The organism is Flavisphingopyxis soli (assembly GCF_007995095.1).
In the GTDB taxonomy this organism is placed as follows: Bacteria; Pseudomonadota; Alphaproteobacteria; order Sphingomonadales; family Sphingomonadaceae; genus Flavisphingopyxis; species Flavisphingopyxis soli.
This window is the reverse complement of sequence record NZ_VOPY01000002.1, coordinates 1-56,589: the sequence shown is the minus strand read 5'-3', so window position 1 is coordinate 56,589 and position 56,589 is coordinate 1. Positions and strand designations below refer to the sequence as shown.

Genomic DNA, 56,589 nt, shown 5'->3' with positions numbered 1-56,589 from the left:
TGATAAAGTCCACGACCGCGCCCCTTTGCTTTATCGTCCGGCCCAGCAGCGCCGTCGCGCGGGCAGGACCTTGGGAGGGACGGTGGCAAATTCCGCCCGCCCTGTCGAGCGATGCAAGCGCCGCACCTACGAAAAACGCCGCCCCAATCATGGAGCGGCGTCGTTCGCGTTAGCAATCGGGTCAGCTTACGGCAGCAGCAGGCCGTTGATGACCTGGATCACGCCGTTCGACTGGATCACGTCGGCTTGCGTAATATACGCCTTGCCGCGATTGCCCTCGATCAGGATCGTGCCATTGGCCTGCGGTACGAAGCTCAGCGTCCCGCCCTGGAGCGTCGCATAAGTCGCGGTGCCCGCATTCGCCTTGGCCTTCGCCTTGATGTCGGCCGATGTAATGCGCCCGGCGACGACATGGTATTTGAGCAGATTGGCAAGCTGCGCCTGTGCCTCGGGCATCATCAGCGCATTGACGGTTTCAGCCGGGATGAGGCCGAAGGCTTCATCGGTCGGCGCGAAGACGGTGAACGGACCCGGGGCCGACAGCGCGTCAACCAGACCGGCGGCCTTGACCGCGGCGACCAGCTTGGTGTGGATCGGCGAATTGACCGCGTTCTCGATGATATTGCGGTTGCCGTACATCTCGGCGCCGCCAACCTTGCTCATCGCGACGGCAGGCTTTGCTGACGTCTTTGCCGTAGCGCTCGTCGATGCGCTGGCAACAGACGTGTCGGCCTCCGCGTTCATGTCAGTCGTTGTCATGCAGCCGCTCGCCATCAGCGCGACCGTGGAAATTGTGGTAATCATTGTAAGCTTATTCATTAAGTACTCCTTTCAACCGACCCAACGCATGACGGCCGATGATCGTTGCATCAAGGGCAAATCCGAGAAAAAGGGCGTCCGGTGGAGAACGGACGCCCGATATTTTCCATCATTGCGGGGTTACATTTTGGGCAGGAGGACCCCGTCGACGACGTGGATGACGCCGTTCGACTGCAGCACATCGGCCTGGTTGACGGTCGCCTTGCTGCCGCCCACGCCGGTAATCGTGATCGTCGTTCCGTCGCTGGTCAGCGTCAGCGGTTCGCCTTCGACCGTGGTCAGCGTCGCCTTGCCGCCGCCGGCCTTGATCTTGCCGGCGAGATCGGCTGCGGTCAGCCTGCCCGGGACGACGTGATAGGTCAGTACCTTGGTCAGCGTCGGCTTGGCATCGGGCTTCAACAGCCCGTCGACAGTGCCGGCGGGGAGCGCGGCAAAGGCGGTGTCGGTCGGCGCGAAGACGGTGAACGGTCCGGCACCCGACAGCGTCTCGACAAGGCCCGCCTGCTTGATCGCTGCGACCAGCGTCGTGTGGATCGGCGAATTGACCGCATTGTCGACGATTGTCTTGTCGGGGAACATCTCCACGCCGCCGACCATCGTCGTCGTGCTGGCCATGTTGCCATTGCCTGCCATCTCGGCGTTCATCATGCCATCGTCGGCGGTGGCCGTGTTGGTCGGCGTCTCGGCAGGATCGGACGAACAGCCCGAAAGCCCGATCAGGGCGACGCTGGCGGCGGTCAGAAACAGTGGTGTACGCATGAAAACATCCTTCGTGTCGGGGGAAGAGGCCGAAGCTACGTCCACCGAGAAAAAAGGATGCACTTGAAAACGGGCGCAGTCAGGCGGCGCTTGTCAGCCGCTCGTTGACGACCTTGCCATCCCTCGTCAGGCGGATCGCCTGCGTCACCTCGTCGTCGTCGGGCAGGACCGGACGCCCCGCGTCCTTGTCCCAATAGGCGTTGAGGAAATTATACAGGTTGCGCGAAAACAGCGCCGATGTGTCGGCGGCGAGCTTGCCCGCCATGTTATCCGCGCCGACGATCGTCACGCCGTGTTTCCTGACCGCTTCGCCCGCGACCGCTCCCTCGACATTGCCGCCCGCTTCGGCAGCGAGGTCGACGACAACGCTGCCCTCACGCATGGTCGCCAGCTGCGCATCGGATATCAGCCGCGGTGCCGCGCGTCCGGGGATCAGCGCGGTGGTAATGACGATGTCCTGCTTGGCGATGTGCTTCGACACCAGTTCGGCCTGCGCCGCCTTGTACTCGTCGGACATCTCGGTGGCATAGCCGCCGCTGCCCTCGCCTTCGATCCCGGCGACGTTTTCGACGAAGATCGGCTTGGCGCCGAGCGAGAGGATCTGCTCCTTGGTCGCCGAACGCACATCGGTCGCGCTGACCTGCGCGCCCAGTCGCCGCGCGGTGGCGATCGCCTGCAGCCCGGCGACGCCGACCCCCATGACGAAGACCTTGGCCGCGCTGACGGTGCCCGCCGCGGTCATCATCATCGGAAAGGCGCGCCCGTAATGCGCCGCCGCTTCGAGGACTGCCTTGTAGCCTGCGAGGTTGGCCTGGCTCGATAGGATATCCATTGATTGCGCGCGGGTGATGCGCGGCATCCATTCCATCGCGAGCGCCTCGACCCCCGCCGCGGCATAGCCGTCGACACGCGCGCGTTGGCCGACCGGATCGAGACCCGCGACAATCCACGCCCCCTTGGCGACGCCATCAAGCGCCGCCGGATCGGGTCCGCGAATGGCCAGCACGATGCCGGCATTTTTCAGCGTAGCACTGCGGTCGGCGACCGCTGCGCCAGCCTCGGCATAATCGGCGTCGGCGATCGACGCGGACATGCCCGCCCCCGCCTCGACCGCGACGTCGGCGCCCAGCGCAATGTATTTCTTGACGGTCTCGGGCGTGGCCGCGACGCGCGTTTCGCCGCGTTCGGTTTCCTTGACGATCGCTATCTTCACGCCCGCGCCGCGCTCAACTGGTGATCAGCAGGATGGCGATAATCGCCACGACGATCGACGCGATCGTCAGCATCTTGAGCATCTTGAGGAAACCTTCGTAGCTGGTTTCCGCCTGTTTCATGTCGTTGTGCGCCATATGTCCCTCGATCGTTCGGGCTTTTCCGAATCCCGGTTAGCCTCCAGCCATAGTCGCGCCGACCGTGCGCCTCAAGTCCCCCCTGCACGGGCATCGACGCGCGAAAAGCGAAGGCATGTTTAAGGGCGTCTTTACCCCCTCCGATTATGCTCTCCCGAGATAATCCGGAAAGAATTCTGGGGCGGGGACTCGATGGCTACTGCGCAGGGCGTTAAAATGCTGATGCTCGTCAACGACGAGCCGTCGCAACAGCGGCTGGTTTCGGCAATTGCCGGGCGCGACGGCTGGCGCACGATCTTTGCCGGCGACACCGAAACCGCGCTCGCGATGCTCGGCACGCAGGATGGAATGGCGCTCGACGCGGTGATCCTCGACAGTTGGGGACCCGAATCCGAAATCGAGTTGTTCGTCCGCGAATTTCGCGTTGCGCGTCCCGCTCTGCCGATCCTGCTGATGACCGCCGGCATGACTGCCGAGGCATTGGCGGCGATGCGCGCGGGCGCCTCCGACATCTTTCACAAGCCCGCCACCCCCGGACGCCTGATCGCCGCGCTCGATGCGCTGATCGACAAGAAACGGATGCGCGGCGAACTGCGCCCGCTGTTCGAGAAATTCAGCGCCGAGCTCGATTTCGACGAAATGATCGGCGTATCGACCGGCTATCGTTCGGCGCTCGCCATCGCCGCCAAGGCGGCGCGAGCGCGTGTTCCGCTGCTCATCGCAGGCGAAACCGGCAGCGGCCGGCTGCAACTGGCCAAGGCGATCCACGCCTCGTCACCGCGTGCACGCAACGCCTTCGTCGTCGTCGACTGTGCCGAGATCGAGCCGGGCCTGATCGGATCGTGCCTGTTCGGCCATGAACGCGGCGCCTTTGCCGGCGCGTTCGACCGCAGCGAGGGCAAGTTTTCCGCGGCCGACGGCGGCACGCTCTATATCGACCATGTCGAACTTCTCCCCGACGATCTCCAGCGCAGCGTCTACGAGGCGATCGAAACGGGGCGTTTCTCGCGGCTCGGTGCCCAGCAGATCAGCGAAGTCGATACGCGGATCATCGCCGCGGGCAATGTTGACCTCGCCGCAGCCAGTGCCGCCGGGCGCTTTCGCGAAGACCTCTATTTCAAGCTCGCCACGGTCCAGCTCAGCATCCCCCCGCTGCGCGAGCGCGAAGGCGATATCGCGTCATTGTCTCGCCATTTCCTTGGTCGCTTCGCCGAATTGCCCAGCATGCCCTCGCTCGGCCTCGGCGACGACGCGCTGCGCCTGCTGCGCGCCTATCACTGGCCCGGCAATGTCCGCCAGTTGCAGGGCGTCCTGTTCCGCGCCGCGGTGACCTGCACCAGCGATGCGATCACCCTCGCCGACCTGCCCAACGTCCAGGCGGCGACGATCGTCGCGCCCGTCTCGGACGATATCCGCAACGAACCGACCGACGGGATCGGCGTCACGCTTTACGAATGCGACGGCAATCTGCGCCCACTGTCGGAAATCGAAGCCGACGTCATCCGCCTCGCCATCGGCCATTATCGTGGCCGGATGAGCGAAGTCGCGCGCCGCCTCGGCATCGGCCGCTCGACGCTCTATCGCAAGCTCGCCGACCTCGGTATCGATACGGCGGCCTAGCCGACCAAGGCGGTATCGCGCAGCGCCCGCCAGGTCTTGAGAGCCTGGACCGTCTCGCGCACATCGTGAACGCGCACGATGTTCGCCCCCAGCTCAACCGCCCGCAGATGCAGCGCGATCGATCCGCCGAGCCGGTCGTTCGCCTCAGCCTCGCCGTCGATCGCCCCGATCATCCGCTTGCGGCTCGCGCCATAAAGCAGCGGACAGCCGAGCGTGTGGAACAGCGCCAGGCTGTTGGTGATTGCTAGGTTCTCGGTCACGCTCTTGCCGAACCCGATGCCTGGATCGACGATGATTCGCGCCCGATCGATGCCCGCCGCGACGACCGCCGCGATGCGCTCGGCAAGCCAGTCGTACACGTCGAGCACGACATCGTCATAGCCGTCGTGCGTGTGCGGGTCGCTCGATTGCGACGGCGCGTGCATTAGCACCACCGGGCAGCCCGCATCGCGCACGACGCCAAGCGCGCGCTCATCATAGAGCAGCGCCGACACGTCGTTGACGATCCCCGCCCCCGCGCCGAGCGCGGCCTCCATGACAGCCGCCTTGCGCGTATCGACCGACAGCGCGACGCCGCTTTTGGCGAGGCGTTCGATAACCGGCACGACGCGCGCGGTCTCGTCGCCTTCCCAGACCGGCTTGGCGCCCGGCCGCGTCGATTCCCCGCCGACATCGACAATGCTCGCGCCAGCACTCGCCATCGCGAAGCCCGCATCGGCTGCGGCGTCGGTCCCGCCATGGGCGCCGCCGTCGGAGAAACTGTCGGGAGTCAGGTTGAGGACGCCCATCACGCGCGCCTCGTCGAAACGGATCGTGCGTTCGCCAAGCGTCAATGGCGCACGCTCGGCAGCGACACCGGCGCGCTGCTGCTCGGCCTGTTCAGCGAGCGGTGCGGGTAAGGTCGCAAACCATGCATCGGCGGCGTCGACTAGGATCAGCGCCTGATCCCGTTTCGGGCTGCCCGCCGCCCCACGCCAGCGCACACTCCAACCGGCGAACCACAGCATCGACCGCGCGATCCGCGCAACGCGCCCGTCGAGATCGTGCGGCCGTTCGACGAAACAGGCCGGCTCGAGATAGAGGCGGGCATCGGCGGGGATGTCGGGATAGGTCATGGCCTTGCCCTAGCCTCCCGTGACCCTGGCGAAAAGATCAGGGTTCGGTTGCGAGCAGATAGGTCTGGCGCAGCGTGTCGACCGGCTTCAACCCGTCGGCCGTTTCATGGTGCCAGAAGGTCCAGCCGTTGCAGCTCGGGGCCTTCTGTACCGCAGCACCGATCTTGTGGATCGAGCCGGTTTCGCCGTTGAACTCGATCGATCCGTCGGCGCGCACTTCGGCGCGCCAGCGACGCTTGGCATCGCAAATCTCGCTACCTGCCTTCAGATAACCCGTCTCGACGAGCGTGCCGAATGCAACGCGCGGCGCGGCCTTGGGCGACTGCATCGTTTTGAGCGCGCTCTCGTCGAGCGGCAGGGCGGCGGCGATGCGTTCGCTCGCAACTTCGATATAATCGGTTTCGCGCTCGATCCCGATCCATTCGCGGCCGAGGCGTTTGGCCACCGCGCCGGTCGTGCCGGTACCGAAAAACGGGTCGAGCACGACATCGCCGGGCTTGGTCGCGGCGAGCAGGATGCGATAGAGCAATGCTTCCGGCTTTTGCGTCGGATGCGCCTTGCTCCCGCCGCGCTTCAATCGTTCCTGTCCGCCACAGACGGGAAACAGCCAGTCCGAGCGCATCTGCAGCTCATCGTTCAATGTCTTCATCGCGCGGTAATTGAAGGTGTAGCGCGACCCTTCGGATTTCGACGCCCAGATCAGCGTCTCGTGCGCGTTGGTGAAGCGCGTGCCCTTGAAATTGGGCATCGGGTTCGATTTGCGCCAGACGATGTCGTTGAGAATCCAGAAGCCCTGGTCCTGGATCGCGGTGCCGACGCGGAAGATGTTGTGATAGCTGCCGATCACCCAGATCGAGCCGTTGGGCTTCAGGATGCGGCGCGCTTCGGCGAGCCATGCCCGCGTGAACTTGTCGTAAATCGCGAGCGTGTCGAACTTGTCCCAGTCGTCGTCGACCGCATCGACACGGCCGCCTTCGGGCCGGTAGAGGTCGCCACCAAGCTGGAGGTTATAGGGCGGATCGGCGAAGATCATGTCGACGCTGTCATCGGGCAGCGCGGCCATAACGGCGATGCAATCGCCCTGGATGATCTGCCCCAGCGGCAGGTTCTTCGCGGCCGGCGCGGGCGCTGCTTTGCGCACCCGTGTCGGTAGTTTCTCAATCACACCCATGCCGATCCCCCTCGTTTCGAGGTCCAGACTGTTGGCAGCGGACTCCGCGGTCAAGGTCAAAAGCTTAGCGGTAGAGCCTCACAAAATGGTTAACGCGGCGGGAACGAAACGAGTCCCCCACGACATGTGGAGTCAAGCCTGCCGACATGCCCACCAGTGCTAGTGGTGTGACTCCAAGGACTCACCGATGGTTAATCGCGTTTAAAGGAGTGCGAGTTGCCGGACCGGGGCGAAACTTCGCCGATGGATCGGACACGGCCCGCGCGTTCGCAGCGCGGCGAGGTGTTCGGGCGTGCCATAGCCCTTGTGCCGCGCGAAGCCGTAACCGGGATGGCACAGCTCGGCCTCGCGCATCATCGCATCGCGGGTTTCCTTGGCGATGATCGATGCCGCCGAAATACACCGTTCGGTCGCATCGCCGCCGACGATCGCGGTCGCCTCCCAGCGCCATTCGGGACGCCTCCCGGCAGGCGTCAGGTTGCCGTCGACGAGGACGCGGACGGGATCGCAGCCGATACGGTCGCACAGTGCCTCGACCGCGCGCGTCATCGCCAGCATCGTCGCGCCAAAGATGTTGAGCGTGTCGATCTCCTCGACCGACGCCATGCCAACGCCGACAGGGCAGCGCTCGCGAATGCGCGTCGCGAGCGTGTCGCGCCGCTCCGCCTTAAGCACCTTGCTATCGGCCAGGCCGCGAATGTCCTTGCCGCACAAAATGACGGCGGCCGCTACGACCGGCCCGGCGAGCGGGCCGCGCCCCGCTTCGTCGACGCCTGCGATCATCGGTGCCTCACGTGATCCGCCACGGCGGGTAACGGCGGTTTTCGCCCGCATGATAGAGGCAGATGGTGTTGCCGAATGGATCATAAAGCCGCGCCTCGCGCCACAGCCAAGGCTGATCGGTCGGGCGCTGCGCGAAGTCGAGCCCGCTCAGCGCCAGCCGCTCGACCTCAGCATCCAGGTCAAGGCATTCGAAATAGATCGTGGTCCCGCCGGCGGTGCGGAACTGCGGATCGTGATGAATCGAAACCGTCGCCCCGCCGGCCGCCTCGAAGCGCGCGTAATCGGGTGCGTTGGCGACGATCTGCTTGAGGCCCAGGCCGCAATAGAAGGCGGTCGACGCCTCGTAATCGTCCATGCAGACGGTCACCTGGTTCATCTGCAGGCCCGTGCCCCAGCCCGCCGCAACACTGCCCTGCCCCATCGGCCCGTTGCCCTGGCCGAGGCCGGGCGCACCGAGCAGCGACAGGCGAACGAATTCGCGCGCGCGGTTGACCGCGGTCGGCAGCTCGCAGCCATTGGCGAGGAACACCGCAATCGCGCTCGCCAGCGTGCAGCCGGTCCCGTGCGTATGCGGCGTGTCGATCCGGCTGCCCTGCCAGCTCGTCATATTGTCTTCTTCGATCAGCGCATCGACCAGGTCGTCGCCCTCGTCGTGGCCGCCCTTGATCATCACCGCGCAGTGATGGTCGGACACCAGCTTGAGCGCGGCGGCGACGGGATCCTCGAGACCGTGGACCCCGGCCAGCGCGGCCAGTTCGGGCAGATTGGGCGTAACGATCGTCGCCCGGTCCATCAGCGCACCGAATGCTGCAATCGTCTCGTCGTCGGCCAGCGCAGCGCCGCTCGTCGCGACCATGACGGGGTCGAAAACGATCGGCACTTCGCTTGCGTCGCGCAGATATTCGGCAACCGCGCGCGCGGTCTCGGCCGATCCGATCATGCCGATCTTGACCGCATCTGCGCCGATGTCGCGGACGACCGCATCGATCTGCGCGATAACGATGTCGGTCGGGATCGTGTGGACCGCCTCGACGCCGACGGTGTTCTGCGCGGTGACCGACGTAATCGCGGTCATCGCGTGGCCGCCAAGCATGGTAATCGTCTTGATATCGGCCTGGATGCCCGCGCCGCCGCCCGAATCCGAGCCGGCAATGACGAGGATTCGCGGCGTCATGCCGACACCTCGCCGACCGCGGCGCAAATGCGCGACACGATCGCCTCGACCTGCACCTCGTCGTCGCCTTCGGCCATCACCCGGATCAGTGGCTCGGTGCCCGATTTGCGGATGAGTATCCGACCCTTGCCGTCGATTTCGCGGGTGGCCTCGGCAATCGCGGTCTGGACTGTCTCCGCATTAAGCGGGTCGCCTTGCGTGTAGCGGACGTTGCGCAGCAGCTGCGGGACGGGTTCGAACAGGTGCAGCACCTCGCTCGCTGGTCGCTTCGCCTCGACCAATGCTGCAAGCACCTGAAGCGCGGCGATCGTGCCGTCGCCGGTCGTCGCATGGTCGGTCAGGATCATGTGGCCCGATTGCTCACCGCCGACGTTGAAACCGCCAGCGCACATCTTTTCAAGAACGTGGCGATCGCCGACCTTGGTGCGCTCGAGCGTCAGCCCCTGGCCTTCGAGATAGCGTTCGAGGCCGAGGTTCGACATCACCGTGGCAACAATGCCACCGCCGGTCAGCAAACCCTGGCGGGCCAGCCGCGTGCCGATGAGCGCCATGATCTGGTCGCCATCGACCGTCTGGCCCTTTTCATCGACGACGATCAGCCGGTCGGCATCGCCGTCGAGCGCTATGCCGACATCGGCCTCTTCGAACAGGACGCGTTGCTTGATCGTATCGAGCGACGTCGAACCGCAGCCGTCGTTGATGTTCCGTCCGTTGGGCGAAATGCCGATTGCGACAGTGTTGGCGCCGAGCTCCCAGATCGCCGTCGGCGCGGTGTTATAGGCTGCGCCATTGGCACAATCGATCACGACCTTGAGGCCGTCGAAGCGACATTTTTCGGGCAGTGACGCCTTGATCGCGTGAATATAGCGACCGCGCGCGTCCTCGATCCGGCGCGCACGGCCCAGATTCGACGGATCGGCCAGCCGTGGCGGCGCGTCAAGCAGCCCCTCGATCGCGGCTTCATCGGCATCGGACAATTTATAGCCGTCGGGGCCGAACAGCTTGATGCCGTTGTCCTGATAGGGATTGTGGCTCGCCGAAATCATGACACCGAGGTCCGCGCGCATCTCGCGCACCAGCATCGCAACTGCCGGGGTCGGCATCGGACCCAGCTGGATGACGTCCATGCCGACGCTGGTAAAGCCCGCAACCATCGCGTTTTCGAGCATATAGCCCGACAGGCGCGTGTCCTTGCCGACGACGACGCGGTGCTTGTGGCCGCCGCGCAGGAAATGCGCGCCCGCGGCCATGCCGACCTTCATCGCGATCTCGGCGGTCATCGGATGGCTGTTGGTCAGCCCGCGGATTCCGTCGGTACCGAAAAAGCTGCGCGTCATGGCTGGGTCCCGCGGTGGTTCATGATCAGCGTCCTATCGGCAAAACCTTTCCAAATTCAAGCTATCGTGCGCAGACGTCTCGCAAAATCCGCGCTTTCCCGACCCGATGGCGCATGGCATGGATAGCCGATGACAGATTACGATCACACTGCTGCCCCACCGCCATCGACCACCCCTGCGGTCCGCGTTCCCGCTTTGTGGATATTGGGCGCACTGGTCGTCGGGCTGATCCTTGGCGGAGTGATCGGCAATTCGGCGCCAGGCGTCACCGACATTGCCGATATCGTCGGGACGATGTGGCTCAACGCGCTGCGCATGACCGTCGTGCCGCTGGTCGTTGCGCTGCTCATCGTCGGCATCGTCCAGACCGCCAAGGTCGCGCGCGCAGGCGCCTTTGCCGCGAAAGCGGTGCTGATCATGGTCGCGATATTGTGGACATCGTCGGTGATCGCGGCGATCGTCACCCCGCTGTTGCTCGACATCTTCCCGATGCCGCGCGAGGCGGCACAAGCGCTTGCCGCCGCGCTCGGCCAGACCGCCCCGACCGGCGACATCCCGCCGTTCGGCGATTTCCTGCGCGCGATGGTGCCGACCAACCCGATCGACGCCGCCGCCAAGGATTCGATCCTGCCGCTGATGATCTTCACCCTCGCCTTCGCCTTCGCGGTGTCCAAGCTGACCGACCGGCCGCGCCGCACCGTCGCCGATTTCTTCGCCGCGATTGCCGACGCGATGATCATCCTCATCGGCTGGGTGCTGATGATCGCGCCGATCGGCGTTTTCGCGCTGGCGATGGTCGTCGGGGCCAAGGCGGGTTCGGCGGCGTTCGGTGCGCTGGCGCATTACGTCCTGATCGTCACCGCGGTTGGCACGATCATCTGGCTCAGCGCCTTCCTCCTCGCGCGGGTTGGTGGCGGACAGCCGTTCGCCGCGTTCGTCCGCGCGGCGATCCCGGCGCACGCGGTTGCGGTCTCGACGCAAAGCTCGCTCGCCTCGCTCCCGGCGATGGTCGAAGGGTCCAAATCGCTCGGCATCGACGAACGCAAGGTCGACGTCGTCCTGCCGATCGCAGTGGCGCTGTTCCGCGCGACGGGTCCGGCGATGAACCTCGCGGTCGCGATCTATGTCGCGCACTGGCTGGCGATCCCGCTGACGGTGCCGCTGATGGCAGCGGGCGTCGTCGTCGCCTCGATCACAACGATGGGCGCGGTATCACTGCCCGGATCGATCAGCTTCATCAGCTCGATCGCGCCGATCAACCTGGCGATGGGGCTGCCCGTTCAGCCGCTCGGGCTGTTGGTCGCGGTCGAAACCTTTCCCGACATCATGCGTACGGTTGGTAACGTGACGATGGACATGGCGGTCACTGCCACCGTCGCCGAGCACACACCCGATCTTGGCCCCGATATAAAAGGACAGGCGACATGATGAACACGCGCAATCTTGGCGATGGATTGACGGTATCGGCGCTCGGCATCGGCTGCATGCCGATGGTTTCCGAAGGCAACATCGTTTACGGCGCCGCCGCTGACCCGGCAGAGGCGATCGCCACGATCCACGAAGCAATCGACCTTGGCGTCACCTTCTTTGACACCGCACAAATCTATGGCCCGTTCCAGAACGAGGAGCTCGTCGGGCGCGCGATCAAAGGCAAAAGGGACAGCCTGGTCATCGCGACCAAGTTCGGCTTCAAGTTCGAGGGCAAGCAGATCACCGGGGTCGATGGCAGCCCCGCCAATGCGCGCAAGACCGTCGAGGAGTCGCTCACGCGGCTCGGCATCGAGGCCATCGACCTGTTCTATCAGCACCGCGTCGATCCGAACGTGCCGATCGAGGAAACCGTCGGCGCGATGGCCGACCTCGTCCGCGAGGGAAAGATCCGCCATATCGGCCTCAGCGAAGCCGCGCCGGCAACGCTGCGCAAGGCCGCATCGGTCCATCCGATCGCCGCACTGCAGAGCGAATATTCGCTGTGGGAACGCGATGTCGAGGACGAGATCCTGCCGACCTGCCGCGAGCTCGGCATCGGCTTCGTGCCCTACAGTCCGCTCGGCCGCGGTTTCTTGACGGGCCAGTTCAAATCGAAGGACGATCTTCCCGAAAACGACTGGCGCCACAACGACCCGCGCTGGTCCGACGAGAATGCCGCGCGCAATTTCGCGATCGTCGACACGGTCCGCGAGATCGCCGATGAAAAGGATGTCAGCGCGGCCCAGATCGCGCTCGCCTGGTTGCTTGCCCAGGGTGACGACATCGTCCCCATCCCCGGGACCAAGCGCCGCGAGACGATGCGTGACAGCATGAAAGCGGTCGATATCACGCTGACACCTGCCGACCTCGTAAAGCTCGATTCCGCTGCGCCGCGCGGCGCGACGTCGGGCGACCGTTACGGCGAACAGGGCATGAAGATGGTGCGGCTTTGATCCGCCCTAGCTGACCCAGCGCCAGATACCGGCGGCGGGCACACCCATATCGGCGTGCCCATAGGTCGCGCCGAGCCAGAACAGTGTCGCAATCAGGAACACGGGCAGCGACGGGAGCGCCGCGTGCCAGCGCAACTGTCCGCGCAGCTGCGCGCCGAACGGGATAAAGGCGGTGCGTCCGCACCAGGTGCGCCATGCCTCGCCGATCAGCCGCGCTTTCTTGATATCCTGCCCCAGCGCGCCGCCGAGCGCGAGGACCAAGATCGCGGGCATCAACACATGGTTGCGCGCCGTGGGCGCGATCATCAGGTGGACCAGCGCCCAGATCGCAAAGCTCCACATCATCGGATGGCGCGTAATCGCGAACACGCCCCTGGGCGCGCGCGTCGCCGCGGCCAGCGCACCGGGCGACGGCAGTGCCGGATTGCCCGCGAAGCTGCCAATCAGAAGGATCGAGGCGACCCACATCAATGCGCTCGCGACGATCCACAGGGTATCGCCTGCGACATAGGCGGCATGAACCGGCGCGGCGCGATAGGCGATCACCGTCCATCCCAGCGTCGCCAGTGCGATAAGGGCATAAAGGCCACGAAACGCCCCCTCGCCCATTTTCGCAACGAGCGGATTGCGCAGCCGGTGCGACAGCAGGAGATGCGTACCGATAAACGCCAGGCTCGCGACAATTAGTTCGGTCATCGCGTTCATCGTTGCCCCCCCCGGAGATTAGCGTTGGTAGGCTTTCGGCAGAGCGCCCTCGCTCGGTGTGCGATAGCGGTCGCGCAGCTTGGTCTGGTGGTTGTCGAGCGGCTGTTCGACTCCGTCGATATAGACCGCGATGGGCGCCGAGCTGAGTTCGAGCGGATCGCCGTCCCAGATGACGACATCACCGACATTGCCCGCCTTCAGGCTGCCGATGCGGTTGCCGAGCCCCATGATCTCGGCGGGGACCGAGCTGATTGCGGCAAACGCCTCGCCCCAGCTCAGTCCGGTCGCGCCCGGGACCTTCTGCAGCGCGACGAGGTTGCCGGCATATTGCGGTTCGTAGCGAAGCTGATGCGAATCGTTGTCGTTGATCATGCCGATCGCGACGGTCACGCCAGCGGCCTTCATCCGGCCGATGTTCGATTGCGTCGCGGCGAGCGTTTCAAAAGCGGCGGGCAAGTCGTTGAGCGCGCTGGCAATCACCGGCACCTTGGCGGCGGCGATGTCGCGTGCAACGAGCCAGCCTTCGCTGACCCCGACCAGCACCAGCCGCAGCTTGGGAAATTCGCGGGTCAGCGCGAGCACCGCGCGAATGTCGCTGGCGCGCTCGACATGGACGTAGAGCGGCTGGCGACCGGTGACGACAGGGACGAGCGCGGCAGCGTCGAAGCGCGACAGCAACACGTCGTTGGGCCGCTCGGCATTGGTGTCGGTCATCCGCACGTCGGGCGGCAGATCGTCGCCCTGCGAAAGCGGCTCGCCGCGTGCCGAACCGCCGGCGATCTTCGCGCGGTTGCCGAAATCGCGGGCCTCGCGCAAAGCGTTGCGAAACAACGCGTGCGCCGAGGTGCGGCTGCCACCGGCATCGCGCGCGCCCTCTTCGCCAAGCTCGACGAACTGGAAAGCGCGAGCGCGGGTGATCGGATTGGGATCGGCGCCGAGGTCGATGAACGCACCCTGCCCAGCGAAGATGCTGCGTGCGGTCGCCGGCGCGACGACGGCACGGGTGACGCCCGCAGCACGGCTGACCGCGATGGCGGAGGTCGCGGGATTGATCGCGGGCGCGATGTCGAGCGCGGCACTGAAGGGCGACCCGTTTGCCTGCGTGTCGTTGGTTTCGCTGACCGCACCGACCTCGACCAGGCCGACGCGGCTGAAGCCCGCGACGATGCCCGGCGTCACCCATTTGCCCGACGCATCGACGATGCGCGCGTCGGCGGGAACCGTGACGTTGGCACCTGCGGCAACGATGCGGCCGTCACGCACGATGACGGTACCGCCGTCGATCGGACCGTTGCCGTCACCGATGACGACGCGGGCGTTGGTGAAGGCGATCGTCTCGGCGAGCGCCGGCGCGGCGAACACGAGGCCCGAGACGGCGACAGCGGTGAAGAATTTGCGACGCATGCTCATTTGACGTCTCCTTCGCCGGGCTGACCAAGTTCGAAATCGCTGACCGGATGGCGCGCCGGATCGTCGGCATCGTACATCAATGCCCCATCGATCCAGACCTTTTCGGGCCGTGAATACACGCTCAGCGGATTGCCGTTCCACAGCACGACGTCCGCCATCTTGCCGGGCTTCAGGCTGCCCGTCTTGTCCGCAATGCCGAGCGCCTTGGCAGGATTATAGGTGAACCAACCGATCGCGGTCGCGTCGCTGATCTCGATCCCCATCCGGCGTCCGTCGGCGAGCGCCTTGGCTGCCTCCTGATTGAGCCGCTGGATCTGGTTCTCGTCGTCCGAATGGATGATGACGCACGCGCCTGCATTCTGCAGCAGCGCGGCGTTTTCGGGGATTGCGTCATAAGCTTCCATCTTGAAGCCCCACCAATCGGCCCAGACCGCCGCGCAGACATTGTTGTCGCGCAGCAGGTCGGCGATCTTGTACGCTTCGACCGCATGGTGGAATGCGGTAACGTGGTAGCCGAATTCCTTGGCCATATCCATGACGAGCGCCATTTCATCGGCGCGATAGCAGTGGTTCTGGACGAGGATATCGCCCGACAGCACACCGACGAGGGTTTCCATGGCAAGATCGCGGCTGACCTCCTTGCCGCTATCGAGTTTCTTCTTGTACTCGACCGCCTTGGCCCAGGTCTCTCTGTTGACCGCGAAATTGCCCATCCGCGTCGACGGCATCCGGCCGCGCGATCCGTAAACGCGCTTGGGATTTTCGCCGCACGCCATTTTGAGGCCATAAGGCGCGCCGGGGAACTTCATCCCCTGGACGGTACGCGAGGCGACGTTCTTGAGCACGACCGACCGGCCGCCCATCAGGTTCGCCGAACCGGGCAGTATCTGCAAGCTGGTGATCCCGCCATTGGCCAGCGCGCGGCTGAAACCGGGATCCTGCGGCCAGACGCTGTGTTCGGCCCAGACTTCGGGTGTGGTCGGGTCGGTCGCTTCGTTGCCGTCCGAATTGGCATCGACGCCGGGCGAGGGATAAACGCCAAGATGGCTGTGGATATCGATCACGCCCGGGGTGGCATATTTGCCGCTGCCGTCGATGACCTGCGCTCCGTCGGGGATCGCGGTCGTCGCATCGCCCGCCGCAACGAGCTTGCCATCGGCAAAGACCAATGTGCCGCGATCGATCCGCCCGCCTTCGCCGTCGTAAAGCGTGACGTTGGTGATCGCCGTCGGCCCGCCGGGATAGGCGTGATAGGTCGACGGATAGGGATTGGTGTTGAAGCCTGCCGCCTTGGGCTTGCTCGATGCCGCAGGTGAAGAATTGCTGCTGCCCGTCGTTGCGCATCCGGCCATCAGGCTCGCTGATGCCAGCGCCAAGGCCATGCGGCCGGTCAATCCACTCATCGTTTCGCGACTCCCCCTGAATTTCCGACCAATGCGTAACGCGCCGCTGGTCGGTTGACCAGCGGCGCTTTGCGTCCGTTTCAATTTTTGTGAAACATTAGCCGCGAGGACGCGTATCAGGGTGAACCCCGGCGGCCTGAGGCTCGCCGACTTCGCCCTGGCCGAGCAGGGCATCGCCCGGTTCGGCATCCTCGAGCGTGTCGAGATGCATCAGCTTCTTGATCAGCGGCGATATGACGATCACCGCCACCGCGACGCCGATCGTGATCAGGCCGATCTGCTGATAGACCGCGAGCACGGTTTCCTTCGCCGCGCCTTCGCCCGAGGCCGCTTCCGAACCCGTTGCCGCGGCGATTTGACCGGCGACGAAATTGCCCGTCGCCGAAGCGAAGAACCACGTGCCCATGATCAGCGAAGCCATGTGGGCGGGGGCGAGCCGGTTCATCGCGCTCAGACCCACCGGCGACAGGCACAATTCGCCGGTCGTGTGCAGCAGGTAGATGAGGAAGATGAAGATCACCGGCGTGGCATTCTCCATGCCGACCGCTTCGGCACCCCAGACGAGGACGAGAAAGCCGAGTCCGAGCTGCAGCAGACCCAGCCCGAACTTGGCCGGAGCCGAAGGTTCGAGACCGCGCTTGCCGAGCCAGATCCACAGATAGGCGAAGATCGGTCCGAGCAGGATGATGTAGATCGGGTTGATCGACTGGAACAGCGACGCCTCGACGCCCGCCCGGTCGACATAGCGATCGGTGAACAGGTTGAGCGACGAACCGGCCTGTTCGAACAGTGCCCAGAACAGGATCGACCCGAAGATGAGGAACATCGCCGCGACAATCCTGTCTCGGTCCGCGTTCGGATGCGAAAAAATCTGCTGGAACACGATAACCAACATCGCCAGCCCGCCAGCGTATGCCAAATTGATGGTGTTGTAGCCGAGGGCGTTACCCAGCATTCCCGCAATTGCTAAGACAGCGCCTGCCAAGAAAATGAACAATGGCCCTTTCGGCGACGCGTTGAACGAGCCGTAAGGTATCTGGAACATCGCGATATAAAGAACGTATGCAACGAGTGCGATGCCGAAGATGCCGAGCCCATTTCCAACCAGATTTTGGTTCTGCACCAGCCACCACGTCACCGCGACCGCGATGAAGCCAATCAGGTAGAGAACCCATTCGAACTTGATCCCCATGAAGGGCTGGTTCAGCCGCTCGGGGTTGCTCGATTCGCCGTTGCCGAGCAGCAGCGGGCGATAGATTGTGAAGACGACGAGGCCGAGCAGCATGCCGATGCCGGCAGCGCCGAAGCCGTAGGACCAGCCATAGGTCTGACCCAGATAACCGGCGATGATCGTGCCGACCGCTGCGCCGACGTTAATCCCCATGTAGAAGATCGTATAGGCGCCATCGCGGCGGATATCGGTGCGCGGATAGAGCTGGCCGACGATCACCGAGATGTTCGCCTTCAGGAAACCCGAACCGACGATGATGAAGCTCAATGCAAGCCAGAAGATGTTGATCGCGGGATCGGCCTGTTTGACGAGCGGATCGGTGATCCCCGACATGCCTTCAAAGGCCATCAGGAAATGGCCGAAGGTCAGCAGCAGGGCGCCGAATGCAACCGCCTTGCGCTGACCCAGATAACGGTCGGCAAGATAGCCGCCAAGCACCGGCGCGATATAGACGAGCGCGGTATAGGCACCATAAATGACCGAGGATTTTTCGTCACTGAACAGCCAATGCTGAGTCAGGTAGAAGATCAGCAGCGCGCGCATGCCGTAATAGGAGAAACGCTCCCACATTTCGGCGAAGAAGAGGACGTATAGCCCCTTCGGATGACCCGCAAACTCGGGTTTTTTCGATGAAACGATGGCAAAGCCGCCGAACAATAGCAGCACGAGGAAGACGGAAGCCGTCGCCACGATGATTTGTTGAAAGTCCAAGGTGCATCCTCCCGGATAGAATACGGTGCGCATTGATTGCGCCATTGGCGCCGCACCCTAACGACAGTTTCAGGCATGTGAAGCGCGTTGTTGCAAATCTTTCATGCTGCTAGGCGCCTGTCATGACGATGAACGATACAACAAGCCTGCTTTCGTACCTTGCCACCCGCCGCTCGGGGAAGCCGCGCCAACTCGTCGCGCCGGGCCCGTCGCCCGCACAGCTCGACGCGATCCTGACGATCGCCGCGCGCACGCCCGATCACGGCAAGCTGGCGCCGTGGCGCTTCGTCGTTATCGACACCGAAAACCGGCCCGAATTCGCGCAAATGCTCGACAAAGCCTATCGTCGCGAGCGGCCCGATGCGGGACGGCTCGAGCACGAAGCGGTCGCCGCCTTTGCGCATCAGGCGCCGTGCCTGATCGTCATCCTTTCGGCCCCCGACACGACGAGCCATATCCCGCTGTGGGAGCAGCAGCTGTCGTGCGGCGCGGCAACGATGAACCTGCTTCATGCAGCCCATGCGCACGGCTTTGCCGGCAGCTGGATCACCGGCTGGGCCGCCTACAACGACGAGGTAGCCAGCGCGCTCGGCGCCCGCGGCGACGATCGTATCGCCGGATTCGTCTTTATCGGCACGTTGCCCGATTCGCCTGAGGAGCGCCTGCGTCCCGCACTCGGCGATGTCATGCGCCACTGGTCGCCCGAGGCCTAGCAAAACCAGCGATAGGGCGGCGAGACACGGCTTGACCGCCCCACTGTATTATGGCAATAACGCGGGATGATCGATCCCAACAAGCCCGTATACCTCAAGCTGCGCGACACCATCGCGGCGACGATCCTCGACGGCACCTATGCCGACGGCGAGATGTTGCCGTCGGTTCGCGCGCTCGCCGCCGAGGAAGGCGCCAACCCGCTGACCGTCGCCAAGGCCTATCAAACCTTTCAGGATGACGGGCTGGTCGTGGTCAAGCGCGGCGTCGGCATGTTCGTCGCCGATGGCGCTCAGGCGAAGCTGCGGGCGATGATGCGGCGCGATTTCCTCGACAATATCTGGCCGCCCATCGCGCGCCACATGGAACGCATCGGGATCGCGGTAGAGGACGTCGCGCGCAGCGACGCCTGAGCCGACCCGCGCGGCACGCGCAGACTCTCGATACAATCAGCGTTCGAAAGCTTTGAGCCGATCGCGATAGGTCGCATTGCCCGACTCGATCGCAACTGCCTTGATCGCCAGATCGCGCGCCGCCTTTCTGCTCCCGCCACTCCGCGACAAAGCGAGGCTGAACAGGCTCGCGACCCCCGCATTGCCGGGTTGCAGTTCGTATGCCGCACGAAGCAGATCGCGCGCGCGCGATGCCTGGCCCTTGCCGAGATAGGCGCGGCCAAGCTGCGACAGGATGACGGCATCGCGACCGCCCAGCCGTGCGCGCAGCGCCTCGAGCGTGGCGATGCCATGATCCCAGTCGCGCGCATCCAGATAGAAGGACGCCGCGACCCGGTTGGCGTCGATCGCGCGTGGCGTCGTGCTGAGAAAGCCGGTCAGCGCATCGATCGCCGCATCGCGCTTGCCGCTGCGCATCAGCGCATCGACCAGCCGCAGCGTCGCCGCCTCGTCGACGCGGATCGACAGTGCCTCGCGATAATGTGTCGCGGCCTCGCCCGTTCGTCCCGCTGCCATTGCAACGTCACCCTGGATGATCCGTGCATCGGGGACGCCCGGCGCAGCACGCGCCAGCGCAAAGGCGGCCACATCGGCGCCGGCGGTATTGCCCTCTTGGAGCGCGCGGCGAATTGCCGGAAGGGCCGTCGCCGCATCGCCTCCACGCGTGTCGTCAGCCGCGCGTTCGCCCAAGGCAATCGCGCCGGTCACTCCGGGAAAGACCGCCGCCTGGTCGATCAGGTCGACCGGCTGACCGGCCTGGCCGCTGGCGGCATAGGCCTGCGCTGCGCCGAGCAGGTCCCAGCTGTCGGCGATCCGCCCGCGGACGAGCGGCGCCGCGGCGCTCCACGCGGTCGCACTCGATCCTGCCGCGAGGCTGGCATCGATGAGCAGGCGGCGCGCCGCCTCGTTGCCCGGCTGGCGGCTAAGCAGGCGTGTTGCCCAGTTCGACGCCGTGCTGTGCGCGCCGAGGCTGTTTTCGACGAGCCCGCGCACGAGCATATACGATGGCTGACCGTCGAGCTGCCCGCCGGTCTTCTCGAGCAGGCTGCGCGCGAGCGTATAGTTCCCTGCCCGCGCCGCAAGCACTGCCTGGAGGAACAGCGGACGCGGATCGCGTGGGGCAAGCGCATTGGCGCGGCGCAGCACGACGAGCATGTCGGTGTAGCGCCCCGCATCGCCCAGTGTGGCGCCATATTCGACCAGCGCATCGATATCCGACGGCGCAATTGCCAGCGCCGCCTCGAACCACGGCAGGCTGGCGATCAGGCCATAGCGGTCGCGCACCAGCACCGCCTTGATCCGCGCCGCATCGATGTCGCGCGGATCGAGCGCGATCGCGCGATCGATCGCCTCGGCTGCGCCAAGGGCGTCGGCATTGCTCAGGCGAAAGCGGCTTATCTCGGTCCAGGTAGCAGCGTCGCGCGGATCGATGGCCACCGCCGCGTCGAGCGCGGCACCTGCGCTGTCGGTATCGCCGAGCGCGCGATAGGCGATGGCACGGAGCCGCGCGGCATAGGCCTGCCCCGGACCAGGGCCGTCGGAAAGGATATCGAGCGCTTCCTGCGGTTCGCCGCGCAGGATTGCGGCGTGCGCCGACAGCGTGCGCAGGCTGGCAGGATCGGCACCCGATTCGCGCGCGGCATCGATCGCTTCGCTCGCGGCGATGGCATCACCGAGCGCGATGGCGACGCGCGCCTGGACGATGTGCGCAGGTGACCAGGCAGGATCGGCGCGGACCGCGTTGAGCGCCTCGACGCGGGCCGCGCGATAGTCGCGACTGCGCTCGTAACCCAAAGCGCGATTGACCGCCGCGCGCGCTTCGGCGCTCGGCGCATCGGGCCCTGCGCCTGCCTCTGTCGGCCCAACCGACACGGCGAGCGCGAGCATCAGGGCGCAGCAAAGCAGAGATCGACCGAAGGTCATCTCAGTCCTGCATGTCGTATTGTTTGAGCAGGTCGTAGAGCGTCGGGCGGCTGATCCCGAGGATCTTGGCCGAGGCCGAGATATTGCCGTCGGCACGGGCGAGCGCGCGGCGGATCATCTTGCGGTCGGCGACCTCGCGCGCGGCCTTGAGGTTTATGACGTCGACCTCGCCAGGCGCATCGCTGTCGGGCAGGTCGAGGTCCTCGGCCGAGACGTATTTGCCGTCAGCCATGATCACCGCGCGCTTGATCCGGTTTTCGAGCTCGCGGACATTCCCCGGCCAGCGCCAGGCGTCGATCGCGGCAAGGGCCCCGGGGGACAGGCCCTTGACCGCCGAGTTGACCTCGGGCGCCATGCGGCGGACGAAGGCTCGAGCGAGCAGGGCGGCATCGCCCGGACGATCGGCCAGCGCCGGGATTTTCACGACGATCTCGGCGAGCCGGTAATAGAGATCTTCGCGAAAGCTTTCGGCGGCGATCATCGCGTCGAGATCGCGGTGCGTCGCGCAGACGATCCGCGTATCGACCGCGATCGGCTTGCGCCCCCCGACGCGCTCGATGACGCGTTCCTGGAGGAAGCGGAGCAGCTTGACCTGCAGGCTGAGCGGGATGTCGCCGACCTCGTCGAGGAACAGCGTCCCCTTGTGCGCCATCTCGATCTTGCCCGGCGTCGTCTTGACCGCGCCGGTAAAGGCTCCCTTTTCGTGGCCGAACAGCTCGCTTTCGAGCAGGTTCTCGGGGATCGCGGCGCAATTGATCGCGACGAATGTACCGTCCTTGCGTGCGCTGGCATCGTGCAGTCCATGGGCGAGCAACTCCTTGCCCGTGCCGCTCGCGCCGAGCAGCAGGACCGAAGCATCGGTCGTCGCGACGCGCTCGACCGTCCGCATGACCTTGTGCATTTCTGGCGCGCCGGTCAGGATCTTTGCCATGCCCGGTTCGGCGACGGCGAGGTCGACAAGGCGCCGGTTCTCGCGCTCGAGCTCGGTAACGTGAAACGCGCGCCGGACGATCAGGCCGAGCTCGTCGATGTCGATCGGCTTCGAATAGAAATCATAGGCGCCCTGGGCGATCGCCTTGAGCGCACTTTCGCGTGCGGCATGGCCCGAGGCGACAATGACCTTGAGGTCGGGCTTGAGCGCGAGCAGTTCGGCGAGGACGGCGAAGCCTTCGCTCGTCCCGTCGGGATCGGGCGGCAGGCCGAGGTCGAGCGTGACGATATCGGGTTCGTGCGCGCGCAATTGCTCGATCGCCTCGGCGCGCGTGCCAGCAATCAGCACTTCGCAATCGTCATAGGCCCAGCGCAGCTGCTTCTGCAGGCCGGGATCGTCCTCGATCACGAGCAATTTGCGAGGGCCATGGATGTCGGCGGGCGCATTCATGCGGCGGTCCTGTCATTGTCTTGTTTGGGTGCGATTTCGCCGGCCGCCGCGGCGTCGGCTTTGGGCAGCCACAGGGTGAAGCGGCTGCCCTGCCCCGGTCGGCTTTGGACTTCGATCCGGCCGTTCATCGCCTGGGCAAGCGCGCGGGCCTCGAAAGCGCCGATGCCGAAACCGCCCTGTTTGGTCGATGAAAAGGCCTTGAACAGGTCGTCGCGAATGAATTCGGGACTCATTCCGCAGCCATGGTCGATCACGTCGATGGCAACCGATTGAGCGATTTCCCGGATCGCAATTCGAACCGGGACGCCGGGGTCGCTCGCGTCGATCGCGTTCTGGACGAGATGCCCGAGGATCTGTTCGACACAATCGCGGTCGGCAAAAGCCTCGATCGCGCAATCATGTCCGACAAGGACCGGATGCAGCGCGTGCTTGTCGGCGACGATGACGTCGACCACCGCACGCAACGATAGCCGGACGGGCCGGGTTTCCTTGCCCTTGTGGTGCTGCGACAGGCGTGCCAGCAGCTTGTTGAGCCGCGCCGCCGAGATGTTGAGTGTCTCGACCATGTCCTGGCGGAATTGCGGATTGTCGGCGTGGCGTTCGACATTGCGCGCAAGCAGGCTCAACTGGCTGACGGCATTCTTGATATCGTGCATGATGAAGGCGAAGCGGCGATTGAATTCATCGAACCGCCGCGCCTCGGACAGGGCATATTGGCTTTCCGCCTCGCTGAGGTAGCTCGCGACCTGCCCGCCGACCGTTTTCAACAGGTCGAAATCCTCCCAGTCGAGCCGCCGGGCATGCGCAGGCCGGGCGAGCACGACGAGGCCGACGAGGCGGCCGAAATGGACAAGCGGCACCGCGACCCAGATCGCTGGCCGGGCCAGCATCCATCCGGGCAATGCGACGTCTTCGTTGGCCGGGTTTTGCCGCACGACGTCGAATTCGATCACGCGTTCGGAGGCTTGCAGATACTCGGCGATCGCGGCGGGAACGATGTGGTGTGCGTCGGAAAAATCGTCCCAGTGCCAGGTCTGTTCGAGGCCGAGCGTCAGATTGGCGTCGGGGAGCATCAGCGCGCCGCCCGGCGAGCCGGTAATATCAGCCAGCGCCTTGACGACGCGCGATTCGAGCGAACCGTTGGTCGCCGCAGGATGGCCGACGGTTTCGGTAAACCGCATCCATTCGCTGCGATAGTCGTAGCGATGGCGAAAGAAATGCTTGCTGATCTTGACGCGTAGCCAGGCGCGAAATCCGGGCGACGCGACGAGCAGCAGCAACGCCGCCAGCGCACCCATCAACACCATTTGCTGCGCGAGGCGCCCGTAATCGCCGCCCAGCGAGCGCATGACATTCGCGGTCAACGTCATAGCAGCGAGGTACATGCCGATCGCCACCAACGAGAGCGACTGGAACGCGATGCGGCGCGATACCGTCAGGCGGATCCCCTCCCCCTGGCGGCGCGCCAGCACGAGCAGCGGGATCAGCAGGATACTGAGCGCAGGTCGCAGCGCGATCAGCTCGTCGGCCCGCGTTCCCGACACGATGTCGATCGCAAAAATGTTGAGGTCGTAGGCCCACAACGCGGTCAGCGCGGCGAGCGCCGAACCCAGGCCATGGCGTGCGGCGGGCGAAAGGATGCCGTAGAGATTGTGGACGAGGACGAGCAGGCCGGCCGCGACGATCAGGTTGAGATTGACGTAGAGCGACTGGACAAGCGGCGCGCGCGCCGTCGTGATGAGGCCCGCCAGGTCGCACAGCTGAATCAGCGCCAGGCTGGCGATCAGGATCGCGACGATCTTGTAGATTAGCCGCACGGCGCGCGGAAAATTTTGCCTGCCCAACTCCGCCGAGACAACCCACATATAGCCGAGCCAGCTGGCGTTGCGTAGCGTCTCGAGGATCGCCGAGGCCGCTGAGGCGGCTGGAAAAACCCCCGCAAATCCCGCCCACAGACCCGAGGCTAGCAGCGCCGCGCCGAGCACCAGGCGCCGTTTCAGGCTTTCGGTGCCGCCGCGTACTGACCACACCGCCAAAGCCACGAACAGCGCGCCTGCCAGCGTGGCGATCAACGACATCGCGTCCCAGCCCGGTTGCATCGCCGCGATCATCGCGCGCCCTCGGGCCACAACACGACACGCAATGTCTGCAACAGGATCAGCACGTCGAGGAAGGGGGTGTAATTCTTTGCGTAATAGAGATCATATTCGAGCTTTTCACGACTGTCGTCGATCGACGCCCCATAAGGCAGGTTGATCTGCGCCCAGCCGGTCAGGCCCGGTTTGACCATGTGACGCTCGGCATAAAAGGGGATCCGCGCCTGCAGCTCGTCAACGAACTGGGGGCGTTCGGGCCGCGGCCCGACGAAGCTCATATCGCCCATGAGAATGCACCAGCTCTGCGGCAATTCGTCGATCCGAAGCTTGCGCATCCAGCGACCGATCGTCGTCACGCGTGGATCGTCCTCGCTCGCCCAGACGGCGTTGCCGCCGCTTTCGGCGTCCTGCCGCATCGAGCGCAGCTTGATGATGTCATAGGTCTGGCCATAAAGTCCGACGCGCGTCTGACGATAGAAGATCGGCCCGGCGCTGCCGAGCTTCACGGCAAGGCCGAACAGCGCCACCAACGGAATAGCCAGGACCAGCAGCGCGAGCGACATGACGATGTCGAAAATGCGCTTGGAAACCTTGGAAAGCCGCTGCCCGGCCGTGAAACCGTCGGAAAAGATGAACCAGCTCGGGTTGACGCTGTCGAGATCGACGCGCCCAGTTTCGCGTTCGAAAAAGCTCGATATGTCGTTGACGTGGACGCCGGTCGTCTTGATCCTGAGCAGGTCGTCGAGCGGGAGGGCGTTGCGCCGCTCCTCGAGCGCCAGCACGACCTCGGTCGCGTCGCGTTCGACGACATAGCGCGCCAGGTTGGCGATCCCGCTGCGCGGCGTCGCATCTGCGACGACGTACGGCCCCTCGGCCATCGCAATCAGGCCGACGATGGTGAAGCCGCAGCCCGGTCGCAGCGCCAGCTGGCGGATCCGTTCGGCGCGGCGCCCCGCGCCGAGTACAACAATACGTCGCCGGAAATTGCGCGTGTCGATCGCCCGACTGACAATCAGGCGCAGGCCAATCACAATGATGATTGCCGCGACCATCGCGTAGAGCGAATTCGACCGCCACAGCGTCGCGCCGGGCGCAAGAAAATTCATCAGCGACAGGAAGATCACGCCAAGCGAGATCGCCGCGAGCAACCGCGTGATGGCGATACGAACCGACAGCAACGCCTCGCTTGAATAGGCTCCGACAGCGACCATCGCCAGCCAGATGCTGAGGGCGAAGCTGACCAGCGGCACCAGCCGCCCGCCGGGATGGCCAGGATCCATCGCGATCTGGAAAGCGCGCAACTGCCAACCGATTTCGCCCGCGAGCAACAACGCAAAGAGGTCGACCAGACCCAAGCCGAGCACCGCATAAGGAATGTAATGTTTGAAAACCCGCAACATGGTCGATCGAACGATCCCCTGCGAGCCGATTTATCCGGCCCTGAAGGATGACGTATCACCCAGCGGTAAAGTGTCGGTTAATTTTACAGTTACCGCAAGGGCAACCGTTTCGCGCGCCTCTCGGCAAAAGGGCGCGGCGCCGGTTGGCAGCCGCGCCCGCCCCGCCACCGCTGCCGGATGCGTGGCCGGCAGAGACAGCGGGAGAGCCGTTATTTTTGGCTTAGTTGCCGTCGCCGTCGGCGGCATCCTGAACAGCCGCACCGGCATCTTGCGCAGCCTGCCCGACATTGTCGGCAGCATCGCCTACCTTCGATGCGGCCTCGGTTACGGCATTGTCCTTGGCAACTTCGCTGTTGTTCTGGGCGAGCAGGAACCACGCGCCGACCGCGAGCGCGATCAGGATCAGCAAACCGACGAGCAAGCCGCCACCGCCGCCCGATTTTTCGACATAAACGGTGTCGGGCCGGCTGTCGGTTCGTTCGACGACCCGCTCGGTTGTTACGCCATCATCCGTCGTGGTTACGCGTTCATCGACCATTTTCCATCTCCCTCGAAATAATTGTTCGTAAGCGCGATAACGGTTTCGCTGCCGTATCGGTTCCCGAACGCATGTTCGATGGTCTCCGCAACGAATTCAGGCGATTGGCAGCGATGCTATTTCTTGAGCACGTCGAGCGCGGTGGCGGTCAGCGCTTCGGTCGCGGTGGCGATCACCGCGGCTGCATCGGGCGCCCAGAACGGCGAATGCAGCGACGGCAGCGTCTTCTCACCCTTGGCCGCGGCAGCGATATCGGCCGCCGGTGCGCCGCCGACCCAGAAGATCAGGCTCTCGATGGTCTTGTCGGCGCGGTAGAAGCGACTGAAATCCTCGCCGCCCATCACCGGCGGAGCCTGGACCACGCGATCAGCGCCGAAACGCGCGGTCGCAAGCTTGGCAAAGCGTTCGGCAAAGGCCGGGACGTTGTAGGTCGAAGGCGTGTATTCATCGCGCCGAACGCTCACCACCGGCATATGCGGCTCGTCGAGGCCCGAGGCGATTGCCTCTCCCTTGGCGATCCGCGCAATGCCGCTCAGCAACTGGTCGCGAACCTCGTCGGTGTAGCTGCGCACAGTCAGCTGGAGCTTCGCCTCGTCCGAGATGATGTTGTGCTTGGCCCCGGCATGGAAGCTGCCAACCGTGACCACGGCGGGCGATTGCGGATCGACTTCGCGCGATACCAGGGTCTGCAGCGCCATGACGATCTTGCTCGCCAGGACGATCGGGTCCTTGGTCGTGTGCGGATAGGCGCCGTGGCCGCCGACGCCCTTGACCGTGATATCGACGCTGTCGACATTGGCCAGGGCATAGCCCGGCGTATAGCCGATCATGCCCGCCGGAAACTGCGCCGCGTCGTGAAAGGCGAGCGCGTAATCGGGCTTGGGAAAGCGTGTGTAGAGGCCGTCGTCGAGCATCGCCTGCGCGCCCGCGCCGACCTCTTCGGCGGGCTGGCCGATCATGATCAGCGTTCCCGACCACTGGTCCTTCATCGCCGCCATGCGTCGCGCGGTGCCGACCCATGCGGCCATGTGCGTATCGTGTCCGCAAGCGTGCATGACGCCGGTTTCGACGCCCGCTTCGGTCGTCACGCGGACCTTCGAGGCGAACGGCAGTCCGGTCTGTTCGCTGACCGGCAGCGCGTCCATGTCGGCGCGGATCATCAGCACCGGACCGGGGCCGTTTTCCATCACCGCGACGACGCCCGTTCCGCCGACTTTTTCGGTCACCGTGAAACCGAGCTTGCGCGCCTCTTCTGCCATCCGCGCAGCCGATTTAACCTCGTGACGGCTGAGCTCGGGATTGCTGTGGAGCGTGCGGTAGAGCTCCATCAGCGAGGGCATGTCGCGTGCGACATCGGCGCGCAGGTCCTGCGCTTGGGCAATTGCCGGCGACGCCAGGGCCATTGCGACAATCGCCGCATGAGTGACGAGTGAAATCGGTATGCGCATGGCTGGTCCCCCGGGAATGATATCGGCGACAGTCTAGCCCCCGCGTGCCGAAGCGCAAACCCTAGTCGACGGGCGGCGATATCTCGATCACGTCGAGCAGCGATTCGAACGCCGGATAGGGCAGCACGAGGCGCCAGCGGTTGGCACCGATGCGCTCGACCAGTCCCGCCATGTCGCGATCGCCATCGATCCCGTAATCGATGATGCCGCTCTCGTCGCCAAGCTGGAGCGTCCCCAGGAACACCTGCCGCCGGTCGCTGTCGTCGAACAGCAGGCCGACCGGCCGCTGCGAACCGGTCAGCTTGGCAAAGCTGAAAATGTCCTGCTCGGCGGCGATCCGGCAGGTGAACCAGCCATAAGCGACATAATCGAGCAGGCCCGCCGACTTCGCGCCAAGCTTGGTCGTGCGACAGCGATAGTCGCCGGGAGGAATGTAGGGATTGGGCAGCGCCGCGTCCGGGTCGAACAACGCTGGCCGCGCGGCCAGCTCATCGCCATGCCCGGCGGCGCGCGCGGCGCGCAATGCGGCAACCCAGGCTGTGCGCCAGCCCGCAATCCGCTTTCGGTCGGCGGTGCTGGCGACGCTGCGCCAGTCGGTCGGGCGCTGGTCGGCAACCTCGGCGGGTGCCGAAGGAGCGATCGTCTGACAGCCGCCAGCCGCCAGAGCCAGCGCGACGATCGCAATTGCCCGGCGACCCGTCATTGCGCGGTCCAGCCTCCGTCGATCACCTGGTTCGCCCCCGTGATCGCGGACGCCGCATCACTGCACAGGAACAGCGCCATCGCCGCAACCTGGTCGACGGTGACGAACTGCTTGGTCGGCTGCGCAGCGAGCAGGACGTCGTTCATGACCTGCTCACGGGTCAGGCCGCGTGCCTTCATCGTGTCGGGAATCTGGTTCTCGACGAGCGGCGTCCAGACATAGCCGGGGCTGATCGCATTGACGGTAATCCCGGCCTGCGCGACTTCGAGCGCGACGGTCTTGGTGAGGCCCGCAATGCCGTGCTTGGCTGCGACATAGGCCGACTTGTTGGGGCTGGCGACGAGCGAGTGCGCCGATGCGGTGTTGATGATTCGCCCCCAACCCGCCTTTTTCATGTGCGGCAGCACGAGCCGCGTCGTGTGGAACGCCGCGGTCAGGTTGAGCGCGATGATGAGGTTCCATTTGTCGACCGGAAACGCGTCGACCGGCGCGACATATTGCGTCCCGGCATTATTGACGAGGATGTCGATACCGCCCGCCCTGTCATTGGCAAAATCGATCATCGCGGCGATCGCATCGGCGTCGGTCATGTCGGCGTCGGAGTACCAGGCGCCCGCACCGCTGGCGGCGGCGAGCCCCGCGCGTTCGCGCTCGATGTCGCCGGCGTCGCCGAAGCCGTTGATGACGATATTCGCCCCCGCTTGCGCCAACGCCTGGGCAATGCCCAGACCGATGCCGCTCGTCGATCCCGTGACCAGCGCGGTCTTGCCTTTAAGATTGGCCGACATTGTTCCTCCCGAAGATGTGGTGCCCGATATTGCGTCATCGTCTTGGTGGCAGGAACCATCAGCCCCGTCCAATGTTTCGACTGACAGACAATGTTTCAATCGCGGAACGACCCGCAGGGACGCATCGATGATGCGACCGGCCGAACCAGGAGACCCAATATGCGCCTCGACGATCTCGACCCCAGCAAGAATGTTCGCGATCTCGGCACCGGACGCGGCGGCGGTTTCGGCGGCGGGGGTGGCCTCGGCGGATTGATCGGGTTGCTGCCGATGTTGCTCGGGCGCAAAATGGGGTTCGGCACGATCATCATCATCGCGATCGTCGGGTATTTCATGTTCTCGGGCGGCGGCCTTGGCCTCACCGGCGGAACTCCCGCGAGCCAGACGAGCAGCGGCGACAACGTCGCCTGCGACACCGCCGCAGAAGCATTTTCCTGCAAGGTGCTGGCATCGACCGAACAGGTCTGGGGTTCGATCTTCCAGCAACAGGGCGAACGCTATCAGCCTACGGTGCTGTCGTTCTATGATCGCTCGGCGCAGTCGGGCTGTGGCGCGGCACAGTCGGCGATGGGGCCGTTCTACTGCCCAACCGACAAGAACATCTATCTCGACACCGCCTTCTACAACGAAATGGCGTCACGCATGGGTGCGGGCGGCGACACCGCCCAGGCGTATGTTATCGCGCATGAGGTTGGCCACCATATCCAGGACTTGACCGGCGTGCTCGACCAGGCCCGCGGAATGCAGGCGCGCGCGTCGCAAGCCGAGGGCAATGCCATCCAGGTCCGTGTCGAGCTGCAGGCCGATTGCTATGCCGGCGTGTGGGTCGCCCGAGCCAAGGACGCACATGGGCGCGCCGCGGTCGAGCCCGGTGACGTCGAGGAAGGCCTGCGGGCCGCGCATCAGATCGGCGATGACACGCTGATGAAATCGGCGGGGCAGAACCCGGTCGAGAGCATGTTCACCCACGGCAGTTCGCAGCAACGCATGACCTGGCTGAAACGCGGCATCGAGACCGGCAACCCGGCGCAGTGCGACACGTTCAACGCACCCGTCTGATCCAGCAGCAGTCAAGCTCGGGGGCAGCCGCGAAGGTTTAGCTCTTCATCCGGCCCGATATCAGTGCGTCGACCACCGACGGATCGGCGAGCGTTGAGGTGTCGCCAAGGTTGCTCGTGTCGCCCTCGGCGATCTTGCGCAGGATTCGCCGCATGATCTTGCCCGATCGCGTCTTGGGCAGCGCGGGGGTGAAGTGGATCGCGTCAGGGCTGGCGATCGGGCCGATCTCCTTGCGCACCCAGTGGCGCAGTTCATCGTGGAGCGCGTCGTCGCCGTCTTCGCCCGCGTTCAATGTGACATAGGCGTAGATCCCCTGCCCCTTGATGTCGTGCGGCATGCCGACGACCGCCGCTTCTGCGACCATGTGGTGCGCGACGAGTGCGCTCTCGACCTCGGCGGTGCCCATCCGGTGACCCGAGACGTTGATGACGTCGTCAACGCGGCCGGTGATCCAGTAATAGCCGTCGGCGTCGCGGCGGCAGCCGTCGCCGGTGAAGTACTTGCCCGGATAGGTGGTGAAATAGGTTTCGATGAAGCGCGCGTGATCGCCCCATAAAGACCGCATCTGCCCCGGCCAGCTGTCGGCGATGACCAAATTGCCGCTCGTCGAGCCGGCAAGCACGCCGCCCTCTGAATCGACCAGCTGCGGCACGATCCCGAACAAGGGCTTCGTCGCGCTGCCGGGTTTGAGGTCGGTCGCGCCGGGCAACGGCGCGATCATGATCCCGCCGGTCTCGGTCTGCCACCAGGTATCGACAACGGGGCAGCGCTCCTCGCCGACGACGCGCCAATACCATTCCCATGCCTCGGGATTGATCGGCTCGCCGACGGTGCCAAGCAGGCGCAGCGATGAACGATTGTGGTGCGTGACCCAGTCGTCGCCTTCGCGCATCAGCGCGCGGATCGCGGTCGGCGCGGTGTAGAAGATGTTGACGCCGAGCCGTTCGACCGTCTCCCAGAAGCGCCCGAAATCGGGATAATTGGGCACGCCGTCGAACATCACCGTCGTCGCGCCATTGGCCAGCGGGCCGTAGACGACATAGCTGTGCCCGGTGACCCAGCCGACATCGGCGGTGCACCAGAACACTTCGCCGGGCCGGTAATCGAAGACATAGTGGAACGTCATCGTCACCCACAGCAGGTATCCGCCGGTGGTGTGCATCACCCCCTTGGGCTTGCCGGTCGATCCCGAGGTGTAGAGGATGAACAGCGGGTCTTCGGCATTCATCGGTTCGGGTGCGCAGGCGTCCGACACGCTCTCGCGCGCCTCGTGATACCAGACGTCGCGACCCGCAATCATCGAGACATCACCGCCCGTGCGCCGCACGACGATGACCGAGGTCACGCCGGGGCACTGTTCGAGCGCGGCATCGACATTGGCCTTCAATGGAATTGCCTTGCCGCCGCGCATGCCTTCATCGGCGGTGATGACGAAGGCGCTGTCGCAATCCTGGATGCGTCCGGCGAGGCTGTCGGGCGAGAAACCGCCGAACACGACCGAATGAACCGCGCCGATCCGCGCGCAGGCGAGCATCGCGATGCCCGCCTCTGGGATCATCGGCATGTAAAGCGTGACGCGATCGCCCTTGGTGACCCCCTGCGCTTTCAGCACATTGGCGAAACGGCAGGTTTCAGCGTGGAGTTCGCGATACGATATCCGCCGTCCCTCGCCCGGCTCGTCGCCTTCGAAGATGATCGCGGTCTCGTCGCCGCGTGTGTCGAGATGGCGGTCGAGGCAGTTGGCGCTGACGTTGAGGACGCCGTCGACAAACCATTCGATGCGGAAATCGTCCTTGTCGAACGACACGTTCTTGACCGTCGTGAACGGCGTCATCCAGTCGATCCGCTTCGCCTCTTCGCGCCAGAAAGCGTCAGCATCGGGGCCGGTCGATTGCGCGTAGAGCCGATCATAGTCCGCCGCATCGACGTGTGCGACGCGCGCCAGTGCGGCGGGGACCTTGTGGATTTCGGCGGACATCATCGCGTCTCCTGTGATTTTCTTTTGGTCTAGCAGCATTGCGGCCTTTCGTCCTAGCCCCCGGCTTGGCACAGAAGCGCGCATGACCGTCGCGATCCGCACTATCCTCCTTGCATCGACCATCTTCGCCGCGACCCCCGCCTTCGCGCAGGACGCGAGCGACGATGCCGACGACGGCGATACGATCGTCGTCATCGGCACGGCGCTGCCCCCGCCGCCGGGCAGCGCGGCCTATTCGACCGCCGAGATCGATCGCGACCGGTTGCTCGCCGACGCCTCGGGCCGGATCGAAAACGCGCTGCGCGATGTCGCGGGCTTCCAGCAATTCCGCCGCTCGGACAGCCGCTCGGCCAATCCCAGCGCGCAGGGCGTAACGCTGCGCGGGCTCGGCGGCAATGCCAGCAGCCGCGCGCTGGTCCTGCTCGACGGTGTGCCGGTCGCCGATCCGTTCTTCGGCTATGTCCCGTTCAATGCCGTCGCCCCCGAGCGGCTGGCCAGCGCCCGGATCACGCGCGGCGGCGGCACCGGCGCGTTCGGCGCGGGCGCGCTGACCGGGACGATCGAGCTGACCAGCGCCTCGCCCGCCAGCCTGCCCGCACTGTCGGGACGCGCGCTGTATGGCAGTGGTAATGCCAGCGAAGTCTCGCTCGCGACCGCAGGGCCGCTCGGCGCTGGGCATGTCGTCCTCGGCGGACGCTACGATCGCGGCGATGGCTTCTACACCGTGCCCGAGGCCACGCGCGGCCCCAACGACGTGCGCGCACGCTACGCCAATGGCTCGCTGTCGGCGCAGGCGGTGATTCCAACCGGTGGGGGATCCGAGCTGCAGGCGCGCGCGCTCGTCTTTCGCGATGACCGCACGCTGCGCTACGCGGGCGCCGACAGCCGTAGCGAAGGGCTCGACACGAGCCTGCGTTTCGTCGCGCGCGGGCGCTGGCAATTCGAGGCGCTCGTCTATGCGCAGGCGCGCAATTTCGCCAATGTCGTCGTCAGCTCGACGCGCTTCGTCCCCGTGCTCGACCAGCGCGCGACGCCCTCGACCGGTCTCGGCGGCAAGATCGAACTGCGCCCGCCTACCGGCGAGGCGGTAACGCTGCGCTTCGGCCTCGACGCGCGCCAGGCCGATGGCGAGCTGCGCGAAAACGCGATCAGCGCATTTTCAGGGAGTCTCACCGCGCGGCGTCAGGCGGGCGGTCGCAACCTGACCGCGGGGCTGTTCGGCGAAGGCGACTGGACGCTCGGCGAACTGACGCTGACCGGCGGCGCGCGGATCGACCGCTATACGATCACGCGCGGCTTCTTCGCCGAGGCCAATGCCGCAGGCGTCCCGACGATCGACCAGGCCTACCCCGACCGCGCGGGCTGGGAGCCGAGCGTGCGCGCCGGATTGCGCTATCAGGTCGCACCTGCACTGGCGCTCCGCAGCGCCGCCTATACCGGCTTTCGCTTGCCGACATTGAACGAGCTTTACCGCCCCTTCACCGTCTTTCCCGTGGTCACGCGTGCCAATCCGGCACTGTCGCCCGAACGGCTGCGCGGGATCGAGGCGGGGTTCGACTGGGCGCCGCGCGAGGATGTCGGTGTATCGATCACGGGCTTTGCCAACCGGCTCGAGGACGCAATCGCCAACGTCACGATCGGACCCAACCTGCGCGAACGACAGAATATCGACGCGATCGTCGCTTATGGCGTCGAATTCGACGCGCACGCCGCGCTCGGCGCGTTCGATCTCAGCGCATCCTACGCCTTCAGCGGTGCGAAGGTGTCCGCGACTGGCGCAGCAGCAGCAATCGACGGACGCCCGCCCGCGCAAAGCCCGCGCCACGCCGCGAGCTCGACGATCGGCTGGAACCATGATGCGGCGCGCGCATCGCTGACCGGACGCTATGTCGGACGCCAGTTCGAGGACGACCTCGGCGCCAACCCCCTCCCCGCAGCCTTCACCCTCGACGGTTTTGCAAGCGTCCCGCTGAGCCGCCGCGCAATGCTCATCGCCCGCGTCGAGAACCTGTTCGACGCCGAAGTCGTGACGCGCCGCGTCGGCAACGACAGCGAGATCGGCGCGCCGCGCATCGTCTGGCTCGGATTGACGATCGATATTCGATAATATGCAGCTTATTGCATAATTATTCATTTTCCTGCATAGGCCGCCGATGATTCGCACAACCATCCTTGGTGCCACCGGTTATGTCGGCGCGGAATTACTCCGCCTGATCGCCGCGCACGGCAATATCGAGGTCGCCCACCTTTGCGGCGACAGCGAGAGCGGCAAGCCGTTATCGGCGGTTTTCCCGCACCTCGCGCTTGCTTACCCCAACCGGGACGTCGTCCGCTGGGATAGCGCGATGCTCGCCGACAGCGACCTCGTCCTTGCCGCATTGCCGCACGGCGCGTCGCAACGGCTTGCGCCCGAAATTCTCGCCAGCGGGATCAGGTTCGTCGATCTCGGCGCCGACTTCCGGCTCGATACGCCGCGCGATTATGCGCAATGGTATGGCGAGGCGCATGCCGCACCCGACCTGCTCGACACCTTTGTCTATGGCATTCCCGAACTCAACCGCAGCGCCATCGCCGGCGCACAGGCAGTCGCCGCGGCGGGCTGTTTTCCGACCGCCGCGATCCTCGCGCTCGCGCCGCTGGTGCGCGCAGGCCTGATCGATCCTGCCAGCATCGTCGTCGATGCCGCCTCGGGCGTCACCGGCGCGGGCAAGGCGCCCAAGCCCGAGACGCATTTCGATACCGTCGACGAGAATTTCGCAGCCTACGGCCTGCTGACGCATCGCCATACCGCCGAGATGGACATGGTGCTCGGCGGCCCGGTGCTGTTCACGCCGCATCTTGCACCAATGAATCGCGGCATCCTGGCGACCTGCTATGCGACTGCTTGCGGTGACGGCGATCCGCTTGCCATTCTGGCCGACGCCTATGCCGACGAGCCGTTCGTCCATGTTTCGGATACGCCGCCATCGACCAAATGGGTGATGGGATCGAATGCCGCGCACGTCACCGCGCGCCGCTGCGAGCGCACCGGGCGCATCCTCGCCATCGCCGCCATCGACAATCTGGGAAAGGGAGCCGCCGGTCAGATGATCCAGTGTGCCAATATCATGTTCGGCCTCGACGAAAACGCCGGCCTGTCGACGATCGGCGTCTGGCCATGAGCGTCACCGCTGCGCCAGGGTTCGTTGCCGCCGGCTGCAACGCCGGGATCAAGAAGGGCAAGCCCGACATGGCGATGGTCGCGACCGACGACGGCCAGCCCGTCGCTGCGGTCGGCGTCTTCACGCAGAACAAGTTTGTCGCCCCGCCGGTCGTGCTATCGCGCGGCACGCTCGAAGCCAATGGCGGCCAGGCGGCAGCGATCATCGTCAATTCGGGCAACGCCAATGCCGGGACGGGCGAACGCGGCATGGACGATGCGCGCGCGATGACCGCCGCGACCGCCGAAGCTCTCGGCATCGCGAGCAGCGACGTCCTCGTCTGTTCGACCGGGATCATCGGCGACCGCCTGCCGATGAGCAAGATCCTGCGGGGCATCCCGCAGCTCGCCGATGCGCTCAGCGTCGAAGGCGGCGAGCAGGCGGCGCGCGGCATCCTCACCACCGACCATCATCCCAAGGAAGCGGTGATTATCGGCGACGGCTTCACGCTGGGCGGCATGGCCAAGGGGTGCGGCATGATCGCGCCCAACATGGCAACGATGCTCGCTTTCCTTACCACCGACGCCGATGTACCGGTTGCAGCGATGCAGGCGATGCTGCGCGAGGCGGTTGGGCGCACCTTCAACACGCTCAATGTCGATGGCGCGACGTCGACCAACGACACTGTTTTCCTGCTTGCCAACGGTCGTGCCGGGCCGGTCGACCATGCGGCCTTTGCCGATGCGCTTTATCGCCTGTGCGAAGACCTGACGCTGCAGATGGCGCGCGATGCCGAGGGTGTAACCAAGGTCGTCCGGCTGACGATCGACGGCGCTGCCTCCGACGCCGAAGCACGCGCCGCGGCGAAGGCGATCGCCGAGAACAATCTCGTCAAATGCAGCTGGTTCGGTAGCGATCCCTATTGGGGCCGCCTGCTCGCCGCCGCCGGATCATGCGGCGTCGCTTTCGATCCCGAAGCATCGAGCGTTGCCTATGGCGGCATCACCGTCTCTCGCGGCGGGATCGGTATCGGCCATGACAGCGCCGCGGTTGCCGCGCACATGGCGGGCGGCGAGATCGCCATCGGCGTCACGATCGGATCGGGCAGCGGCTCGGCCAGCGCAATCGGCATCGATCTGGGTCCCGGCTATATCAAGGAAAACAGCGTCACATCATGACCGACCCCGTCCCCCTTCCGCAGACCATCTCGGGCCTGTCGCCGAGCGAAACCGCGCGCGTCCTCGTCGAGGCGCTGCCCTATATCCGCAAGTTCGCGGGCAAGACCGTCATCGTCAAACTCGGCGGCAACGCGATCGAAAAATCGGTCGACAAGGCGCTCGCCCAGGACGTCCTCTTGCTGCGCAGCGTCGGCGTGCGCTGCGTCGTGATCCATGGCGGTGGGCCGCAGGTCGACCGGACGATGGCCGCGATGGGCAAGACCCCTGAATTTCGTGACGGGCTGCGCGTTACCGATGCCGAGACGCTCGCCATCGTCCGCATGGTACTGGTCGGGCAGGTCAATCGCGAGCTCGTCGCGACGATCAATCGCGAGGCGCTCGACGACCCCGTCGCGGTCGGCGTCGCGGGCGAGGATGGCGGCCTGCTCGTCGCCAGCCCGCGCGACCCCGCACTTGGCTTCGTCGGCGATGTCGTCGAGGTCCGCGCTTCGGTCCTGCACCGCCTGCTCGACGAAGGCCTGACCCCCGTCGTCTCGACCGTCGGCGCCGACCGGTCGGGCCAGCCATATAATATCAACGCCGACGAGGCGGCGCGCGCGATCGCGGTGGCGATGCACGCCGAGAAGATCGTCTATCTTACCGCCGCACCTGGCCTGCTCGCCGATCCCGGCGACCCCGCCAGCCTGATCGCGCGGCTTTCCTCGGCCGAACTGCGCGAACGCCTCAGCCACCCGAGCGTCGGCCAGGGCATGATCCCCAAGCTCCGCGCCAGCGCCGATGCGGTCGATGGCGGCGTGCCGACCGCGCACATTATCGACGGACGGCTTGCCCACGCATTGCTGATCGAACTGCTGACCGACCGCGGGATCGGCACGATGGTAACCAAGGACGCCGCAGTATGACCAATTTGCTCACCATCGCCGACCTCTCGCGCGAGGACTTGCTCGCCATCCTCGCCCTGTCCGAATCCTCGGGGCTCGGCCGCCCGCTCGCCGACAAGGGCGTCGCTTTGGTGTTCGAAAAGCCCAGTGCGCGGACGCGCAACTCGACCGAAATGGCGGTCGTCCAGCTTGGCGGCCACCCGATCGTCCTGCGCCACGACGAAATCGGCATCGGCAGCCGCGAAACCCCCGAGGACGTCGCGCGTACGCTCGCTTGCTACCATGCAGTAATCGCCGCGCGTGTGTTCGATCATGCGATCCTCGAGGCGATGGCCGCGGCCACGCCGACGCCGATCCTCAACATGCTGTCGAACCGCGCGCATCCGTTGCAGGCATTCGCCGACCTGCTCACCGTCCGCCAGCTCCACGGCAGCCTGGTGGGCGTCAAGATCGCCTATGTCGGCGATGCGAACAATGTCGCGCGCAGCCTGGCCGAGGCCTGTTCGAAGCTCGACGTCGCGATGACGATCGCCAGCCCTGACGGCTATGGCTTTGGCGCAGACGAACTCGCCGCGCTGCCCGGCGTCACGCAGCTCAGCGATCCTTATGAAGCGGTCGATGGCGCACAGTTCGTCTATACCGACGTCTGGGTCTCGATGGGACAGGACGCCGAGACCGCGACGCGGGCCGCAGCCTTTGCCGATTACGGTGTCACCGCCGACCTGATGGCGCATGCCGACGGCGCCTATTTCCTCCACTGCCTGCCCGCGATCCGCGACGGAGAGGTCGCCGCAGAAGTGATCGACGGCCCCACCAGCGCGGTCTGGCGTCAGGCCGAAAACCGGATGCATTCGGCGCGCGGCGCGCTCGCCTGGATGGTCGGCATCCGCCCGTGACCCGCCCCGTCGCCCATCGACGCCAGGCGATCGCGAGCCTGATCAGCAGCGAGGAAATCGCCAGCCAGGACGATCTCGCGCGGCGCCTGGCCGACGCCGGGTTGAAGGCGACCCAGGCGACCTTGTCGCGCGATCTCGATGCGCTCGGCGCGGTCAAGGTCAAGCGCGGCGGGCAACTTGCATATGCCCTGCCCGACGACAGCGGCAGCGATTGGGCCGACGGGCGGCTGACCGCGATCCTCGCCGAATGGGTCGTCGGCGGCGAGGCGGCGGGAAACCTGATCGTCCTGCGCGCACGGCCCGGATCGGCACATATTGTCGGCGCTGCCTTCGACCACGCCCAGATGCCCGAAATCGCGGGTACGATCGCCGGTGACGATACGTTGTTCCTCGCCGTGCGCGACGGATTCGACGCGGCCGCGCTGTGCCAGCGGCTGATTGCGCCCTAGGCGTCGCCCCTAGGCGGCGGCGACATCGTCGGTAACCAGCATCGGTACAACCTGCGTGCTACACATGATCGTGGCGATATCGGTCGTCATGTCCGTATGCCCCCGGACTGCGTTACGGTGCCCAGTGAATGTCGATCGGCACCGTCGCTGCCGCCAGAACCTTGCCGATCGGATGCGGTGATTTGGCCCCGTCCTCGATCGCCTGTTCGATCAGGTCGCGCTTGGCCTGACCGGTCACCGCGATCGTCAGCGTCCGCGCCGCGGCGATCGCCGGAAGCGTCAGCGTGACGCGCGCAACCGGCGCATTGGCGGGCATCGGGTCGGGCTTTACCCCGACGACGCGGGCATCGCTCTTCGCATCGGTCGCGGCAGCGAGATCGTCGCCGGGAAAGATCGAGGCGGTATGGCCGTCTTCGCCGACCCCGAGCAGGACGAGGTCGAGCGGCCAGCCGAGATCACGCAGCCGTGCATCGGCGGCCTGCCCTGCGGCACGATAATCCTCAGCCGCGTCGCTGGTGATCGGATAGACGCGCGCGCCGCGCGCCATGAACGCCTTGGCGATGGCGGTGATGTTGGACAGCTTGTCGCCCATCGGCACGAGCCGGTCGTCGGTCGGGATGATCGTCACGCGCTTCCAGGCGAGCTCCGATTCGGCGAGCGCGGCATAGATCGGCAGCGGCGTCGATCCGCCCGGCAGCGCGATGATCGCGTCGCCGCGCGCGTCGAGCGCGCTCTGGATCACGAAGCGCAGGTCGCCCGCGACCGCGGCGGCCATTTCCTCGGCGTCGTCATAGTCCCACCATTCGATCTCGGTCATCAACTCTTCCCGTATTGCTGTTCGTGGCGCCGTTCTAGGGAGGTCGGGCGCCGCATTCCACCCTTTGCGTCGTGGATATTTGTACCGCGATGAAGCTCTGGCGCGATCGGCCCGATGGCTTTAGGTCGAGGTGTCAGTATCAGGGAGACGGCAATGGCCTATCAGACGATTATCGCCACGCGTGAGGGCGATGTCGCCACGATCACGCTCAACCGACCCGACCGGCTCAACGCCTGTTCGCTGGCGATGGCCGACGAATTGCTCGCCGCCACCGATGATCTCGGCGACGCGCGCGCCTTGCTGGTCACCGGGACGGGCCGTGCCTTCTGCTCGGGCGCCGATCTTCAGGGCGGCGGCGCGGGCGAACACGCGACGATGGGCGATGCATCGCACGCCGCGCTGACGCAGCATTACAATCCGCTGATCACGCGCCTCGCCGAACTGCCGGTCCCGGTCGTCTGCGCGATCAATGGTCCTGCGGCGGGGATCGGATCATCGATCGCGCTGGCGGGCGATTTCGTCATTGCGGGCGAGACCGCCTATTTTCTCCAGGCATTCGTCAATATCGGGCTCATCCCCGATGGCGGCGCGAGCTGGCTGTTGCCGCGCCTGATCGGCAAGGCGCGCGCGACCGAATTGATGATGCTCGGCGAAAAACTGTCGGCCGAAAAGGCCGCCGAATGGGGCCTGATCTACCGCTGCGTCGCCGACGCCGCGTTGGTGGACGAAGCGCGTGCGCTTGCGGCCCGTCTCGCCGCTCTGCCGACGGTGGCGCTCGGCGTAATGCGCGCCAATCTGCGCCGGGCGATGGGCGGCGATCTCGCCGCGACACTCGCCGACGAAGCCAACGGCCAGCAGCGCGCTGCCAACAGCGCCGACGCGATGATCGGTGCCAGCGCGTTCCTGTCCAAGCAAAAGCCTGACTTCACGGGACGTTAGGGCCGACAGGCCAAGCGCCGCGCGAGCCGTTCGATCCTATCAATTTGGTAAGTATTGCCCACTATTGCGGGAATATGACGCGGTTTTCCTTCAACAGAGAGCTTTTGCTCACGAGCAGGAAACAGTCGCCCGAGCAGATCGCCCAGGACCGCGAACGCTATTCGAGCCTCAAGCAGCAGATTCCATTCATCTATGCCGTCGCTCTGGCGAATTTCTTTGGTTTGAAAATCGTCGCCGACGGTGGCCTCGACTCGCTCGCAAGCCCGATCATGATCCTGGTCGTGCTGATCCTGTGGCGGCTCGTCCACTGGATCCGGATCCGCGGCCAAAGCTTGGCTCCGTACGCGATGCGCACCGAGCTGAAAAAGACGCTGATCTTTACGGCATTGCTCAGCGGCGGTTTTTCGATCTGGGCGCAGTTGCTGCTGACCAGCCATCCCGCCCAGATTCAGGCTATCGTCCTGTTCAGCAGCCTGGCGGCTGTCGGTTGTACCTATGGATTGAGCAACTACCCGCCTGCTGCCTGCCTCCCGCTCCTGATGTTGGGACTCCCGCTCGGCCTGCGCCTGATCCTTTCGGGCCAGACGACGCAAATCGGCATGGGGGTCAGCCTGCTCCTGACCATTTTCCTCGTTTCGCGCCTGTTGCGCGTGCAGAACCGCCGGACCGTCGAAATGGTCGCGTCGCGCTCGCGCCTCGACCAGGAACAATTGCGCGCACGCGAGGCCGAACGGCAAGCCAATCTGCTCGCTGCGACCGACTCGCTGACGGGCATTGCGAACCGTCGCGCGCTGGTTGCCGCAATGACCGCCGCCGCCGCTGCCGAACCGCGCTCGCACCCCGCTGCCATCGTGCTGATCGACCTCGATGGCTTCAAACCGATCAATGATGCCTTCGGTCACCCGACCGGCGATGCCGTGCTGGTCTGCGTCGCCGAGCGCCTCAAAAACGCATTCGGCAGGGATGCCATCATTGCCCGGATGGGCGGTGACGAATTCGCGATGTTCTGGACCGGAGAGCGGAAGGCCGGCAGTGCGGGGAAGCGCGTAGCGGAAATCTGCACACTCATCGAACAGCCAATGACGATCGAACATCGCGTCGTCCAGGTCCAGTGTTGTTGCGGCTTTACGCGAACCGATACCGAAACCTGGAACCCCGAGACGCTGTTGAACCAGTCCGACACCGCGCTCTATGCCGCCAAACGCCGCGGCACCGGCCGGTTCGCGGCGTTTTCACGCGTGCTGATGGAAGGCCAGAAACGCGCCGCCGCGATCGAGCGAAAGATATCCGCGGGCGATGCCGCCGCCAATATCGAGATGGTGTTCCAACCGATCAGCGCGCTCGATAGCGGCGAGATCGTCGCCTATGAAGCGCTCGCGCGCTGGCACGACACCGATCTCGGGACGATTTCGCCTGACGAATTCATTCGCACCGCCGAACAGATGAACCTGATCGCCCCGATCGGCGAGCGCACGTTGACGCTGGCGGTCCAGGCTGCGGCCGCCTGGCCCGACCATGTGCGCCTGTCGTTCAACGTCAGCGCGGTGCAATTGTGCACCGCCGGCGCCGCCGAGCGGCTGCTCGCGATCATGCAGCGTTTCGACTTCGATCCTCGTCGCCTGCTGGTCGAGGTCACCGAGACCGCGCTCTTGTCAGACATCGCGCTTGCCAGCACCAACCTGGCGCTGTTGCGGCAGGCGGGGGCAGCGGTCGCGCTTGACGATTTCGGCGCCGGCAACGCGTCGATATCCTATCTGCGCGAGATGAGCTTCGACGTCGTCAAGCTCGACGGATCGCTGGTGACGAGCCTCTGCCATTCGCCGCGCAACCGAAACCTGATGCGCGGGCTGATCGATTTGTGCCGCGCTCTTGGCGTGGTCTGCATCGCGGAACATGTCGAAAATGCGACCCAGTTCGATATCCTGCGCGAAATGGGCTGCGACCAGGTGCAAGGTTTCCTGATCGGCGAGCCGATGAGCCAGGTCAGCCACCAAGCCGAGCCACGCAAAAACGCCGGCCGCTTCGCCGCCTGACCGTCACCCATGTGCCGCGCGGCTGGCTTTGGAATAACCGATGGGTGATGCGGTCCGTCGAACAATCGACCGCAATCGCCTCGTCAGCGCGAACAACCAGCTCTCGACCCAGCCGGGTCCATGCTTCTGCTCATAAGCGAACAGGATATAAAGCACCGTCGCCCATAATCCGAGGTTCACCGCCGCTGCGACAAAAGGCGAGATCGGCAGGTCGGATGCGGCAAGGCTGACCGATTTGATGAACAGGACGATCACGATGCAGCCGGCCCCGATCCCGAGGCCCGACGTGCTGCGCAAGGGCGGTGTACCGAGCGCGATCGCCAGCCAGGGGAAAAACAGGCATGCCAGGACATAGGATGCCCGCTCGGCAATCGCCTTGTCTGCGGCGGCGCGTGCGTCGGCATTGCGGTTGCGATGCATGGCGATCAGCCCGGCAAGACCGCGCTGCTTGGTTTCGAACCGCGCCGGTCCTGTGATCGGCGCCGAGGAATGCATCGGCGTGACAAAATCGATCGCCGCGAAGGTGCCGCTTCGGGCCCGTCCCGAAGCTTGCGGATAGACTGCGGTGACGTGCTCGAGCCGGAACCGCACAAAGCCCTCGGAGACATAGGCGGCATCGGCCGAGCGCGCGTAAAAGGTCGCATTGCCCGTTTCGAGGATCACGTCGAGCAGCCGCTGGCGGTCGGCGTCGATCCGGTCGACATAGAGGCTCGTCCCCCCGCCGAGCGAGATCGGCTGGTCGGCATGGACTGCCAGGCCCAGCATCCCTGACAATATGTCATTGCCGAGCTGCTGCAGCCGCACTTCGCCGCTGGGTTGCAGTTCGAACCGCAGCCCTGCCTGAACGCCCATCGTCGCCAGCGCCAGGATCATCGGCGCCACGAGCAGCCGCGCGGGCGAACGGCCGATCGCCGAGAATATCTGGTACTCGCCCGACAGACACAGGCTGCGCGTGGCGAGCGCGATTGCCAGAAACAGGCCCACAAGCGTCCCGATCGCCATATATTCGGGGATCAGCGCCAACGACATCTGGGCGAGAATACGCAGCGGATGCGTCGTATCGCCGATCAGCGCCAGCAATCGCGGGGTGTTTTCGAGGATCAGCAGCGCCGCCATGACGATGCACACCGCGCCATAGATTTTCAGCGCACGGCGCAGGAAATACCAGTCGAGGCGCAGCGCCACGCTAATTGTTCCGACTGGCCCACATCAACAACCGGCCGATAAAGGTCCACCCCTCGCCATCGTACCGCGTGCTCGCTTGCCGCGTAGCGCGAGGCTTGGCCGTTCGCCTCAGGCGGCCGAAGTGCCTCACCAAGAGGCCGGATATCGGGCGAGTCGTCTCAGGCTGCATGGCAGCGCTCGAGATGGTCGCGATAACGGGCGAACAAGCGCGCGAAATGCTCGTCCATGTCGGGCGTTGCTCCGGCCTTCGCCAGCGCCCTCATCCGCGCCGCACCAACACCCCCGGCGATGAACTGCCCAATTGCGCGCGCAAGGTCGATCGCGCTGGTCGCACGATAAACGAGCCCATCAGCGGCGATGGCCTGTTCGGCAGCACCACCGGCATCGGGCACGATCAGCGGCAGGCCGCTGGCGCGGGCCTCGGCCGCGACCATCCCGAAGGTCTCGGATTCGCAGCCGTGGACCAGCGCATCGCCGCTCGCCATCAACGTTGCCAGCTCCACGCGGTCAGTCATCGCAGGCACCATCCGGATGTGCGGGTTTCCGCCGATCGCATCGGCGATCGCGCGATGTTCGCGTCCCGCGCCGACGAGCAGCAACGCGACCGGGTGGCTGGCACCGGCGGCAGCACACGCCTCGACAACCATTTTCCAGCGCTTTTCCGGTGACCAGCGCCCGACACCAAGTAACAATGTGGCGGTTTCGGGCAGATAGCATTGCTCGAGCAGCATCCGCCGCAGAGCCGGGTCGCGCCGCGCGGGAGAGAATATGCCCGGCTCGACGCCCATCGGCATCGTCACCGCGCGGCGCAGTCCGCCCGCTGAGAGGCGATCGGTCAGGTCCTGGCTGGCGCAGACGACCATATCGAACTGCTCGTCCATCCGGCGCAGATGGTCCCAGTAAAAGCGGAAACCCGAATCGATCGTCCGGCGGCTGAACACCGGATCGAGCCAGCGATAGGCGAAGGTCGAGAGCGGGTCCGAATGCATCACCAGCGATTTGACCGCCGCGCCGGGCCAGCGGGCGGTCATCACCGCGCTGCTCCATGGCGATGATGCCTCGACGACATCGGGTGCGAGACGATCAAGCGTTTCGTGCAGCAAGCCTTCGTCGTTGAAATAGCGATAGCGCCGGTCGAGCGGGAAGCGCGGCGAGGGAATCGTAACGAATCTCGCAAAGTCGGAAATGCGCCGGTCGGTCGCCTCGCTGCCGGGTGCGACGATGACGATTTCGCAGCCATTCGCGGCGCCCGACTGGAGCTTTCGGTCGATATAGGTTTTCACCCCGCCGCCGGCGGGCGCGTAAAACGAACAGACATCGACGATCCGCATCACCGGCGCTTCGCATCGAGCGGGCCGAACGACAGCAATCCGTGGCGATAGTTCATCACGATGGTCATCGGGGTCAGCCCCGATCCGGCAACGACGCTTGCTTCGGATGCCTTGGGCTGACGCATGCCGAGCCGCGGATTGCCGCCGAAACCGACGCCATCCTTCGACAGGTTGAAATGCCGGTCGCTGTTGCGATCATGCAGCACCGACACGGCATATTTGCCCGGCCCGGGAAGGCGCACGCACATATGCACCGCGCCCGTGGCGGGTACCGCCATTTCGACCCGCCGAAAGGTCTTGCCAGCGGCGATCAGGACGTTGTCATCGGCGAGGAAATCGACGTCGACCGCGGGATAGACCTCGAGCTTCAAGCGACCCATGCGGTCTTTCAGGCCGTCGATATCGACGATCAGCGCCGGCCCCGTCTCGCCGGAGCGGCACTGGCCTTCCTTCTTCCCCAGATCGGGCGAAGACGGGATCGTCGCTGCGGTCAATCCGCCGATCGCGAGCAGCGCGCCGGCGCCGACGGCCAGAATGCGGCGCGTCATGGCGTGTCTCCGGCAACGTCGCCCTGGACGAGGCCGATACAGAAAATCGCTGCCGCAATGACGAGATGGGTCAGCAGCATCAAACCGGCGAGCATCGCGATCACCGAGGCGATACCGGCGACTTCACCGACGAAAAACACGGCAAGGCCGGTAAAGACGATGTCCTTGTTGGGCACGAACGGCAGGCGCGAAACAAGCTGGCGCAACGTCACCAGCGCGAGCCACCAACCCAGGCCGATATGCGGCAGGGCCAGATGCCACAGCAAGGCGGTCAGCACGATCATGCCGCACACACGCGCCGTATGGACCATGGTGACGAAGGCGAGATCGGATCGCGGCAAGGTGAACAGGCGGCGGCGAAACACGAAGATCGCAAGCGAACTGACCGCCACGACCGCCAGCGACAAGAGGATCGCGCGCCCATCGGCACCGACCTGCAGGCCATTGATCAGAGGCATGACATATCGCGCCGACGCCCCGAGCAGGACGAGCGTGATGACGTTGCCGACCATCGCCGAGAGAATGGTGACATCCTTGACCGCGCCGAACGGCGATGCCTCGATCGCGACGTTGCGCCGGGCCCAGCTGTAGAAATAGACCTCACCCGAGTAACCGAGCAGCAGTTCGTTGCACAATTGCTTGCGCAGCAACGCCAGCATTGCGCCGGGTGGCACCTTCCACAGCCGCCGATAGATCACGAGTTCAGCGGTCGGGCCCGAGAGGTAAAAGGCGGCAAACGCGGCCCAGAAAAGCGGCGAGGCGGGCACCAGCGCAAGAATGCGCGAAAGGTCGAGCCCGCGCAGTTCCCACAAGGCCGCGACCATGACCGCCAACGATATCGCGATCGCCAACCCTCCCGACAGGCTCGGTCGCGTGTTCGATTGGGCCCGGTCGAACCATGAAACCGCCTTTTCAGGGGGAATCTCGGTCGCCGTAAGATCGATCGATACGGTTGTACCATTCATGTGCGAAGTGCCTTTTCAATCGGGTAGAGCGGCTGGTCACCGACCGCGCTCACGGTCGGTGCACGCCGGCTTTGGGCAAACAGAGTGCGATATGCCGGGGCAGACGTCTCGAGCGCGAACGCGCGCGCCCGGGTGCGGGCATTCTTGGCCGACCAGCCAGGCGGCAATGGCGCGTGCATCGCCGCGCCAAGAGCCGCCGCGTCATGACAAGACACGACGGTTCCGTGCCGCCCATGGTCGAGCATCCAGTCGATGCTCACCGACGACCGCGTCGCGACGATCGGCAGGCCGGCGGCCATCGCCTCGATCAGGACGGCGGGCACGCCTTCGTAATCCGACGACGACACGAAACAGTCGAATGCCGACAGACGACCGACCGGGTCGGTGACATGTCCGGCGAGGCAAACGCGCGACCGCAGCCCGAGGCGCTCGATCAATCGCTCGAGCTTTGCGCGCTGCGGTCCCTCGCCAAAGATCATCAGGCGATCGGCAGGGCCAGAGCCTTGGGCAAAAGCCGCAATCATCAATGACAGGTTCTTCTGTCGGGTCAGGCGCGCGATCGTGACGAAGCGTCGTCCGCTGCCCGGGGTAGGTGCCCCACGCTGCGATGCCGGAAGGCCCGCCTGCGCGTCGATCTCGTCAAGCGTCACCGCCGGATCGTGGATCGTCGCGACCTGCTTGGCGGCGATACCGAACCGTTCGGTGATCGCTTCGACTTCGGACGGCGCCATCGCGACGAAATGAGCGATGGCGCTGCGCTGGAGCCGCAGCCAGCGGTGATAGACCCAGCGGATCGGGCGTGGCAGGTCGGGCCGCGCGAGGTCGTTGCTCACCTTCATGACGATCGGCGGACAGGTCCGACCGAGGATCAGGTGCAGGGCGACGGCGACGATCGAATAGCTGTTTCCCGCACAGAACAGGATGTCGGGCCGGGTCTGGCGGACATGCGCAGGCAGCGTGGCGATCATCCACAGCGTTTCGATCCACGCAACCGACCAGCGCGGGGGCCGCGGAATGTACGTCGGCACGTCAATCGCGATATCGCCCTGCAGGCCGCCCTCGTCGCGCCCGACGAACAGCCGCGCATCGATCCCCAGCGCGACCCAGGCGTGCGACAGGCGCAGCGCGACACGCTCAACCCCGCCAGTCTCGAAACTGTGGATGAAGGTCAGCACCCTCATGCCGGTTCAACCACTGCTGGACGCACCGAAGCCGCTCCGTCCTGGCAAGGTGGGGCAAGATCGGCATAGCGGGCGGGCGGGCGGCCCCGCGACAGCACGCGAAGCGTCGCATCGATGCTCGCACATGCGGCGCGCGAATGCGCATCGCCGGGATGGACCGCGACGCGAACCGTTCGCGCCCGAACCAAGGCGCGCCGCAATACGCTCGCCGCAGCCAATGAAAGCCCGAGCCGCACGCGACTGCGCGTCGCCCAGGTGATCACGGGCCCCTTGGCATGGACCGCGCCGGTCGATGGGTTCCAGACGCGCAAATGGTCTTCGGCGAGCCGGAAATCGAGATCCTTCAGCGCCGCGTGCGCCCCGTCGCCATAGAGCCAGGCGGGGGCGATGAAGCCTGCGACATGTTTCCCCGTTATGTCTTCGATCAGGTCGCGCCCGGCGCCCATACGCTCGCGCGCCACCTCGCGCGACAGGCCGAGGAATTCACCCTCGCCCGCAGTCATCCGCGCGGCGCGCCAGCGATCAAGGCGGCCCCCATGATCGCTCTCGTCGCGATGCGTCCAGCCATGAACGAATATCTCGCTACCCGCATCGGACCAGCGGCGCAGCTTAGCGGCAAAGGCGCTGCCGTGCACGATCGGGCTGCTCGCCCAGTGGTGCGGTACGACCAGCAGCGCGGGCGGGAGCGGGCCGCACGCAGCGCCGACGCGTTCGATCAGCCGGTCGATTTCGCTTTCGAAAACCGGGGCGACGTCATGAACGCTGACCAACAAGCGGCGCGAATTCAACGAATTTGACAGTGACTTGCCCGACATCGACCATCCCAGTGTCCGACGCGCGCCATCGACCCGGCGCTGCGTTTCGGACCTGAGACGCCATCACACGCCTCCCACCGCAGTCCTCACAAATGTCTCACACGGTCAAAAAGACAGGCCGACCTGCAGCGTGACCGTCAGCGGCGGAGCGACGACATATTGCTGCCGAAGATCGATCGAAAAGGGATTGCCGTAGGCAAAGACCTCCTCCTTGCTGCCGAGCAGGTTTTCGCCGCGCAGCGCGACGTCAAAGCGACCGAGTTTCGCCGTCGCGAAGACCGACAGGTCGATAAAATCGCCCATTGCGCGGTCTAGACCCGGGTCGAAGCTCAGGCGCGCCTGACCACTATACCAAAGGCGCGTGCCGATGATCGCCGACCGGTCCTCGCCGAATTCGATCCGGCGGGAGACCGATGCCGCCGCGGTCCATTCGGGGGTTACCGGCAGGCGCAGGTCATCAAACGGGATATTGTTCGTGCCGCGCACCAGTTGCGCATCGGTGTACGATCCGGTGAACGCCATCCGCCACCACTGGTCGGGTCGCCAGTCGAGTGCGGCCTCGCCGCCCTTGATCCGGGCATCGCCCGCGTTGCGCGTCGCGATCAGGCCGGTCGCGGTCAGGTAATCGGACTGCACGTCGTGCCAGACGCTGTAATAAGCGGCGCCGGTAAAGCCGAGCCGCGACCCGTCGAGCGGCAATCGCCAGCCGAGTTCGGCGGTGGTCAGCGAATCCGAATCATAGCGCACCGATCCGCTCGGCGCTTTCGGCGCGAGCCCGCCCGGGCGCAAGCCGTTGGCGACGCGAAGGAACACGATCCCGCCGAGGCGTGGCGCATAGCTCAGCGACGCGCTCGGCGTGAAGCCCGTCAGCCGCGCGCTGCGGTCGGTCAAGCTGGCGGCTGTGCCGCGCTCGTCGTCGGTTGCGTTGCGAAACACACGCGCGCCCAGTGCCAACCTGACCGCAGGCACCACCGGAAAATCGATATTCCCGAACGCAGCTACCTCGACGTTGCGCCGATAGGGCTGATCGAGCAGCGTGGGTTCCGCGCCGACAGGCGTCGCCTGCGCCTGGCCGATATCGGTCGCCTGCATGAACGATGCGCCTGCCAGCCAGCCGATCGGGTTGCCCGCCCGCGATTCGATCCGTGCCTCGGCATTGGCGACGCGATAGCGATGATCGATCTGCGCGATCAACGGGGCCGCAAGCCCGATCACCGCCGCCTTGGCGCTCGCGTCATAGGTCGCGGCGGTTCGCTGCCAGACCTGACTGGCCGCCAGGACGACGCGGTGCCCCGACAGCAATCCGTTGGCCTCGACCGACAGCATCTCCACACTGCTGCTGTTGGGTTCGCGTATCGCCGCGCTGCGGCTCCGACTGCTCTCGTCATAAACGTAGCGGCTGTCGTCGACCGCGATCGACTGGGCGAGCGCGGACAGGTCGATTGTCCAGCCTGGGCCCGGCGCGATACGAACAACCGCCCTGCCCCCCCTGATCGCACCGCCGTTGCTGTTCCGGCCGATCCCGATCGTATCGATGAAGCCGGGCGTATCCTCGGCATAGCCCGTGCCGCGCACCGCGATCGTGTCGGAAACGGGAATGTTGATCGTCGCATTCGCACCGCCCCCGGCCCCGCCAGCCGCCGGATGAGTCACGAAACCGCTCACGTGCCCGGACACGACGTTGAACTCGGGCTTGTGCGTGACGATCCGGTATATCCCGCCGAGAATGCCGGTCCCGTAGAGCGGCCCCTGCGGACCTTTGAGGACTTCGATACGCTCGGTGTCATAGAGCCTCAGCTCGGGATCGGGCGCGTCGAAGGTCAATCGCGCCTCGTCGAGAATAACAGCGACCGTCCCCTGGCTCGGTCCGCCAAACGGGCTGTCGGCAACGCCTCTTAGAAATACGCGGTTTTGCCCGGGCGTGCTGTCGGTCATCGCCATGCCATTCACGGCTTGCGCGACATCCTGTGTCGAAGGCGCCGCGACCCCGGGCAAGTCGATATCGGGCGCGACGATGCTGATCGAACCCGGCACGTCGGACAGGCGCATCCCGCTCTTGGTCGCGGTGACGATGATCTCCTGCATCCCATAGACATCATTCGACGCGAGGGGGTTGGCTGGCGATGTCGCTGCAGAACGCGTCGATGGCGACGGCGTCGCCCGCGATCCCTGCTGCGGGCGGCGTTCGATGCGCCAACTCCCCGGTGCGACCTGGCGCGCGCGCAGCGGCAAGCCGGCGAGCAACCGGTCTAGTGCCTCGTAGACCGTCATCCGCCCATGCAGCTTTTGCACCCGGACATTGGGGATGGGTTCGCTGCTGCCGATCGAGACGTTCGCCGCTTTCGCCAGCGACGCCAGGCTTTGTTTCAGTGTCCCTGCCCGGATCGACAGGTCATGGCTCGTCGTCTCGGCAGCGCAGGCGGGATGGACGAAAAGACTAGCGGCGGGAAGTGCCAAGCACGACGCGGCCACCCTCGTCGCGACTGTCGATGGCCATGATCGCTTCCAATCCCGCAATGAGCTGCTCCCCGTTGTCGCCGACCAGTGTCCCGCTGAACGTCCTGCCTGCCAGCGCCGGATCGATCGCAACCGGTTTGCCTAGATAGCGGGAGATGTCCTGCGCGACCATCTCGATCGGCATCGCATCGTAGGTCAGCCTGCCCTCACGCCAGGCGGCAACCGCGTCAGGCGCGATAGTCGACAGCGTTGCGCGGTTCGAATTGGCCAGGACGACCAGCCGCTTGCCTGCCGCAACCTCGATTGCAGCGGCACGGTCATCGGACTTGCGCCGCACCGAGACCTTACCCTCGCCTACCGCGACGACAAGACCCGCCGGGCCCGACGTCAGCGAGAATTGCGTGCCGATATCGCTGACCTCCCAGTCTCCCGCGCTGACTTGCAGAGTGCGATCCGGCTTGTGGCGAACGTCGAAAAATGCCGATCCCGACGCAAGCTCGATCGTTTGCGCCTTGCGATTGAGCGACAGCGCCGACCGGCGCGCCAGCAGGATGGTCGATCCCCGTTCGAACGCGATCTCCACCGGCTGGCCGCCATCGGCGCGATAGGTTTCTACCGTACCCGGCGACATCCAGCTCGTGGCAAACGGCAGGAGGAAGGCGAATGCCAGCGCGGCGGCGAGCGCGGGCCAGTGCCAGCGCCGACCGGCCAGACGGCGCGCCCCGACGTGATGCACATCGTCGGTCGCTGCCGAAATGTCGGCATCGACGTCGCCATCTTCGGCAAGATCGCGCAACGCCTCGCGATGGAGGTCCAACGCCGCGTCGATCATATCGATCGCCGCCATCGCCGCGCCATGTTCGGCATCGCTTTCGAGCCATGCGGTGAACGCATCCCAGTCGGCATCGGGCCGCTCGAGCCGCGCCTGCCAGTCGAGCGCCGCCGCGATCGCGTCGTCCGCTGGGTCATGATCGGCTGTGCGTTTCTGGGTCATGCCTTGTTCTCTTGTTGATCGCCAGACGCCGCAGAGGGGCGATCACCACAGTCGGAGAGGCGCGCACGCAAATGGCGCATGGCGACCGCCATATGTTTTTCGACCGCGCTCCGGCTGATCGCGAGCCGCCCCGCAATCTCGGCATGCGATCGTTCCTCGATCTTGTGCATGACAAGCACCCGGCGAGCGCCATCGGGCAGCGCGTCGATCGCCGCGCGCAGGCGTGCCGCCTCGTCGCTGGCAAGCGCCTGCGCCTCTTGCGGCGCACCGCCGTTGGACGATATCGGATCGGCAGGATCGGCTTCGTCCGCCCAGCGCGTCTCGCGATCGATCGCGCGCGCTCTCTGCCGGGCGCGGTCGCGCACGAGATTGTGCGCCGCCTTGTAGAGATACGCGCGGATGTTGGCGATCGGCCCGGTCCGGGCCTTGCCGCAGCGCAACCAGAGTTCCTGGACGATATCTTCGGCTTCGTCGCGACCGCCAACGCGCGCGACAAGGAAGCGGACGATCGCGTCGCGATGCTCGATCAGGCCTTCTTGCAGGTTATTGCTGGCCGGGTCGCGGTCGATGTTCGTCTGCACGGTGCCCGCTATGGCGGCCATCGATGACGATTGACAAGAATTTAGCAAATACCGCAGCATCGCGCGTCCGGCTTCGCCCCGACGCGCCACCGGTGGCACTCATGCGATAGGTCGCTTCGCTGTCGATGCTAAACCGCGTGGAGGCCCGAGCCGGAATCGAACCGGCGTGCAAGGATTTGCAGTCCTCTGCGTAACCACTCCGCCATCGGGCCCCGGTACGCGGACCCGAGCATCTGTGAGCCGCGCGGCGCAAAGTCAACCGCGTTTCGCACGTTTCGCGCCATCGGCGGTTGGCGTTCGCATCACCACGCTGTAACGCGCCCGATAGTGCGCCGAGGCCCGATTGATTCGTCGCAGTGTATTGGCCTTGCAATACAGTCAAGAGGAAGGTACAGAGTCCCAATGCCGACACCGAACCCCGTCCTGGAAGCCGAAAATTTCACCGCCATGCGCCGGGCGATGGTCGACAGCCAGCTGCGCCCCTCCGACGTCACCGATCGCGCAATCGTCGCGGCGATGGCCAATGTCGCGCGCGAAGATTTCGTCCCCGCCGATCGCGCCCGCGTCGCCTATACCGACCGCGCAATTCCCTTGGGCAACGGCCGCAGCCTCAATCCGCCGCTGACGACCGGGCAGATGCTCGTCGCCGCCGACGTGCGCATCGCCGACCATGTCCTGATCGTCGGCGCGGCAACGGGCTATCTTGCCACGATCCTTGCACGACTTGCGACCAGCGTCGTGGCGCTCGAAAGCGAGGACATGCTCGCCGATCGTGCCGCCGAAACGCTCGGTGATCTGGCCAATGTCACGCTGGTGCGCGGGCCGCTTGCGGCGGGCTGGGCCAAGGCAGCGCCCTATTCGCTGATCATCGTCGACGGCGCGGTCCAACATATTCCTGACACGTTTGCCAAGCAGTTGGCACCGGGCGGTCGCTTGGTTACCGCGCTCGACGACCGCGGCGTCGCCCGTATCGCGCGCGGCGAAGCGAGCGACGGCGCGATTGCGCTGATGCCGCTGAGCGATGTCGAGGCGGTATCGTTACCCGGGTTCGACCGCGCCCGCCATTTCACTTTTAGCTGAGCGAGACACTATCCCATGCGCTTTCCCCTTCTTGTCGGCACTGCCCTTGTCGCGCTCGCCCTGCCCGCCGCCGCCAGCGCCGACACGCTGCGCGATGCGCTCGCCAAAGCGTATGAGAACAACCCGACGCTGACCGGTGCGCGCGCCAGCCAGCGCGTGACCGACGAGACCGTGCCGTTGGCGCGCGCCAACGGCCTGCCCAATGTCGGGGTCCAGGGCAGCTATACCGAATACGTCCTGCAGTCGTCGAACAACTTCACCTCGCCCGATCGGGCATTTTCGATCGGTCCGCAGATCAGCATCCCGATCTATCAGGGTGGCGCAGTCAAGAACGCGGTCAATGCGGCCGAGAAACGCGTCGAAGCCGGCCAGGCCAATCTGCGGGCAACCGAATCGAGCATCTTCAGCCAGGCGGTCGCCGCCTATATGGACGTCATCCGCGACCAGGCGCTCGTCGCCCTCAACCGCAGCAATGTCGACGTCCTCGGCGTCAATCGCCAGGCGACCGGCGACCGGTTCGAGATCGGCGACCTGACGCGGACCGACGTCGCCCAGTCCGAATCGCGTCTCGCCACCGCACGCAGCCAGTTGCAGACTGCCGAATCGCGCCTGATCTCGAGCCGCGAGCGCTATATCCAGATTATCGGCGACGCGCCGACCGACCTCCAGCCGCCGCCGCCGCTGCCCAACCTCCCCGCATCGCCGCAGGAAGCGGTGACGGTCGCGCTCGCCGACAACCCCGATATCGAGGCAGCGCAGATCACCGTCGATGCCACGCGCTACGACATCCGCACGGCAAAGGCGTCGCGCCTGCCGCAGGTGTCACTGACCGGACAGACGGGTTACGTGAATTATCTTGGCACGATCGGCAGCAATACGCCGGGGGTCAGCTTCGCCCAAAGCAGCACGACGGGCTCGGCAGGTATTACCGCGACGATCCCGATCTTCCAGGGTGGTCGTCCCGCCGCGCAGGTCCGCCAGGCGCAGGCGCGGTCGTCGCAATCGATGGAACGGCTCGTCGAAACCGAACGCTCGGTCGTCGCTCAGGTACGCTCGGCCTTTGCCAGCTGGCAGGCATCGCTGCAGGTCATCCAGTCGGCGCAGGTCGCCTCCGACGCGGCGCAATTGAGTCTTGAAGGCGTCCGCGCCGAAAACAGCGTCGGCAACCGGACGATCCTCGACATCCTCAATGCCGAACAGGAATATCTCAACGCACAGGTCACGCTGGTCAGCTCGCGACGCGATGCCTATGTCGCCGCCTTCACTCTGCTCGCCGCAATGGGCAAGGCCGAAGCGCAGGATCTCGGCCTCGACGGCGGCGCGCTCTACGACCCGCAGCTCAACTACGATCGCGTCCGCAACAGGGTCTGGGACTGGGATCAGGATCCCGCGCCCGCGCCGCAAGCGACCACGACGGTCAACACACCGGCACAGAATGCCCAGGTAACCGACGATGCTGCCTCGCCAATGCGCACGACACCCGCGCCACAATAGGCTTCCCACCCCTTAGCGGGCGCGCTAACAGGCGTTAACCATAGGGGAGTATCATGGGCGATATGTCCAAGGAGCCGTCAATGGAGGACATCTTGTCCTCGATCCGCCGCGTCATCGAGCGCGAGGATGCGACGCGTATCATCGACGATAGCCCTGCCTCCTCCGCCGACGACGACAGCGACGAGCCGCTCGAACTGACGCAGGCGTCCGAATTCCATGAACCGGACCAACGGCGCGCCCCGCAAGCCGAGACGACCAGCCAGCACGCGGCCGATCCGGTCGAGGACGATGCGACAATCCTGTCGTCCGACGCGCTCGCCGCCAGCCGCCAGACGCTCGCTTCGCTGCTCCATATCGGCAGCGACACGCCCGCCGCCCCGGCCACCGCTCCGACGACGATCGACGATCTCGTCCGCGAAAGCCTGAAGCCGATGCTCAAGGGGTGGCTCGACGAGCATCTGCCCGGCCTCGTCGAGCGGATCGTCACGCGCGAAGTCGAACGGCTGACCAAACGCGACGATTGATCGTCATCCGGTCCGCGCATCGCGCTTGCGCTGCGTGGCCCGCGTGACCAGATAGGAGCGATGCCGCTCCACATGACCAAGATCGCCTTCGGCTGCGACAGCTTCCAGTATCTCGCCGATCGCATTGCTTTGCGCGGACGCGAAGCACCCGACGGCAAGATGCGCATGACGACGCGCTATCGCCCGACGCGCCATGCCGAGATGATCGGCGGCTCGCTTTACTGGATCCTCGCGCACCAGATCGTTGGGCGCAGCGAGATTACCGCTTTCGAGGACGCCCCCGACGGGCGCATCCACATCGTCCTCGATCCGCGCGTCATCCCCGTCCAGCCCAAGCCCAAGCGCGCCCACCAGGGCTGGCGCTATCTGACGGCGAGCGACGCGCCCAAGGACTTCGACGGCGACATCGACGATATCGCCGCGATCCCCGCGAGAGTACTGAAAGAGCTGAGCAAGCTGGCGTTGGTTTGAGGAGCAAGATTTCGAACGTAGGTTTCGCGCGCAACCGTCAGAAAAACGGCTGACGCGAACGTCTGCTAACGACCCACTTGCTGACATTAGAGGGGTTGGGCCATCATGAGAGGCAACGCTGCAAAGGGAGCTTCAAACTTGAA

51 protein-coding genes and 1 tRNA gene (1 of these 52 only partly in view) are annotated in these 56,589 nt (G+C 65.3%); 18 read left to right on the top strand and 34 right to left on the bottom strand.

Features of this window, described 5'->3' with window-relative positions; all coding sequences use genetic code 11:
* The 5 genes from FSZ31_RS06845 to FSZ31_RS06825 all read right to left on the bottom strand — a co-directional run.
* Positions 1–13: the beginning of an NAD(P) transhydrogenase subunit alpha gene (locus tag FSZ31_RS06845; protein WP_147122646.1), read on the bottom strand. 302 nt of this gene lie to the left of the window's left edge; only the first 13 of its 315 coding nucleotides appear in the window; the start codon lies at positions 11–13; its stop codon lies beyond the left edge, outside the window.
* A 173-nt stretch (positions 14–186) separates the two neighbouring features.
* Positions 187–819, bottom strand: coding sequence for a fasciclin domain-containing protein (locus tag FSZ31_RS06840; RefSeq protein WP_147122645.1), 633 nt, complete (start codon positions 817–819; stop codon positions 187–189).
* A 120-nt stretch (positions 820–939) separates the two neighbouring features.
* Positions 940–1,578, bottom strand: coding sequence for a fasciclin domain-containing protein (locus FSZ31_RS06835; protein WP_147122644.1), 639 nt, complete (start codon positions 1,576–1,578; stop codon positions 940–942).
* A 79-nt stretch (positions 1,579–1,657) separates the two neighbouring features.
* Positions 1,658–2,791 (bottom strand): NAD(P) transhydrogenase subunit alpha, encoded by a 1,134-nt coding sequence (locus FSZ31_RS06830; RefSeq protein WP_147122643.1) that lies wholly within the window; start codon positions 2,789–2,791, stop codon positions 1,658–1,660.
* Between the two features lie 13 nt (positions 2,792–2,804).
* Complete coding sequence (locus FSZ31_RS06825) at positions 2,805–2,927, bottom strand: aa3-type cytochrome c oxidase subunit IV (RefSeq protein ID WP_147122642.1); 123 nt, start codon at positions 2,925–2,927, stop codon at positions 2,805–2,807.
* A gap of 192 nt (positions 2,928–3,119) precedes the next feature.
* On the opposite strand from FSZ31_RS06825, the gene FSZ31_RS06820 reads away from it, so the two are divergent.
* Positions 3,120–4,547, top strand: coding sequence for a sigma-54-dependent transcriptional regulator (locus tag FSZ31_RS06820; RefSeq protein WP_147122641.1), 1,428 nt, complete (start codon positions 3,120–3,122; stop codon positions 4,545–4,547).
* Here the strand turns inward: FSZ31_RS06820 and folP are convergent.
* From folP to glmM, 5 genes are all read right to left on the bottom strand, one after another.
* Positions 4,544–5,662 carry a dihydropteroate synthase gene (folP, locus tag FSZ31_RS06815; RefSeq protein ID WP_147122640.1) on the bottom strand — a complete coding sequence of 373 codons (1,119 nt, stop codon included), beginning with the start codon at positions 5,660–5,662 and terminating at the stop codon, positions 4,544–4,546. The genes FSZ31_RS06820 and folP overlap by 4 nt on opposite strands.
* Positions 5,663–5,699: 37 nt before the next feature.
* The gene (locus FSZ31_RS06810) at positions 5,700–6,833 is read right to left on the bottom strand and encodes a site-specific DNA-methyltransferase (protein ID WP_147122639.1); all 1,134 of its coding nucleotides are present in this window, start codon (positions 6,831–6,833) and stop codon (positions 5,700–5,702) included.
* Positions 6,834–7,034: 201 nt separating this feature from the next.
* The gene (locus FSZ31_RS06805; protein ID WP_147122638.1) at positions 7,035–7,616 is read right to left on the bottom strand and encodes a ribonuclease HII; all 582 of its coding nucleotides are present in this window, start codon (positions 7,614–7,616) and stop codon (positions 7,035–7,037) included.
* A 7-nt stretch (positions 7,617–7,623) separates the two neighbouring features.
* Positions 7,624–8,790, bottom strand: a complete 1,167-nt coding sequence (gene thiD / locus FSZ31_RS06800; protein WP_147122637.1) for a bifunctional hydroxymethylpyrimidine kinase/phosphomethylpyrimidine kinase — start codon at positions 8,788–8,790, stop codon at positions 7,624–7,626.
* The gene (gene glmM, locus FSZ31_RS06795; RefSeq protein WP_147122636.1) at positions 8,787–10,127 is read right to left on the bottom strand and encodes a phosphoglucosamine mutase; all 1,341 of its coding nucleotides are present in this window, start codon (positions 10,125–10,127) and stop codon (positions 8,787–8,789) included. The genes thiD and glmM overlap by 4 nt, the downstream gene beginning before the upstream one ends.
* A 129-nt stretch (positions 10,128–10,256) precedes the next feature.
* On the opposite strand from glmM, the gene FSZ31_RS06790 reads away from it, so the two are divergent.
* Positions 10,257–11,555, top strand: a complete 1,299-nt coding sequence (locus FSZ31_RS06790) for a dicarboxylate/amino acid:cation symporter (protein ID WP_147122635.1) — start codon at positions 10,257–10,259, stop codon at positions 11,553–11,555.
* The gene (locus FSZ31_RS06785) at positions 11,555–12,550 is read left to right on the top strand and encodes an aldo/keto reductase (protein ID WP_147123229.1); all 996 of its coding nucleotides are present in this window, start codon (positions 11,555–11,557) and stop codon (positions 12,548–12,550) included. Before FSZ31_RS06790 ends, FSZ31_RS06785 begins: the two co-directional genes overlap by 1 nt.
* A 6-nt stretch (positions 12,551–12,556) precedes the next feature.
* Here FSZ31_RS06785 and FSZ31_RS06780 read toward each other — a convergent pair whose 3' ends face one another.
* The 4 genes from FSZ31_RS06780 to FSZ31_RS06765 form a co-directional block, all read right to left on the bottom strand.
* Positions 12,557–13,246, bottom strand: coding sequence for an NnrU family protein (locus tag FSZ31_RS06780; protein WP_236643712.1), 690 nt, complete (start codon positions 13,244–13,246; stop codon positions 12,557–12,559).
* 27 nt (positions 13,247–13,273) lie between these two features.
* On the bottom strand, positions 13,274–14,665 hold the full coding sequence (locus FSZ31_RS06775; protein ID WP_147122633.1) for an amidohydrolase family protein: 1,392 nt from the start codon (positions 14,663–14,665) through the stop codon (positions 13,274–13,276).
* Positions 14,662–16,068 carry an amidohydrolase gene (locus tag FSZ31_RS06770; RefSeq protein ID WP_147122632.1) on the bottom strand — a complete coding sequence of 469 codons (1,407 nt, stop codon included), beginning with the start codon at positions 16,066–16,068 and terminating at the stop codon, positions 14,662–14,664. The genes FSZ31_RS06775 and FSZ31_RS06770 overlap by 4 nt, the downstream gene beginning before the upstream one ends.
* Before the next feature lie 97 nt (positions 16,069–16,165).
* Complete coding sequence (locus FSZ31_RS06765) at positions 16,166–18,043, bottom strand: peptide MFS transporter (protein ID WP_147123228.1); 1,878 nt, start codon at positions 18,041–18,043, stop codon at positions 16,166–16,168.
* 95 nt (positions 18,044–18,138) lie between these two features.
* On the opposite strand from FSZ31_RS06765, the gene FSZ31_RS06760 reads away from it, so the two are divergent.
* A complete protein-coding gene (locus FSZ31_RS06760; protein ID WP_147122631.1) occupies positions 18,139–18,723 on the top strand; it encodes a nitroreductase family protein in 585 nt (194 codons plus the stop codon).
* A 66-nt stretch (positions 18,724–18,789) separates the two neighbouring features.
* Positions 18,790–19,134 carry a GntR family transcriptional regulator gene (locus tag FSZ31_RS06755; protein WP_147122630.1) on the top strand — a complete coding sequence of 115 codons (345 nt, stop codon included), beginning with the start codon at positions 18,790–18,792 and terminating at the stop codon, positions 19,132–19,134.
* 36 nt (positions 19,135–19,170) lie between these two features.
* On the opposite strand, the gene FSZ31_RS06750 is transcribed toward FSZ31_RS06755, so the two are convergent.
* From FSZ31_RS06750 to FSZ31_RS06715, 8 genes are all read right to left on the bottom strand, one after another.
* Positions 19,171–21,060: a tetratricopeptide repeat protein gene (locus FSZ31_RS06750; protein ID WP_147122629.1), complete on the bottom strand. Its 1,890-nt coding sequence runs from the start codon at positions 21,058–21,060 to the stop codon at positions 19,171–19,173.
* A gap of 37 nt (positions 21,061–21,097) precedes the next feature.
* Positions 21,098–22,477, bottom strand: coding sequence for a PEP-CTERM-box response regulator transcription factor (prsR, locus tag FSZ31_RS06745; RefSeq protein WP_201739139.1), 1,380 nt, complete (start codon positions 22,475–22,477; stop codon positions 21,098–21,100).
* A complete protein-coding gene (gene prsK / locus FSZ31_RS06740) occupies positions 22,474–24,588 on the bottom strand; it encodes an XrtA/PEP-CTERM system histidine kinase PrsK (RefSeq protein ID WP_161595979.1) in 2,115 nt (704 codons plus the stop codon). Before prsK ends, prsR begins: the two co-directional genes overlap by 4 nt.
* A complete protein-coding gene (locus tag FSZ31_RS06735; protein WP_147122627.1) occupies positions 24,585–25,973 on the bottom strand; it encodes a TIGR03013 family XrtA/PEP-CTERM system glycosyltransferase in 1,389 nt (462 codons plus the stop codon). Before FSZ31_RS06735 ends, prsK begins: the two co-directional genes overlap by 4 nt.
* 220 nt (positions 25,974–26,193) lie before the next feature.
* Entirely contained in the window at positions 26,194–26,511 is a 318-nt protein-coding gene (locus tag FSZ31_RS06730; protein ID WP_147122626.1) for a hypothetical protein, read from the bottom strand.
* A gap of 116 nt (positions 26,512–26,627) precedes the next feature.
* Complete coding sequence (locus tag FSZ31_RS06725) at positions 26,628–27,959, bottom strand: amidohydrolase (protein ID WP_147122625.1); 1,332 nt, start codon at positions 27,957–27,959, stop codon at positions 26,628–26,630.
* 61 nt (positions 27,960–28,020) lie between these two features.
* A complete protein-coding gene (locus FSZ31_RS06720) occupies positions 28,021–28,662 on the bottom strand; it encodes a DUF4893 domain-containing protein (protein ID WP_147122624.1) in 642 nt (213 codons plus the stop codon).
* A complete protein-coding gene (locus FSZ31_RS06715; RefSeq protein WP_147122623.1) occupies positions 28,659–29,450 on the bottom strand; it encodes a 3-hydroxybutyrate dehydrogenase in 792 nt (263 codons plus the stop codon). The genes FSZ31_RS06720 and FSZ31_RS06715 overlap by 4 nt, the downstream gene beginning before the upstream one ends.
* Positions 29,451–29,609: 159 nt before the next feature.
* Between FSZ31_RS06715 and ypfJ the strand changes: the two genes are divergently transcribed.
* Positions 29,610–30,509 (top strand): KPN_02809 family neutral zinc metallopeptidase, encoded by a 900-nt coding sequence (gene ypfJ, locus FSZ31_RS06710; protein WP_147122622.1) that lies wholly within the window; start codon positions 29,610–29,612, stop codon positions 30,507–30,509.
* 37 nt (positions 30,510–30,546) lie between these two features.
* On the opposite strand, the gene acs is transcribed toward ypfJ, so the two are convergent.
* The gene (gene acs / locus FSZ31_RS06705; protein WP_147123226.1) at positions 30,547–32,487 is read right to left on the bottom strand and encodes an acetate--CoA ligase; all 1,941 of its coding nucleotides are present in this window, start codon (positions 32,485–32,487) and stop codon (positions 30,547–30,549) included.
* 82 nt (positions 32,488–32,569) lie between these two features.
* On the opposite strand from acs, the gene FSZ31_RS06700 reads away from it, so the two are divergent.
* From FSZ31_RS06700 to FSZ31_RS06675, 6 genes are read left to right on the top strand one after another with little or no spacing between them, the layout of a single operon-like run.
* Positions 32,570–34,594 carry a TonB-dependent receptor gene (locus FSZ31_RS06700; protein ID WP_147122621.1) on the top strand — a complete coding sequence of 675 codons (2,025 nt, stop codon included), beginning with the start codon at positions 32,570–32,572 and terminating at the stop codon, positions 34,592–34,594.
* A gap of 46 nt (positions 34,595–34,640) precedes the next feature.
* On the top strand, positions 34,641–35,648 hold the full coding sequence (argC, locus tag FSZ31_RS06695; RefSeq protein WP_147122620.1) for an N-acetyl-gamma-glutamyl-phosphate reductase: 1,008 nt from the start codon (positions 34,641–34,643) through the stop codon (positions 35,646–35,648).
* A complete protein-coding gene (argJ, locus tag FSZ31_RS06690; protein WP_147122619.1) occupies positions 35,645–36,805 on the top strand; it encodes a bifunctional glutamate N-acetyltransferase/amino-acid acetyltransferase ArgJ in 1,161 nt (386 codons plus the stop codon). Before argC ends, argJ begins: the two co-directional genes overlap by 4 nt.
* The gene (argB, locus tag FSZ31_RS06685) at positions 36,802–37,707 is read left to right on the top strand and encodes an acetylglutamate kinase (protein ID WP_147122618.1); all 906 of its coding nucleotides are present in this window, start codon (positions 36,802–36,804) and stop codon (positions 37,705–37,707) included. The genes argJ and argB overlap by 4 nt, the downstream gene beginning before the upstream one ends.
* The gene (locus tag FSZ31_RS06680; RefSeq protein ID WP_147122617.1) at positions 37,704–38,582 is read left to right on the top strand and encodes an ornithine carbamoyltransferase; all 879 of its coding nucleotides are present in this window, start codon (positions 37,704–37,706) and stop codon (positions 38,580–38,582) included. The genes argB and FSZ31_RS06680 overlap by 4 nt, the downstream gene beginning before the upstream one ends.
* On the top strand, positions 38,579–39,031 hold the full coding sequence (locus FSZ31_RS06675) for an arginine repressor (protein ID WP_147122616.1): 453 nt from the start codon (positions 38,579–38,581) through the stop codon (positions 39,029–39,031). The genes FSZ31_RS06680 and FSZ31_RS06675 overlap by 4 nt, the downstream gene beginning before the upstream one ends.
* A 112-nt stretch (positions 39,032–39,143) precedes the next feature.
* On the opposite strand, the gene pgl is transcribed toward FSZ31_RS06675, so the two are convergent.
* Positions 39,144–39,848 carry a 6-phosphogluconolactonase gene (pgl, locus tag FSZ31_RS06670; RefSeq protein WP_147122615.1) on the bottom strand — a complete coding sequence of 235 codons (705 nt, stop codon included), beginning with the start codon at positions 39,846–39,848 and terminating at the stop codon, positions 39,144–39,146.
* A 153-nt stretch (positions 39,849–40,001) separates the two neighbouring features.
* Between pgl and FSZ31_RS06665 the strand changes: the two genes are divergently transcribed.
* Complete coding sequence (locus FSZ31_RS06665) at positions 40,002–40,787, top strand: enoyl-CoA hydratase-related protein (RefSeq protein ID WP_147122614.1); 786 nt, start codon at positions 40,002–40,004, stop codon at positions 40,785–40,787.
* A gap of 74 nt (positions 40,788–40,861) precedes the next feature.
* Complete coding sequence (locus FSZ31_RS06660; RefSeq protein WP_147122613.1) at positions 40,862–42,820, top strand: putative bifunctional diguanylate cyclase/phosphodiesterase; 1,959 nt, start codon at positions 40,862–40,864, stop codon at positions 42,818–42,820.
* A gap of 3 nt (positions 42,821–42,823) precedes the next feature.
* Here FSZ31_RS06660 and FSZ31_RS06655 read toward each other — a convergent pair whose 3' ends face one another.
* The 10 genes from FSZ31_RS06655 to FSZ31_RS06610 all read right to left on the bottom strand — a co-directional run bounded on the left by FSZ31_RS06655 (position 42,824) and on the right by FSZ31_RS06610 (position 53,089).
* Entirely contained in the window at positions 42,824–44,005 is a 1,182-nt protein-coding gene (locus FSZ31_RS06655; RefSeq protein WP_161595978.1) for an LptF/LptG family permease, read from the bottom strand.
* Positions 44,006–44,163: 158 nt separating this feature from the next.
* A complete protein-coding gene (locus tag FSZ31_RS06650; RefSeq protein ID WP_147123225.1) occupies positions 44,164–45,336 on the bottom strand; it encodes a glycosyltransferase in 1,173 nt (390 codons plus the stop codon).
* The gene (locus tag FSZ31_RS06645) at positions 45,336–45,884 is read right to left on the bottom strand and encodes a DUF2141 domain-containing protein (RefSeq protein WP_147122611.1); all 549 of its coding nucleotides are present in this window, start codon (positions 45,882–45,884) and stop codon (positions 45,336–45,338) included. Before FSZ31_RS06645 ends, FSZ31_RS06650 begins: the two co-directional genes overlap by 1 nt.
* A complete protein-coding gene (locus tag FSZ31_RS06640; RefSeq protein WP_236643711.1) occupies positions 45,881–46,849 on the bottom strand; it encodes a hypothetical protein in 969 nt (322 codons plus the stop codon). Before FSZ31_RS06640 ends, FSZ31_RS06645 begins: the two co-directional genes overlap by 4 nt.
* Positions 46,846–48,030, bottom strand: coding sequence for a glycosyltransferase (locus FSZ31_RS06635; RefSeq protein WP_147122610.1), 1,185 nt, complete (start codon positions 48,028–48,030; stop codon positions 46,846–46,848). The genes FSZ31_RS06640 and FSZ31_RS06635 overlap by 4 nt, the downstream gene beginning before the upstream one ends.
* The gene (locus tag FSZ31_RS06630; protein ID WP_236643710.1) at positions 48,027–48,803 is read right to left on the bottom strand and encodes a polysaccharide deacetylase family protein; all 777 of its coding nucleotides are present in this window, start codon (positions 48,801–48,803) and stop codon (positions 48,027–48,029) included. Before FSZ31_RS06630 ends, FSZ31_RS06635 begins: the two co-directional genes overlap by 4 nt.
* Positions 48,804–48,950: 147 nt before the next feature.
* Positions 48,951–51,302, bottom strand: a complete 2,352-nt coding sequence (locus tag FSZ31_RS06625; protein ID WP_147122608.1) for a TonB-dependent receptor domain-containing protein — start codon at positions 51,300–51,302, stop codon at positions 48,951–48,953.
* Positions 51,283–52,296: a FecR family protein gene (locus tag FSZ31_RS06620; RefSeq protein ID WP_147122607.1), complete on the bottom strand. Its 1,014-nt coding sequence runs from the start codon at positions 52,294–52,296 to the stop codon at positions 51,283–51,285. The genes FSZ31_RS06625 and FSZ31_RS06620 overlap by 20 nt, the downstream gene beginning before the upstream one ends.
* Complete coding sequence (locus FSZ31_RS06615; protein ID WP_147122606.1) at positions 52,293–52,898, bottom strand: RNA polymerase sigma factor; 606 nt, start codon at positions 52,896–52,898, stop codon at positions 52,293–52,295. Before FSZ31_RS06615 ends, FSZ31_RS06620 begins: the two co-directional genes overlap by 4 nt.
* Positions 52,899–53,015: 117 nt before the next feature.
* Positions 53,016–53,089, bottom strand: a tRNA-Cys gene (locus FSZ31_RS06610).
* Positions 53,090–53,279: 190 nt separating this feature from the next.
* Between FSZ31_RS06610 and FSZ31_RS06605 the strand changes: the two genes are divergently transcribed.
* The 4 genes from FSZ31_RS06605 to FSZ31_RS06590 all read left to right on the top strand — a co-directional run bounded on the left by FSZ31_RS06605 (position 53,280) and on the right by FSZ31_RS06590 (position 56,446).
* A complete protein-coding gene (locus tag FSZ31_RS06605) occupies positions 53,280–53,957 on the top strand; it encodes a protein-L-isoaspartate O-methyltransferase family protein (RefSeq protein ID WP_236643709.1) in 678 nt (225 codons plus the stop codon).
* A gap of 15 nt (positions 53,958–53,972) precedes the next feature.
* Positions 53,973–55,451, top strand: a complete 1,479-nt coding sequence (locus FSZ31_RS06600) for a TolC family outer membrane protein (protein WP_147122605.1) — start codon at positions 53,973–53,975, stop codon at positions 55,449–55,451.
* Positions 55,452–55,531: 80 nt separating this feature from the next.
* Positions 55,532–55,975, top strand: coding sequence for a DUF2497 domain-containing protein (locus tag FSZ31_RS06595; protein ID WP_161595977.1), 444 nt, complete (start codon positions 55,532–55,534; stop codon positions 55,973–55,975).
* A gap of 60 nt (positions 55,976–56,035) precedes the next feature.
* Entirely contained in the window at positions 56,036–56,446 is a 411-nt protein-coding gene (locus tag FSZ31_RS06590; protein WP_147122603.1) for a DUF1489 family protein, read from the top strand.
* Positions 56,447–56,589 lie beyond the last annotated feature (143 nt).

What these genes read in the sequence shown, in the direction of transcription:
- prsK (WP_161595979.1), bottom strand. Translation starts at nt 24,588, where the DNA reads ATGATCGCGGCGATGCAACCGGGCTGGGACGCGATGTCGTTGATCGCC.
- FSZ31_RS06790 (WP_147122635.1), top strand. Translation starts at nt 10,257, where the DNA reads ATGACAGATTACGATCACACTGCTGCCCCACCGCCATCGACCACCCCT.
- FSZ31_RS06765 (WP_147123228.1), bottom strand. Translation starts at nt 18,043, where the DNA reads ATGCGCACCGTATTCTATCCGGGAGGATGCACCTTGGACTTTCAACAA.
- argC (WP_147122620.1), top strand. Translation starts at nt 34,641, where the DNA reads ATGATTCGCACAACCATCCTTGGTGCCACCGGTTATGTCGGCGCGGAA.
- FSZ31_RS06750 (WP_147122629.1), bottom strand. Translation starts at nt 21,060, where the DNA reads ATGCTCGCGCTCGCCGTGTCGGTTGGGCCGACAGAGGCAGGCGCAGGG.
- FSZ31_RS06825 (WP_147122642.1), bottom strand. Translation starts at nt 2,927, where the DNA reads ATGGCGCACAACGACATGAAACAGGCGGAAACCAGCTACGAAGGTTTC.
- FSZ31_RS06680 (WP_147122617.1), top strand. Translation starts at nt 37,704, where the DNA reads ATGACCAATTTGCTCACCATCGCCGACCTCTCGCGCGAGGACTTGCTC.
- FSZ31_RS06730 (WP_147122626.1), bottom strand. Translation starts at nt 26,511, where the DNA reads ATGGTCGATGAACGCGTAACCACGACGGATGATGGCGTAACAACCGAG.
- FSZ31_RS06605 (WP_236643709.1), top strand. Translation starts at nt 53,280, where the DNA reads ATGCCGACACCGAACCCCGTCCTGGAAGCCGAAAATTTCACCGCCATG.
- thiD (WP_147122637.1), bottom strand. Translation starts at nt 8,790, where the DNA reads ATGACGCCGCGAATCCTCGTCATTGCCGGCTCGGATTCGGGCGGCGGC.
- FSZ31_RS06835 (WP_147122644.1), bottom strand. Translation starts at nt 1,578, where the DNA reads ATGCGTACACCACTGTTTCTGACCGCCGCCAGCGTCGCCCTGATCGGG.
- FSZ31_RS06620 (WP_147122607.1), bottom strand. Translation starts at nt 52,296, where the DNA reads ATGACCCAGAAACGCACAGCCGATCATGACCCAGCGGACGACGCGATC.
- FSZ31_RS06805 (WP_147122638.1), bottom strand. Translation starts at nt 7,616, where the DNA reads ATGATCGCAGGCGTCGACGAAGCGGGGCGCGGCCCGCTCGCCGGGCCG.
- FSZ31_RS06755 (WP_147122630.1), top strand. Translation starts at nt 18,790, where the DNA reads ATGATCGATCCCAACAAGCCCGTATACCTCAAGCTGCGCGACACCATC.
- FSZ31_RS06725 (WP_147122625.1), bottom strand. Translation starts at nt 27,959, where the DNA reads ATGCGCATACCGATTTCACTCGTCACTCATGCGGCGATTGTCGCAATG.
- FSZ31_RS06660 (WP_147122613.1), top strand. Translation starts at nt 40,862, where the DNA reads ATGACGCGGTTTTCCTTCAACAGAGAGCTTTTGCTCACGAGCAGGAAA.
- FSZ31_RS06595 (WP_161595977.1), top strand. Translation starts at nt 55,532, where the DNA reads ATGGAGGACATCTTGTCCTCGATCCGCCGCGTCATCGAGCGCGAGGAT.
- folP (WP_147122640.1), bottom strand. Translation starts at nt 5,662, where the DNA reads ATGACCTATCCCGACATCCCCGCCGATGCCCGCCTCTATCTCGAGCCG.
- FSZ31_RS06700 (WP_147122621.1), top strand. Translation starts at nt 32,570, where the DNA reads ATGACCGTCGCGATCCGCACTATCCTCCTTGCATCGACCATCTTCGCC.
- FSZ31_RS06840 (WP_147122645.1), bottom strand. Translation starts at nt 819, where the DNA reads ATGAATAAGCTTACAATGATTACCACAATTTCCACGGTCGCGCTGATG.
- FSZ31_RS06645 (WP_147122611.1), bottom strand. Translation starts at nt 45,884, where the DNA reads ATGACGCGCCGCATTCTGGCCGTCGGCGCCGGCGCGCTGCTCGCGATC.
- argB (WP_147122618.1), top strand. Translation starts at nt 36,802, where the DNA reads ATGACCGACCCCGTCCCCCTTCCGCAGACCATCTCGGGCCTGTCGCCG.
- FSZ31_RS06615 (WP_147122606.1), bottom strand. Translation starts at nt 52,898, where the DNA reads ATGGCCGCCATAGCGGGCACCGTGCAGACGAACATCGACCGCGACCCG.
- prsR (WP_201739139.1), bottom strand. Translation starts at nt 22,477, where the DNA reads ATGAATGCGCCCGCCGACATCCATGGCCCTCGCAAATTGCTCGTGATC.
- FSZ31_RS06785 (WP_147123229.1), top strand. Translation starts at nt 11,555, where the DNA reads ATGAACACGCGCAATCTTGGCGATGGATTGACGGTATCGGCGCTCGGC.
- FSZ31_RS06810 (WP_147122639.1), bottom strand. Translation starts at nt 6,833, where the DNA reads ATGGGTGTGATTGAGAAACTACCGACACGGGTGCGCAAAGCAGCGCCC.
- pgl (WP_147122615.1), bottom strand. Translation starts at nt 39,848, where the DNA reads ATGACCGAGATCGAATGGTGGGACTATGACGACGCCGAGGAAATGGCC.
- FSZ31_RS06735 (WP_147122627.1), bottom strand. Translation starts at nt 25,973, where the DNA reads ATGTTGCGGGTTTTCAAACATTACATTCCTTATGCGGTGCTCGGCTTG.
- FSZ31_RS06640 (WP_236643711.1), bottom strand. Translation starts at nt 46,849, where the DNA reads ATGAATGGTACAACCGTATCGATCGATCTTACGGCGACCGAGATTCCC.
- FSZ31_RS06780 (WP_236643712.1), bottom strand. Translation starts at nt 13,246, where the DNA reads ATGACCGAACTAATTGTCGCGAGCCTGGCGTTTATCGGTACGCATCTC.
- FSZ31_RS06665 (WP_147122614.1), top strand. Translation starts at nt 40,002, where the DNA reads ATGGCCTATCAGACGATTATCGCCACGCGTGAGGGCGATGTCGCCACG.
- FSZ31_RS06760 (WP_147122631.1), top strand. Translation starts at nt 18,139, where the DNA reads ATGAACGATACAACAAGCCTGCTTTCGTACCTTGCCACCCGCCGCTCG.
- FSZ31_RS06720 (WP_147122624.1), bottom strand. Translation starts at nt 28,662, where the DNA reads ATGACGGGTCGCCGGGCAATTGCGATCGTCGCGCTGGCTCTGGCGGCT.
- argJ (WP_147122619.1), top strand. Translation starts at nt 35,645, where the DNA reads ATGAGCGTCACCGCTGCGCCAGGGTTCGTTGCCGCCGGCTGCAACGCC.
- FSZ31_RS06820 (WP_147122641.1), top strand. Translation starts at nt 3,120, where the DNA reads ATGGCTACTGCGCAGGGCGTTAAAATGCTGATGCTCGTCAACGACGAG.
- FSZ31_RS06770 (WP_147122632.1), bottom strand. Translation starts at nt 16,068, where the DNA reads ATGAGTGGATTGACCGGCCGCATGGCCTTGGCGCTGGCATCAGCGAGC.
- ypfJ (WP_147122622.1), top strand. Translation starts at nt 29,610, where the DNA reads ATGCGCCTCGACGATCTCGACCCCAGCAAGAATGTTCGCGATCTCGGC.
- FSZ31_RS06650 (WP_147123225.1), bottom strand. Translation starts at nt 45,336, where the DNA reads ATGCGGATCGTCGATGTCTGTTCGTTTTACGCGCCCGCCGGCGGCGGG.
- acs (WP_147123226.1), bottom strand. Translation starts at nt 32,487, where the DNA reads ATGTCCGCCGAAATCCACAAGGTCCCCGCCGCACTGGCGCGCGTCGCA.
- FSZ31_RS06590 (WP_147122603.1), top strand. Translation starts at nt 56,036, where the DNA reads ATGCCGCTCCACATGACCAAGATCGCCTTCGGCTGCGACAGCTTCCAG.
- FSZ31_RS06775 (WP_147122633.1), bottom strand. Translation starts at nt 14,665, where the DNA reads ATGAGCATGCGTCGCAAATTCTTCACCGCTGTCGCCGTCTCGGGCCTC.
- FSZ31_RS06635 (WP_147122610.1), bottom strand. Translation starts at nt 48,030, where the DNA reads ATGAGGGTGCTGACCTTCATCCACAGTTTCGAGACTGGCGGGGTTGAG.
- glmM (WP_147122636.1), bottom strand. Translation starts at nt 10,127, where the DNA reads ATGACGCGCAGCTTTTTCGGTACCGACGGAATCCGCGGGCTGACCAAC.
- FSZ31_RS06715 (WP_147122623.1), bottom strand. Translation starts at nt 29,450, where the DNA reads ATGTCGGCCAATCTTAAAGGCAAGACCGCGCTGGTCACGGGATCGACG.
- FSZ31_RS06600 (WP_147122605.1), top strand. Translation starts at nt 53,973, where the DNA reads ATGCGCTTTCCCCTTCTTGTCGGCACTGCCCTTGTCGCGCTCGCCCTG.